Source organism: Caenimonas koreensis DSM 17982 (assembly GCF_009646335.1).
Classification (GTDB): Bacteria; Pseudomonadota; Gammaproteobacteria; order Burkholderiales; family Burkholderiaceae_C; genus Ramlibacter; species Ramlibacter koreensis.
Map to the genome: position 1 here is coordinate 113,971 of NZ_WJBU01000008.1, position 57,671 is coordinate 171,641.

A 57,671-nucleotide genomic window follows, 5' to 3' on the forward strand; every position below is an offset into this window, starting at 1 on the left:
ATGGTTCATATCAAGTCCTGGGCCTTCTGACGATATGAAGAGATTTACATCCTCGACATATCCGTTCGAGGCATACCATGCGCGCTTTTTCGCCCAGCCCTGTTTGTAGTCTTCTCGGTCAAGCATTCCTAAGTGCTCCCAGAGAATTAGCTCACCGGCATCGGTTTCCCAACTGAAGTCAGGCCGAAGCCGATACGGATACCCTTCCCCCTCCAGCTTCCGGTTGTACGTGTAGTCGGCAAGCCCCACATCGGCACCAGCAAAGTACGTCGCCAAGGCCAGCTCGGACTTGCTCTGCACCATCACGTTCTTCGATGTTCGATGAACTAGATGTGCTGCATATGGAAAGTCATCCCCATGCCGAATGCCTACTGCAAAGAGATTTGTATTTCGCTTCGCGGTTTCGGAATTAGTTGGTTTCGAAAGTTCATACAGTGCAGAGGCGTCGTTGCCTTGGACCAAAAGTACTAACTGCTTCTTCGATCGCGTGAGCGCCGTATAAACCAGCTCTCGCGACAGAAAGCGAGTTTTCTCGGGCAGCACCACGAATACTGTGTCGAACTCGCTTCCTTGAGCTTTGTGCACGGTGAGCGCGTAAGCAAGCTCGAGCGGCGCATGATCGCTCGAAAATTGGGAGCGCCTGAATCCAAATCTCACGTCCGGTCGTTGGGCAAATGCGATGTTCATAAACTTGCCCTTCCCGTCACCTGGCGGCTGGGCGGCAATTCCGATTTCGCCATTGGCCAAGTACTCACCTTCGACTTTCTGTTTTAGTTTTCCGTTCCAGCCGTCCTTTTTGCCATTTCTCGTGAGAATCACCTTGTCGCCCCAAACAATCTCCTCATCGCCCAGGCTCAACCCCCATGGCTGCCGAGAACTAGCAAGTTGCGGCCCCCGAAATGTGCGCTGACACCAACGATTTAACTGGTGAACGCCATGAGGCTGTAGCCGAACGGGTGACAAGATTTGAAACCGCTCTGCACCGTTGTGGTCGTCGTACGGAACCCAACCCTCCTTTGTCAAACCGAGCGCCGCATTGAAGGTTTCGACATCGACGGGCGAGGCGAGACCCAGCGCAGATACGAACTGCATCCCAAGCAGCGTGTACAGATCTGACGGGGTCTTCCAAGTGCACACACGCAGATCGTTTAGGTCCTCGCCTTGCCCGCTTTCACTGAGCACCCATTCGGCATCGGCTGGTTGTTGTTCGCGCGTAAACCACGACGCGAGTTTCAAGGTATCCGACGACTCGTCCTGACCCGCAGTCCGCAGCTCTATGCCCAGACGCGCCAATGCCCCGAAGTGGGCGCTACCCGAATTTGCACTATCGAGGTGTGCTACCAAGTCAGCAAACGGCCGCCCTACTCCAATAGGTGGGAGCTGATTTGGGTCGCCTACCAGAATCATCCGTTTTACATGCGTAAGATCGAGCGCCAGTAGCACAGCCAGCAAGTCATCCATCGTGAGCATTGAACACTCGTCGATAACTACAGTTTTCTCCTTCCGGTATTTCTCCTCGCCCTCGAAGCGGACGATCTGCCTCATTCCGTCATAGCGCTTGAGCTGGAAAAGAAATTGCGCGACTGTCATCGCGCTGGTGTTTGCCTTCTGCGAAAGACGCACGCGCGCCTTCCCGGTGGGTGCCAGAAAAAGAATGCCTTCAGCCGCCAATTTCTTCGACTTGAGCAACCCTGCAAGTACCGTTGTCTTGCCTGTTCCCGCCCGTCCGACGAGGACCGACAGCTTGCGCGTAGTCAACCGCTCCAACGCTTGAGCCTGTTCCACGAGTGCTGATTTGTGACGAGGGTTTTCAAGGTCTGGATGGGTTCCGTTCTCATTCAGCGCTTCCAGAATCAAACCCGACCACTCCTCCGCCGTGCTTGGCACCTGCGCTCCAGCACGAGCCGTCAATAGATTCGAAAGCTGCTTTTCACGTTCACTGAGTTCCTTCAACTGAACGCACTGCACGGCCTCGTCTGTTTCGTGGTTGATGATGAGCCGATGCCGCACAATTTCCTGTGCAAGTAATTTCTCGTTGCCATTTAGCCAATCAAGCGGCGCTTCACATGGGCGAGCAAGATCGAGCTTTCCAAGGGCCAGCAACGCACCCTCGTCAGACAGGAGAGCGTCACCACCTAGTGCAGACCGCCGTAACACCGTGACAAGGCCAGCACGCACCCGGCGCCAATCCAAAGCGGATCCAACAAATGACGGCTCCTCCACGGGATGCGCGGCCTGAACGATCGCATCTGGCATCAATCCACGATCGATGGTCGCCATTGAAATGGCCACATCCGAGTCGTCGCCGATGTCGCATTCGGCGATGCGATAGGGATTGGCAAGAATCTCAGCATCCTTCACCGAACTACGAGAGGCATTCTTGCGCCTACCCGGCTCGAACCACCGTCGAGATTGCGCAGGGCTGAGGCTCATGCGCGACAGTAGACGCAACAGCTGCCTTCGATCGTCCGACAGGCCGATCCATGTATTGGAGACCGCCTTGATGTCGGCCTTGTACGCGTCCTGGGGGGGCGCCTTGGCACCCCTGAGCAGTTGATCGAGCACGGGCCACGGATCGTCGTTCGCTGAAATCTCATTCCTTGCCATGAGTTCCAGCATCAACGATGTACCCAAACGCATACCCAGTGCCTCCAGCGCGGCACCTGCACCAGGAAACGCCCCACGATCCGTCCAGGCTTTCGAAATTTGCTGGTTGAGCCATTCCTCACGCTGGTCCCATGGCCCGGGCGCGATGCCATGTTGTTTGATCTTGCGAACCGAAACAAGACACTTCGCAAGCACAGACAAGGCCACGTCTGCCGACGCCAGTTCGCCAGCATAAGAAAAAGACATCGTATCGACCGCCTCTGGGACTACGGCTATCTCCCCAAGCAGGCCGCGACGCCGCGCATCCTCGACGGAGTCGCAGGTGGGCTCCAGGTACTCGTGATAAGGAAGAAGAAACCCCTTGTGGCCTTCGGGCCGAATCGAGTGGCGGAACTTGCCATCCCAAAGGGGGTAGGTGTTGCCAGGAACGGTTGAGTCGTATTCGAGGATTGCCGACTTGGCTTCGACAGTACCTACACCGACGACCAGTCTTGGATACGTCTCCTCGAGCGGATGGCCGCTCTTCGTATAGAAAAAAACCAACGAGTTGCCATCGGTTAGCCGCCCGAAAAAGAGGTCGCACAAAGCACGTTGCCTTTCCTTGGAAAAGACCCAAGGCGAGGGGAAGGGCGGCTCTTGGTCCGGTGGGAGAGGCGTTGAAAGCCCCGCCTCAATTTCATCCTGGTTACCTCTCAACATCCAATAGAACGGCACCGCGAACGTCGAGTAGGGGGGCACCGGGATGTTGGTCTTCAGCAAGTGTCCGTGCGTGTCTTTCGTCTTCTTGTTGCCCGCGTACGGATGCTCAACAGTCCGAACCCATTGTTCGCGATTCATGAAGGCACCTGATTCCGCTTTGCACGGCGGCAAATCATCTGGCCCCAAGTCGGCGAACAGCTTGCCGCTGAACTTCACTTCTTGTCCGTCTTGCCTGCTGGATCGAATTCTTTCCAAGTCAAGGCAGTACGAGTTAGCCAGCGGGTCGGTACACACGGCGCCGTTCCATCGGTTGTCGTGCCATGCAACGCGAACGTTTAGGTGAAACATGAAACTCCCTAAAAACCAAATGGATATCTATCGCCACGCGGCGCGGTCTGGAGTGACCAACTCAGGTCCTCCGAACCTCGTTGCCTTGGCTTTCCAAACGCCCCTCGCGTAGCAGACCATTGATCAGCGATCGGGCGGTCTCGTCGATCGTCGGACCAGTGCGGCGGAACCCAAGCCAGCGGGCAAAACCACGGATGGCCTCGTCGCGATCAGTCCATCGACGACCCTCGAGCGCTGCAAGGAACTGGTCCTTGAGGAATGCACGTTCATAGTCGTCGATTGCGCGGGTCGCTATCCGAAGAATTCCCCCATCGTTCGAGAGGATGCCGCGTCGCACCGCCGTACGCAATGCGTCATCGAGGGCATCACGGGCCTGAACACTGACGCGCCGGTAACCAAGTTCACGCGCGAGGTCTCGGATCGCGAACTCGCGCTCGCGGGACTGACTGTCCCCCATTACCTGTCGGACGCGCGCCATTATTGATACGGCCTCAACGTACTTGAAGTTCCGACATGCGCCATCATATTCAGATGATGGACACAACAGACATGAGATCGCTGACGCGCGAAGCGCGGCATGAGAGGCGGGTGCAGGTGATCCGGCTGCGCAAGGCGGGTCAGACCTATGAGCAGATCGCCGAGCAGACGGGGTTGAGCCGCACGGGCGTGTTCAACATCTGCAGCCGTCACGCCGCTGGCGGCGCGCCGGCACTGAAGGACGCGGTGGGCGGGCGCAGAACTGGCGAGAAGCGGTTGCTGACGGCGCCTCAAGAGAACACGATGCGCAAGTTCATCCAGGACAAGACGCCGGACCAATTGAAGCTGCCGTACGCGCTGTGGACGCGCGCGGCCGTGGCACAGCTGATCCACGAACGCCTTGGCGTGAAGTTGGCCGTGCGCACGATCGGCAAGTATCTGGCGCGCTGGGGCTTCACGCCGCAAAAGCCGATGAGAAAGGCCTACGAACAGTCGCCCGCTGCTGTGAAGAAGTGGCTCGAAGAAGACTACCCGGTGATCGCGGCGCAGGCAAAGTCCGAAGGCGCAGAGATTCACTGGGGCGACGAGACGGGACTGCGAAGCGACGACGTGCGCGGCCGCAGCTACGCACCGCAGGGGCAGACACCGGTGGTGCGGGTGAACAACAAGCGCCATGGCCTGTCGGTGATCTCCACGGTGACCAACAAGGGCGTGATGCGTTGGAAGATCTTCGATGGCGCGCTCAACGCCGACATCCTGATCGACTTCATGAAGCGACTCGTGCGAGACGCGGGGCGCAAGATCTACCTGATCCTGGACAACCTGAAGGTGCACCACAGCAAGCCCGTCAAGGCGTGGCTGGCGCAGAACGCCGACTACATCGCGGTGTTCTACCTGCCCAGCTACAGCCCCGAGCTCAACCCCAACGAGATGGCTAACGCCGATTTGAAGCAGGGCGTCACCAAGCGTGCGCCGGCGCGAACAAAGCTGCAACTCGTGAAGGCCACCGCCGGGCACCTGCGTAGCGTTCAGCGTCAGCCCGAACGGATCAAGAGCTACTTCGAGCATGAGCCCGTTCGCTATGCAGCTTGATTCAACTTGGTTCGGGCCGGATCAATAGGTCCGTCGCCTCCTGGTGAAAGGGTATGGACCTCGCTTGCGCCGTGCTCGCGCCCTTCAGATGCTGCGGCTTAGGCGCTGCAGACTTCAACCATTCAGTGGGCGCCGGCTCGTGCACGACCGGTGGCGGTGCGTTCGGAGGTTTAGCCGTCAGCGGAGTGACGTCGGTTCCTGCCTGCACTCGGGGCCTGTCATTGGCTTGTTGTGTTGCGTTGAACGCCGCCGGCCAGCCGCCGTGCTGGTCAATGACCTTGTCGATCTCCGCCATCAACCGAATGGTTTCGGTGAGGGCGACGACGACCTTCTGATAGTGAACCAGATCGTCCTTCGTCAGGGTGCGGCCCTTGCGGTCCTTAAGCCATTTCTCGCAAACCGGGTAACCGCCGATGTGGAAGTTCCACACGTCCTCGCGCACACCTTGAAAGCCGACGGTCTCCGCCCTGTCAATCCACACCGTCTCGCGCGACCATGAGATCTTCTCGACAGCGAGTTGGCGTCCCCCGACAAGTTTGGTGATGAGATGAGAGACCTTGGGCGACTCCAGCAGATGCAAGGCAATGAGCTCGCCGCCTAAGCGACTGAGAGATCGGAAAAGCTCCATGTTAGACGTCAATAGCATGATCGGAAATCTTTGCGCAAGTGCAGCGCAATAACGACGCCGATACTCCGGCGAATGAAATAGACCATAGAACCAGAACAGAACGTCTTCCGGGCCAGTTGTCTTCCTCCCATCGCCATGTCCGATAGGGACAAATCGTGTCTGGGTTGTCGCACACCAGTCCTGCACGAACTCAGATGTAAGGTTATGGATCTGTTGGTCCTCTCCACCCATGAACGCTTCGTATCGATAGAGCGGAAAAAACGTGGTCCCCCGGTCATGGGTACCAGTCTTCATCTCAACCATCAGCCTAGAAATGCCCACGCTGAATCGGCTTGGCGTCGTCCATGTGCTCGAACAGACAAACCCGATATTTGGCCCAGCGATAACGTGCTTCATTGTTGGAAGCGATCGACTCGCCACTACAGCTTGGTCGTAAAAGATCCTACGAATGTCAAATGGACGATAGAGCAGTGAATAAAGACTAGCCTGCGCATTTTTCGTGGAAACGAGTTTCCCATCGAATGCCTTTACAGACTTCAGTAACTCGGCGTCATCGAAGCCAATCGCCACAGCATCACGATTAGTCTTGATTCCTGCACCAAACTTCACATACGCGGAGTCAAGCCGGCGGGCAATTTCGCTACTTGCTTCGTCCTGTGGGGTAAAGCTGCAGTTTTCGACATCTGGCTCGATTTGCCTCCACGACATGCTCTTCACGGAATTGGATGCAAGTGCTCCGTACTTTAGCGAACGCCGTCCAATTAGGTCGGCGTAGCGCACTTCAGTAGGACCCCCGCGCTCGGATCGGAAATAGACGTGGATGGCGACGGATTGAACGATGTCGAAAACGTTCTCATCGTCCTCGACACCAGTAATAATTTCATTCCCCCCACCGTGCAGATTCAGTTCGAACAGGCCGCCAAATTGTTGAGCAAGGTTTTCTCGCATGCCACGCAATGAAGTAGAGGCGAGCATTGTTCCGTTCGTGATGTAGCCCAATACACCAGCGCCGGAGGTGCCAACGAGATCTTGGGCAATGGAAATGAACTTAACAAAGTCGTCTTGGATGTTCCGCTCAAACTGTAGTTGGTTCCTTTCGCGTATGAGAACGCCGCGGAACGTCCTAAACTTGTCAACGATTCGACGCGCATCCGGAGAGAGGTTGGCCGAGTAGTTTGCGTATGGCGGGTTTCCGACAATTACTGTGAATCTTTTCAAACGCTTTATCTCATTCACAGCTTCGGCCTCATGGGCCAGTGCGTCGAAACCGATCAGTTTCGCTTGCTTGTCGTCCGGCTTTTCGAGGGCGTTGGTTAGATAAATGCGCGCGCGTTCCTCGCTGCCGAATCGGTAGCCGGTTTCAGCAAGCTTGAGGCCGACCTTCATGTGCGCGATGGCGTACGGGGCCATCATCAGCTCGAAGGCGTGCAGGCGCGGCAGCAAGTGCTTTGGCACGTACTCGTTCCACATGGCCATCTGCTTGGCATTGGTGAGGCGCTGCTGCTCCCACTTCGCCTTAAGGGTGCGGTAGATGAGGTCGATCACCTCAACAAGGAAAGTTGCAGTGCCAGTGGCAGGGTCGAGAATCTGGACGAAGGGTTCGTCCGGCGAGATGGTTCGCTTCTCGCCCGATTCGTCGGTGAGCGGCGGCAGCTTCAGGCCCGGGTGCTCCTTCTGCATCTCACCCCAGGTGGTAGTGTCGGCGAGGCCGTCGGCGAGGCCGAACTCGGTCTGCAGCAGTTCGTGGACGCTGCGGACAATGTAGGAGACGACCGGCTGCGGAGTATAGAAGACGCCGCGCTGGATCTTCTTCTGTTTGTCGTACGCGGTGAGGAAGAGTTCGTAGAAGTGGATGACCGGGTCTTCCTGCCGGTTACGGTCGCCGAAGTCGCGGATGACCGCCTCCATGTTCGCCTGGTCGAGCAGCGCAGTGACCTCGGAAACGCCCAATTCGTCGAAGTCGATGCCCGGGCCACCCGCCTTGCCTCGGCGCCCGCCAACGTGAAGAAAGGTTTCCATCAGCTCCCGCAGGAACGGGCTCGTTCGCATGTGCGCAGCGAAGTCGTCGGCGGTCTTCCGGGTCGGGTCGGCAATACGTGCGGACAGCAGACCGTAAGCGATGGTCTGCGCGTACATGTCGGCGAAGCCGTCGGCGTCGAGATCGTGCACCAGCGACTCGCGGAACGCGGTCATCAACTTGGTCAACGGGCCACGCGCGCTCTCGATTGCCAATGCAGACTTGATGCGTTCGCAGATCGCCCGCGCCAACTCGGCCAGCCGGATCGACAGATCCATGGAAGTTGTGATGACCTCTCGGTGTCGCAGTGTGAAGGCGCTGCGCCACCGCTGCCGCCACGCCGTAGCGTCTGTGTCGTCTTCGGGCCAGGAAAGATGTTGCGTCAACTCCATGGCCACCGCGTCGAGATGCAGGGCGGTGTCAAGGTTGTCCCAGCCCAGCACCTTGAGCGTTGGCAAATCGTTCCGAGCTGCAGGCTGAGAGAAATGAGCGAAGCTGATCTGCCGCCCCTCACCCTCCCCGTAGTTGGAAATGAAAAGCAGGTCGTCGGCTGCCCAAACAGCGCGCTCCGCGCTATTGGCCGAAGCGCGCTTCTTCAGCGCAACCTGGCTCAGGATGCGTCGAAGGGCAACAACAGGGAGCCGCTTGGGTTCGAACTTGACGAAGAAAATGCCCCAAGGCTGACTGGCAGACAGCGGCCGAAGCCGCTTGATCTCCTGGATCTTCGCTGCATTGCTTGCGTCGATGCCAAGCTCTTCGGGCGTGTACTCAAAGGTCAGTTCTTCGAAGTCGCCGCTTTCGATGGGCCAACCCATCGGGTCTTTTAGGTAGCGCACAAGCTGGTCGAATCGCTTGATGTCTGCAAGCGTCGCGCGGTGGTCGGTTGCCATAGGATTATCCTTCGTTCAGTTCCATCCAACACTTGAGCACCGGCTTGACTCCCAAGGGCGCGTCCACACGTTTGAGATATGTGTTCTTGATGTGCTTCTCGATCTTGCTTCGCATTTCAATCAGCGTTTTTGGTGCGGTGTCGCACTTGCGCGGCGTATCCGGCTTGGACCGAATGTTGGCGACTATGTCGCCAGGCTCCTCGCGGATGGCATCTCGCGCAGCGTCATACAGATACCAGCGTGTCGTACCGGCAAGTTCCGTGAATTCACCCGTCTCTTTGTCGAGCGCCGGAAGCGCATAGCAGAAGAAGGCGCCTTGCACTCCCTTAGGTGGTTGTGTCCGGCCACTGAATATGGAACCCGGCAGTTGCTTCAGATAGCCCTCTAATTTGGAGTCAGCCTGTAACAGCGCTTGATACTCCAGATGCATGTCCTCGACTGGGGTCTTAGTGCCTTCGTAAGCGTGATTGAATTCCTTCAGAGCGTCGAAGTCATCATCCGGTGTCAGGAGCTTCTTGCCTTCGATACCAAGCGTCTTCGAGATTAGCAGCGTCTTCTGCGTGACCTTGCTGTAGAGAGTAAGGATCGCGTTGAGTTCTTCTGGCGGCAGAAAATTCCAAAAACTCACCTTACCCCGGGAACTGGCAACCTCGGGGTGGTCTGCGATCAGGCGCTTCTCAACTTCGGGATTCATCCGACGGTCCACGCGCCCGATTCGCTGCATCAGGCGCACTGGGTTCCAGTGGATGTCGTAGTTCATCATTCGTGAGGCGTCCTGCAGGTTCAAACCTTCGGAAAGGACATCCGTAGAAATCAGCACATGAATTTCGGTTCGACCCTTCGCCGTTAACTCTCCGGTCGAGGTCCCGTTGTAGTACGGTGAAAAGCGTTGGATGACGTCGGCCCGATTGCCTTTGGTCGCACTATCGACCTGACCAACAGATTCAATGCCGGCCTGAACAAGTTGAAGTCTGAGATAGCGTGCTGTGTCCGCGAACTCCGTGAAGATCAAGACCTTCTGGCCGGATAGTTCCTTCGACTTGAGGAGGCGGACAAGTTTCTGTAGCTTGTCGTCGTGCTTTGGCTCAAATTTTCTAGCTTCAGCAACGAAATTGACGAGTTGGTCCAAGTCTCGAAATGTCTCGCCAATCATCGCGGCGACGTCGTACTCCATGCGGCTGAGGAGATGCACTTTGTCGAGTAGCTCCTGCGGCACGATGTCGTCTTCATCCTGGTCCTCAGCGTCGTCTCCCCACAATTCGATTTGGTGCTTACGTGCGTACCCCAGTATTTCAGCGTTGTGGGCCTTCCACAGATCGAGCCTTTTCTTCTCGGTTGAAGTCTCACTGTGAACTTCAATGAAGGCCAGGAGCTTTTGAAGCAACCGGTCGCATGAGAGTTCGAAAGCCACGACCGAACTTTCAAAACGCTTAAGAAAGTTCGTCCGGATCAGGCCGACTACCTGCTTCTGCCGGTTCTGCTCGAAGGGGTCAATGCTCTTGTCCGGACCCTTGTACCAAGCGAGCGGGTAGTACATCGGAAGCGCGAAGAGTGGGTTGGTTCGCGTAAAGGCGTTCTCGAACATATCGAGCAGGTGACCGTAGGTCTTGCGTATCGAGTACGCCGCCACCTGTGGAGCCTTTCGTTCGGGGAAAACCGCAGCCTTGCCCTTCTCCCTCAGTTGGCTCTCCCTCGCGTACGACCGGCTACGCTGCACGACCAAATGCTGAAAGATCGTGTCCGTCGCCAAAATTTCTTGGGCCTCTGGCATATGCTCCGATACATCAACCAGGTCATGCCCAAGCTTCGCCCGTAGCGATTTTTCCATTTGGGCGAAGTGCGCGCGTAAGTTGTTTACTCCGAGCGTGCGAGAAAAAAATGATTCGTCACGTCGAGTGAACAGTTCAGCCATATGCCGGAAGTCGCTCAAACGGTTGTTGATTGGGGTCGCCGTCAACATGAAAAGCGTCTTCTGTCGAATGCTGCTGTCAAGAAGATTGAACAGTTGGTAGTAGCGTGAAGGCTCCGATTCCTCATCGTCCGAGCCTTGACGCCCGGGATTGCGAAAGTGATGCGCCTCATCGATTACCACGACGTCGGCAAGTTCGGCAATACGGCGAAATCGTTCTGGGAACTCGCCTTTGCGACCGAGGTCCGTGTGACTGAACACCGCCAGATTGCTGAAATCCGCCCCGCCGCCGATGTGTGGCAACCATTCGCGCAAATGGGGCTCCCAGACGCCCTCCTTCGCAGCCTTTGGAGCAAACAACACGACACGTTTGCCCTCATGCAACACAAGTCGTTCAATGAGCATCAGCCCAACAAATGTCTTGCCGAGACCGACGCCGTCACAGAGAAATGCCCCACCGTGCTGCCGCGCAATCTTCATAAGCGCCCTGTACGCCTCCTTTTGGTATCGGTCGATCCGCGGGAACATTTTCGAGCGGGTCTCGTCCCATTCAGTCTCGGTCAACTCGTGGCCTCGAAAGAATTCCTGAAGGGCCTTTGCATAAACATCGAAAGGCTTGTAAAGGCGGGTATGGCGATCGATAGTCTCAATGAATTCGTCGGTTACCTCTGTCGCATCGTTCCAATGCAACTCGAACCATTCCTGAAGCTGCGCAACCTCGCGCCCGCTCTGAATCTGTACATTCAACTCAATGTTCGTTGTCAAGCCAGGTTTAGTGAAATTACTTGACCCCACCAACGCCTGCGACCCAACTACCTCTAACTTCGCGTGTGTGATGTACGCTTTGGCGTGAAACTTGTCTTTGTCGTAAACACGGCATTCAATCTGTCGCAAACGCATGGCATCCAGAATTGCTGGGACACCGTCCAAAAATGGATTTCCCTCTTTGTCGGCTTCGACGCTGCCATCAAGCGCGAGCAAGGCACGTTGCCGGACTGCGTCAAGCATTGCCTTTCGGGTCCTGTGAGTCCTGTCCGCCCCCATCAGGATCCGGATCTTGGTGAGCGATTGCCACTTGCCTTCCAATGCGAGAAGAGCACCAATCTCAAAATAGCCCGTTGCAATGTCAAACGCTCTGGCGATACCGGACCACTCGTCAAGGTACCTGAGCGCTGTCCAACCGGAGACACTATTGTCAACAATGAAGAGATCGCGCCCCTTGGGGTCAGTAGTTGTCATAGATTCCTTTCCCTTATTCGACTTTCGCCATTGTTCGTGCGCGGAATTCCGGCGAAGACTTCATGAAAAGGCTGCAACGAATGCGCCCGGCCCCATGCGGCTTGGAAGGTATGCGCTCCCTTTTGATACAAGCCGCCCCTTTTGGCGGAGCGCGCGCAATGAAATTGTGAATTCGTTCCCCCCCAAAAACTTAACACCGGTTGCCATCAACATCTTTTAGTCCCGGTCTTTGATGTGTGCATAAGAAGTCTGGCCGCCTCCGTCGCCTATGCCGAGCGCAAGCGATTCGAGAAGGACTTTGCTGACCTTGCGCTTCAGCGTAAGGGGCCCTAAGACCTGCACATCCGCCCCAAACCTCAAGATATCCCCCACCAACTCCCTATCATCCGCATACGGCACGCTCAGCACATAGCTCCCATCCGCCTCTACCCTGCTCTCCTGCATCGGGTGCCACCGCTCGCCCTTCACCCACCGCGCGCGTTGCGGCGTGAACTTCAGCGTGGCCCAGGCCTTGGGTTTGCCTCCAAATATTCCGTAGCTTGCGCCTAACCGGTCGTCGATCGCTTTCGGGTCCACTTCTTTCGCTTGTTCTTCCAGCACGCGCATCGCGCTGATCGCATCGATCGAAAAGCTGCGCAGGTCGTCGCGCAGGTGGCACCAGGCGTCCACGTACCAGTTGTCGCGGTAGTGCACCAGGCGCTGGGGGCTGATCTCGCGCTCCTGCGTTTCGCCGGTCTGGCGGTTCATGTGGTGGATCGCGAGGCGCTTGCGCGCCATCGTGGCGTGGGCCGCCTGCTCAAACAATTGCGGCGGCACCTGCCGCTTGCCGGCATGCACGATGCGCAGGCGCGCGGCGATGTCGTGCTGCTTCAGGCCGTGCTTGTCCATCAGGTCTTCCAGCCGCGCCTGCAACGGCTTGAGCTTGGGGCCAAGCAGGCCGGGCTCCAGGCTGCTTAGCAGTTGCTGCACCGTCACCAGCGCCAATATCTCCTGCTGCGTGAACCACAGGCCGGGCAGCTCGTTGTCGTTGCTGTTGTCTTGGTCGATGTAGTAGCCGTCACGGTCCCTGTCGAACTTGATCGGCACGTGCAGCTGGTCGCGCATCTTGGCGATGTCGCGCTTGAAGGTCGCGGGTGAGATTTCCAGGCGCTTGATGATGTCCGCGCGCGGCACGGCGCGGCGGCCTGACAGCAACTGCTTGTACTCGAACAGACGTACGAACTCGCTCACCGGTCAACCTCCTCCGTGTAGCTTGGCTGGAAATTCTTTTCTTCTCTCATCGCCCGCAGTGTGGGTGCAGGCAGGCTCTCGTCATGAGCCGATGCGTGTCGGCGTTTGGGGCGAGAAGGCTGGATGCTCCAACAGCGCCGCAGGCTCAGCGGGTGAGCCTGCGTTGGGCGTTGCGGTCATGCTAGCGGATGGGGTGGGCGTGCGGTAGGGGGAATGTGGGGGGAGTGGCAGTGTGCGGCGTTTTCGCCTCATCTACTTGGGGGAGAAGCGAGTCGGCAACCCATCCCGCATCGCCGGATGCCACACAAGCCCGCATCCCATGCGCTCGTCCGCAACCACCGCAGCATTCTGTCCATACCGCACCAGCAGCTCATCCGTCACCGCGTCATCGCAATCAAGCACGCAGTACCCCGGCTCTTGCCACAGCATCGCGTCGCGCGATCGACCCACTGCTTCCAGCACGCGCAGGCCACGCTCATCCAGCTCACGCTTGAGAGCCACATTGCGCGCCTCGTTCTCTGCGGGTGGCAACTCCTGGCTGAAGGGATTCCATCCTGTGATGAGGATGGCGCGGGTGCATTGGTGTGCCGCGAGCCACTCGTTGAGGCCCGGCACGGGTGCGTCAAGGCGCAGCGTGATGCCGTCGGTGACGTAGTCTGCGTGGAAGTAGGAGTCGATCAGCTCGCTTGAGGGCAGCATTGGGCGATCGACTTTGTCCAGGCTAATGCCCAGCAAGTTCTTCAAGGTCATGCTCGTTCCCTATTAGAAATATTTTTGGCTTGGCCAATACATCCACCAAGAAAGCTTGCTTGCGCGCCTTGCTGCGGAACTCCACCGCACCAAACACCTGCGCATTGATTTCCCTGCCTACCTGGGCTTGCACAGGGTAGAGAATTTCCACCGCTTCCCTGAAGGTCAAGTCGCCGATCAACATCACGTCGATGTCGCTGCCCGCCGTCTCTTGCCCGCGCGCGACCGATCCGAAGATGAACGCGACGCGTATGAGCGGCGCTACGGGCGTGAGCACCTGCGCAATGACATCCGCAATGCCCGAAGTTTTGCGCAGAATGCTCGCCAGTTCCTGATAAACAGGTGACGACGTGTCGGCGCTGTAGGCCTGCTGGTTGCCGCGCTTCTCGCGTTTGAGCAGGCCGACTTCGGCCAGTTTGCCCAGCTCGCGCGTGATCGTGCCTGCGGGCAGGCCTGCGCGGCGCGCGATCTCGCGGCCGTGCAACGCATCATCCGGGCGCAGCAGCAGCATGCCAAGGATGCGTCGGCGGTACTCGGGGAACAGGATGGTGGATAGAGAATGATGCATTTAAGGCGTCAATTGTCGCTTTTTTTGCATCAATGGTCAAAACGTGCGCTCCGTGCGCCTCTTGCCCCCACCCCAGCCCTCCCCCGGAGGGGGAGGGAGCGAAGGCAAGAGCGCACACTCATCCACACCGCTATATTCACCCTCCATGAAATCCACCACCGCCGCCTTGTCGCTGGTTGCCGCCATGTCCTCTTCTGCTGCCTTGGCTCAATCCACCCTTGTTGAAGCTACTGTCGAGGGGCTGCAAGCGCAGATGGCCGCCGGCAAGGCTTCTTCCGTCGCCCTTACCCGCGCCTCACTCGAGCGCATCAAGCGGCTCGACCACGCTGGCCCCAAGACCAACTCCGTGCTGGAGACGAACCCTGACGCGCTCGCCATCGCCCGCTCGCTCGACGCCGAGCGCAAGGCCGGCAAGGTGCGCGGGCCGCTGCATGGCATCACGGTGCTGGTCAAAGACAACATCGACACCGGCGACAAGATGATGACCACGGCGGGCTCGCTCGCCCTTGTCGGCCAGCCCGCCGCGCACGACGCGTTCATCATCAAGAAGCTGCGCGCTGCAGGCGCGGTGATCGTCGGCAAAACCAATCTGTCGGAATGGGCGAACATCCGCTCGTCGAAATCGTCGTCGGGCTGGAGCGCGCGCGGCGGGCAAACCAACAGCCCTTACGACTCAGCGCGCAACCCCTGCGGCTCCAGCTCGGGCACGGGCACTGCCATCGCCGCCAGCTACGCTGTCGTCGGCATCGGCACGGAAACTGACGGCTCCATCGTCTGCCCCAGCAACATGGCAGGCCTCGTGGGCATGAAGCCCACGGTCGGTCTTGTCAGCCGCACCGGCATCATCCCGATCTCATCGTCGCAAGACACGGCCGGGCCTATGACGCGCACAGTGACTGATGCTGCGATCGTGTTGTCGGCGATCGCCGGTGTCGATCCGGCAGACCCGGCCACTGCCGCGGCTGCCGGCCATATCGCGCCGGACTACCGCACGTTTCTCAAGGGCGGCATCAAGGGCATGCGCATCGGCATCGCGCGCAAGAAGGTCACGGGTTACAGCGCGCATGTGGATGCACTGTTCGAAAAAGCTGTCGCTGACTTGAAGCGCCTGGGCGCCGAAGTGGTGGACCCGGCTGACATCGGCAACCTGGGCGACTACGACGACGACGAGCTCGAAGTGCTGCTCTACGAGCTGAAAGACGGCATGAACTACTACCTCTCCACACGGCCCGGTATCGGCGTGCGCTCACTGGCTGATGTGATTGCTTTCAACGAGAAGAACGCCGCGAAAGAGATGGCGCTGTTCGGGCAGGATCTGTTCATCAAGGCGCAGGCCAAGGGCCCGCTCACTGAAAAAGCCTACATCGACGCCGCTGCCAAATCACGCCGCCTCGCGCGCGAAGGCATTGACTCGGTGCTCGCCGCGCACAAGCTCGACGCCATCGTCGCGCCCACCACGCAGCCCGCCTGGCTCACCGACCATATCAATGGTGACTCGTACAGCGGCTCCAGCTCGTCACCCGCCGCTGTCGCGGGCTACCCGACGATCACGGTGCCAATGGGCTCGGTGCAGGGCCTGCCTGTGGGCATGTCGTTCATCGGCGCCGCATGGTCCGAAGGCAAGCTGCTGCAGATGGCCTATGCGTATGAGCAAGGCACACTGCACCGCAAGGCACCCAAGCTCAAATGAAGCCACGCCTGCCCCTGGCCATTCGCGACGCACTGCTGTCGCTGCGCGAGCTGGTGATCTCTGCCGGGCCGTTTGCTTTGCTGGCCGTTGGCCTGCTTGTGCTCGCGTATATGTGGATGAAGCCCACGCCGCCCAAGCACGTGACGCTCGCCACCGGCCCCGCGCAAAGCGCTTACGACGCGTTCGGCCAGCGCTACCGCAAGGCGCTCGCCGCGAACGGCATCGACGTGGTGCTGGTGCCAAGCCAGGGCTCGTCAGACAACTTGCGCCTGCTGCGCGAAGGCAAGGTGGACTTAGGCTTTGTGCAAGGCGGCAGCAACGATCGCGACACGGCTGAAGAAAGCGGCATCGAGTCGCTGGGCAGCCTGTTCGTTGAGCCGGTGTGGTTGTTCTATCGCGAAGCGTCGGCGCGCAAGGTGGTGCCAAACGCAACGCTGAGCAGCCTCACGCAGCTGCAAGGCCTGCGGCTGAACGTCGGGCCGATGGGCAGTGGCGTGCCGCAGCTGATGGCCAAGCTGTTCGACGCAAACAACATCAACATGTCGCGCATCATCTTCTCGCAGCTGGAGCAAACGCCGGCCACCGTCGCGTTCCTCAATGGCGAAGTGGATGCGATCGTGTTTGCTTCCGCGCCTGAATCGCTCATGGTGCAGATGCTGCTGCAAACGCCGGGCATCAAGCTGATGGACTTTGCGCAGAGCGAAGCGTATTCACGGCGCTTTCCTTTCCTCACGCCGGTGGTGTTGCCGCGCGGCGTGGTGAATCTGGCGCGCGATTTGCCGTCTGCCGATTTGCGGCTGGTGGCAACGACGACCGCGCTGCTCACGCGCGAGCAAACGCACCCAGCCCTGCTGCAGCTCGTGTCGCAGGCCGCGCGTGACATGCATGGCGGCGCAGGCTGGTTCAATCGCGCAAGTGCGTTCCCCACCATCGATCACGGCGAATACCCGATGTCGCGCGAAGCTGAGCGCGCGATCCAGGGCGGGCAGCCCTTCCTGCAACGCTACCTATCGTTCTGGGTGGCCAACCTCATCGAGCGCATGTGGCTTGCGCTGGGCATCATCATCGCGATCTTGCTGCCGCTCTCGCGCATCGTGCCGCCGCTGTACCAGTTCCGCATTCGCTCGCGGGTGTTTCGCTGGTATGGGCAGCTGCGCTTGATTGAAGAGCGCATGGCCGAGCCAGGCGGCGATAGGGCCGCACTCACCAAAGACCTGTCAAAGGAGCTCGACTCGCTCGAAGCCAATGTGAGTCGCGTGAGCGTGCCGCTGTCGTATGCTGATGAGCTGTATGCGCTGCGCAATAACATCGCGCAGGTCAGGAGCCGGTTGCAGGCTTGACCTGCATCAGGCCTTATCGAAAAGCCATCTTCCAGGAGGTGATGCCCCATGAAATCATTGCGTTCTTGTTTGCGTCTGCTCGCCGCTTGCGGCGCCATGGTCTGCGCGACGCCGCTCATGGCCCAGGCGGACAACAGCTTTGACGGTTCATGGGCGGCAGAGTGGAAGACACATGCGGGTCGCCTGCTGTCGGCCACACTGCAACTCAAAGATGGTGCCGGCACCTGGCACGTGCAGGCGACGCGGACCAATGAAGACCCTTGCTCGAAGCTCGCAGCGCCCGCAACGGTCGTTGTCCGCGAGGGCCAGCCCTATCTCCAGATCAAGCCGGGCGAGGTGATCGCCGGGTGCACGAGCAGCTTGTTGAAGCTGACCAAGTCGGCCGACGGCCAGCTCAAGGGCAACTGGCGCGATGGGCGCGACGTGACGATCTCGCGCCAGTGAGATTGCCCGCGCCACTGACCCATCCGGCTCAATTTACGCGCCCAGCTCCAGCTTCAACGCAACCAGCTTGCCGGTGCCGCCTGTCGTCTTCTGCGGCGCAGTGGCCGCAGCGCGTGCTGCATCAACGCCAGCCTCCTTCAGCGCAGCGACGATGGCCGCCGCGCGTTGCGCACCGAGCTTCGTGAGCGCATCCGCTTCCAGCGCCTGGCTGGCTTCGAGCCGTTCACGCAGCTTGCCGTAGAACGCGCTCGCGTCGGCGACTTGCGGCTCGCCCTGCACCATCTTGCCCACACGCTGCCAGATCGGCAGCTCCGCTTGAGGCGCTGACGCTGCGCCTGCTGCACTCGCTGCGCCAGCACTGGCGCCCTGCTCCGCCGCCTTCTTTTCCTTGTCGAGCTCGGCATCGCCAAAGCGCTTTGCATAAAGCTCACGCATCGCGCTGCGCACGGAGCGGCTGCCCAGGTCAAGCGGGCCGGGCTCGTCACCCGCGTCGAGCTTGATGCCCGCCATCCGGAAAACTTCGATGCGCACAGCGCGCGCCCGCAGAGCCGCAGCATCTGCGTCGCTGTAGTGGCCCGGCACAGAGAGCTTGAGTTGCGGCCGCTTGGCCAGAATCTGCGCGATCTGCTTGATCTTCTCGCGCTCGGGCGGCAGAAGCTTGTCGCTGCCTGCATCAAAGTCGATCGACTCCAGCTTCTCGCCGCTGCCGCCGCCGAGCAATGCACCGAGTGCGCGGAACGGCGCGGTGACGATCTTGGTCAGCACGTTGCCAATGGCCTTCCAGATGATCCCGCTGTAGCTGAACTGGGGGTCGTTGATGTCGCCCGAGACGGGCAGGCCCAGGTCGATACGGCCGTCGCTGTCTTTCAGGATCGCAATGGCCAGCTCCAGCGGCAGCTTCATCGCGTCAGGGCTGTCCACGCGCTCACCCAGCGTCAGCTTGTCGATCACGATCTGGTTCGCGCCCTCGAGCTGGCCGCGGCGCACCTTGTATTGCAGGTCGAGCGAGATCTTGCCTTCGGCGATCTTGTAGCCTGCAAACTTGATTGCATACGGCGATGTCGAGACCAGGTCCACGTTCTTGAACACCACAGACAAGTCGGTGTTGTTGCTCGGCGCGAACGGGTTGAGCTCGCCGCGAATGCGTGCGCTGCCAAACTCGTCGACCCGCGCGTCGAGCTCGACCTGGCTGCGCGTGTCAGCGTTGGTCGAAAGGCCGTTCACCACGCCATTGAGCTCATACATCTTCGCGCCGAACTGCGGCTGCAAACTCAGGTCGGCGAAGTCGAGCTTCGCATCCACCAGCCGCACGCGGCGCACGCGCACCGGGAAGGGCTCAGTCGCGGGCGCTGTGGGCGCAGGGGCTGCAGACGAAGTGGCAACCGGCACAGGCGCAACCGTGGCCGATGCACCGGCCGCTGGCGCACCCGCCTGCGGCTTGACCAGCAGCCGCGCAGCGTTGAAGCTGCGGTCCTGCTCGATGATGAGTTTGGCATTGGGCTCCACCAGCCGCAGCTCCGGAATGTCCAGCTGGTTCGGCGCCAGGCTCAGCGTCATCGCGTCCGCCCGCACGTCCTTCCACGAAGCGAACAATTCACCGCCGTCTTCCTTCAGCACGAGGCCAGCCACATTGAAGGCGCCTGCATAGCGAAGCGCTGCCGGCTTTGCGCCACCAGCACCGGCAGCCCCACTTGCGCCGACGTTCAGCCGCCCCTTCGCCGACACGGCACCGCCGGCAATCTTCAGCTTCACATACTGGGCGAGCATGGGCTGCACAGGCGCGAGCGAGAGTTGCGTTACTTTCACATCGGCCTGCACTGCACCCGTGCCGGGCACCGCGCTGCCTTGCGCCGCCAGTTGCCCGCCTTCGCGCAGCGAGAGCCCCGCCTTGAACTTGACGGGCTTGGTCAAGTCGCTGCTTGCGCCTTCGACGGTTGCGCCGAAGTCAACGACACGCACCTTCACGCCGGATGCTTCGTCTTCTACGTCGGCGGCGAACTTGTCGAGCTCCACAGTGCCGATGCTGGCGTTCCATGGCTTGGCGTCTTTCGCGTCCTTCGCCGGCGCACCGGCCGCGAACTTCGGCAGCATTTGCATCAGGTTCAACTCGCCCGCGCGGTCGCGCGCCACACGCAACTGCGCGCCCTGCGCGAACACGCGGCCCACCACAGCGCTGCGTGCCGCGAGGTCCACGCTCCCTTGCGCAAACCCGAGCCGCGCGAGCTTGACCGCCGTGCCCGGCCCGCGAGCGATGGCCAGGTCTGAAATCGTGAGCGCTGCATCGCCGACCTTCACTTGCAAGCCCGCGCTGCTCTGCGACGCGCCCGCCTGCAGCTGCAGGGCCAGGCCAGCCGCATCCACCTTCAGTGGCGGATTGATCGTGCGATCGGTCGCGCTGAAAGCCATCTTGTCGAAGGCAATCTCTTTGACATCGACCTTCCAGTCGCCCGCTTGCACTGAGGGCGGGGTACTGGACGGCACAGCGTTGGCGCCGGCCGTCTCGATCATCAGGTTCGCGATGTCGAGCTGGCCCTTGGCATCACGCTCGATGCGCAGTGCGCCGCCGTCGACACGCACCTGCGCAATGGATGCTTCCCGCCGCGCCGCGCTCGCAGCGATGCCCGTCACGTCGAGAGCCGTGAGCGAGGCAAATGAATCGCTGCGGCCTTCGTGCGCAATGGCAAAGTCGCGCAGCGACACCTTGGCACCCGCAAGCGCTGCGTCAAACTTGCCGTCGGCATACGAAAAAGAATACGGGAGCGCCGCAGACAGCCGCCCCGCCGTCACCTTGGCGCGCGTGAACGACTTGAGGTACACGGCCAGCTCGGGCAGCGCCAGGTTCTCCAGCACGAGTTCACCCTGCCCCTTGATCGGGTCGAGCGTGGCCGTGCCACTCCAGCGCAGCTTGCCGCCGCCAGCTACTTGTGCGTTGAAGGTGTGGCTGTCGCCCTCGTCGGGCAGGGTGCTGAAGTCGGTCAGGCGGAAGTCGATCGGCGAGACGGAGTTGGTGTAGCCGGCCCGCTCATCGCGCATGTCGATACGCCCCTGCTCCAGCGCAAACTGCCTGATGACCACGCGTGGCAGCTTGTTGTCCGTCGATGGCTCGTGGGGGCGCTTGGCGAGTGTGTCGAGCAGTTGCGCAAGATTGAACTTGCCGTCGGGTGCGATGTGCAGGCTGGCCTGGGGCGAGCCAAGCCGTACTTCGGCAAAGCTCCATGCGCGCCGGAAGATCGAGCGCCACTGCAATTCGGTCACGAGCGTGCCGACAGAAAAAATCGGCGCACCGTCGGCCTCGGCCAGGCGCAGGTCTTTGGCCTCCAGCCGCAAAGTAAATGGGTTGAACTGCAGGTCGCCGACCTGCAGTTGCCGCGCCAGTTCAGACTGGCCGAATTTGGGCAGGTGGTTGCGCGCCACAGCGGGCACCAGCCAGAAGCCAACAAGCGCGTAGACGGCAAGCAAGCCAGCCGCCATCGCCACCCAACGCTTCCAGCGCAGCTGGAAATTCTTCGACATCGCCACTTTCACCCCCGACGCGTATGGCTCAGCATAGCTCATGGGTGCGGCAGCGGGCTGCCGCAGACACCGTAGAATCGTGAACAATTCTGCGGGCGTCGTTCAATGGCAGGACCTGAGCTTCCCAAGCTCAAGATGCGGGTTCGATTCCCGCCGCCCGCTCCAGTGCTTCCAGTCTCAGAACCGGTAGCCGACGCCTACACCCAGCAGCAGCGGGTCCACCTTGAATGTCCCGATCTTCGTGCCTGCAGCCGATACATCGGTGCGGATGTAGACCTTCTTCAAGTCAAAGTTCAGCAGCCAGTTGCCCGTGAGCGGGATGTCGAAGCCGGCCTGCAATGCGCCGCCGAAGCTGCTGCGATCAATCGAGACGCCTGCCGGCAGGTTCACCGAGCTGAAGCGCGTGTAGTTCACGCCTGCACCCACATACGGGCGCACCGAGCCCTGCGGCATGAAGTGGTATTGCACCGTGAGTGTCGGCGGCAGGTGGCGCAGCGAGCCGATCGGCGTGCCGAACGACGAGAGCGTCTGCTTCTGCGGGATCGTGAGGATCAGCTCGGCAGCGATCTGCGGCGTGAAGAAGTACGACACGTCGACTTCCGGAATCAGCTTGTTGTTGATTGCCAGACCCAGGCCGGTGGAGTCGCCATTGGCGCTGTCAAAGTGCACTGCACGTGCACGCACGAGCCACGGGCCGCTGGCTTGTTGCGCCATGGCGGGCATTGCGGCCAACAAAGAAAGAGCTGCTGCCGCGATGATTTGTTTCTTCGTTTTTGTGCTTTCACATGAAGGGAATATTCCCTGCACTCATTGAATGAAATTCCGCCCAGGGCGGTATTGATCAGCATCAATCAAATGCGGGTTTACCCTAGCTTGGCACTCGCGCTGTGCCGTGGGCACCACGGCAGCGGGCGCACACGGGGCGTGCTGCCTCGCGCCGCAAGCCTCGCCTAGCCGCAACTGCCGACATGGCCGCACGAGGTGCACCAGTCGCAGCCGTCCTTGCGGATCATGGCGTGCGCGCCGCACTCGGGGCACTTCGATCCGGCCATCGCGCGGTGCGCAGCCACCTCCTCGTCGGTGCCCGGTGGTGGCGCAGCGGCTTCGCCATTTCGCGTCGCGATGATGTTCTGGATGGCGAATGCCATGGCCGCGACTTCCGAGTCGTGCCACATCGGCACCAGCGGTCCGTCGGCCTTGCGGTAGGTGCCCAGGCGCACCGGCCCCCGGTCCCATGCGACCTTGCGCATGTCGGCCAATGCCCGATCGAGAAAACCGCCGCGTGCAGCCAGCGACAGCAGGCGCATGCTCGACGTGATCCACTGCTGCGACTCACCGCTCTGGCCCACGGGCATGAAGAATTCGATGGCGCGCTCACGCCCGTCGGGCAGCGGCAGGAAGGAGACGACCAGGTACAGGTGCTGGCGGCCCTCGTGCGTCCAGTATTCGATCTTGTCGGCGACCGCAGACAGCGCACCCTTGGGCCGACTGGCGATCACTTCGCGCATTGGGTCGATGGTGGCGGCAGGTGCAACTGCGGCAACCGGGGTAGGCGATGCCTGCAACACGGAGCCCACGATGCTGTTGGGCCGGTAGGTCGCCAGGCCCTTGAGCTGCGCGCGCCAGGCCTGCGCGTACATGTCCTTGAAGTCGTCGAACGGGCAATCGGCGGGCACGTTCACCGTCTTGGAGATGGCCGTGTCCACGAAGGGCTGAACGGTCTTCATCATGGCGATGTGCGCTGCAGCGTCCATCTCCAGTGCGCTCACGAATGCGCGCGGCAGCTGGGCCGTGTCGCCGCCGAGCGCACCGTACACACGCCACGCGTGGTCCTGCACTTCGTACTGGCTGGTGCTGCCGTCCGATTCGCGCTTCTTGCGCGTGTACGTCCATGAAAAAGCGGGCTCGATGCCGTTCGATGCGTTGTCGGCAAAGGCCAGGCTGACGGTGCCCGTGGGCGCGATCGACAGCAGGTGGCTGTTGCGGATGCCGTGCTCACGAATGGCGTCCTGCAGCCTCGCATCGAGCCTGCTCGCGAACGTACCCTTTTCGAGGTAGCGCTGCGCGTCGAAAGCGGGGAAGGCGCCCTTCTCGCGCGCAAGCTCTACCGAGGCTTCGTATGCGGCGTCGCGCATGCGCCGGGCAATGGCCTGCGCCATGTCGCGGCCCGGTGCTTCGTCGTAACGCAGCCCGAGCATGACGAGTGCGTCGCCCAGGCCCGTGAAGCCAACGCCAATGCGGCGCTTGTCCATGGCCTGCGCACGCTGCTGCGCAAGCGGCCAGAACGTGAGGTCGAGCACGTTGTCGAGCGCTCGCACCTGCACCGCCACAACCGTGGCGAACGCGTCGAAGTCGAACGCGGCGGTGCCGCCAACGCCGAACGGATGGCGCACGAAGCGCGGCAGGATCACGGGGCCGAGGTCGCAGCAGCCATAGGGCGGCAGCGGCTGCTCGCCGCAAGGGTTGGTCGCTGCGATGTCTTCGCAGTAGCGCAGGTTGTTGTCGCGGTTGATCGTGTCGGGAAAGAGAATGCCCGGCTCGGCGAAGTCGTAGGCCGATCGCATCACCATGTCCCACAACTCGCGTGCGGGCAGCGTGCGGTACACCCACCAGCCATCGGCGCGCTGGTGCGCACCCGCTGCAAGCAGGGCCTGCCCCGGCTTGGCGCGATGCGCCAGCTCCCAGTTGCCGCCGCTGGCCAGGCATTGCATGAACGCGTCGGTCACGGCGATCGACACATTGAAGTTCGACCAGCGGCCCGGCGTGCGCTTGGCCGTGATGAATTCGGGCACGTCAGGGTGGTCGATGCGCAGCACGCCCATCTGCGCGCCACGCCGCGCGCCGGCGCTTTCCACCGTGGCGCATGAGTGGTCGAACACGTCGATGTAGCTGCACGGGCCAGACGCGATAGAGGCCGTGGAGCTCACGCCTGCGCCACGCGGGCGGATGCGCGAGAAGTCATAGCCCACGCCGCCGCCACGCCGCATCGTCTCGGCCGCTTCACGCAGTGCCTCGTAGATGCCGGGGTAGCCGCCGTCGTCCGTGCCTTGGATGCAGTCACCCACCGGTTGCACAAAGCAGTTGATCAGCGTGGCCTGCAGGTCGGTGCCTGCAGCACTCATGATGCGGCCCGCGCCGATGGCGCCTGCGCGCAGGTTGGCGTGGAAGCGCTCCTGCCACAGCGCGCGGCTGGCTTCGCTTTCAACGGAGGCGAGAGCGCGGGCCACGCGCGTGAAAAGCGCCTCGACGTTGTCCTCGCCGGGCTTGAGATACTTTTCGGCGAGCACGTCCGTGGTGATTGCCTGCGGTGGCAGCGCCGCAGCAGGCGCGTCGCGCATCATGCGGCGGCGCCTTGGCCGGCAGGTGGCATCGTGCCGGCCATCAGCCATGCGAGCAGGTCTTGCACCGGCCGCACCTGCGCGCCAAACGGCAGACGCCCCGCACCGCGGAAGAACAGGCCCTTTTCCGGGCGCCCTTCGAGCGCGAAGCCCAGCGTCTTGTCGATGCAGAACTGGCCCCACTGCGAATTGCCGTCGCGCAGGCCGCAGTTGGCCAGGCAGTCGAACCACATCGTGCAGTGTTCCTTGGCGTGCGCGTGGCTCTGCAGGCGGGGCTCCAGGCGCAGGTACTTCTCAAGCCAGGGCGTGCGCACGGCGCGTGCCGGCAAACCCGCCACGCTGGTGAATTCGACGATGTCTTCGGGCCTGGCCTCTGCCAGCACCCGCTTGAACTCGGCGTGTGCGTCGCTCTCGGTGGTCACGGCAAATGCGGTGCCCAGCTGCACAGCCGAAGCGCCGAGCGCCTGCACACGCAGGATGTCGTCGCGCGAAGCGATGCCGCCTGCAGCGATGAGCGGTACCTTGCCCTCCAGGCCCGCCGCGCGCAGGAATGCACGCGCCTCGGGCAGCACCACGTCGAAGTCGAAGCGGCGGTCGCCCAGGTCAGCGACCTTCGACGCACCCAGGTGGCCGCCGGCCAGCTTGGGATGCTCGATCACGATGGCGTCGGGAATGCGCCCCTTCTTTTCCCACTTGCGCACGACCAGCTGGACACCGCGCGCGTCGGACAGGATCGGCACCAGCGCCGCATCAGGAAAGTCGCGCGCGAGCTCCGGCAAGTCCAGCGGCAGGCCGGCGCCGACAACCACGGCGTCGATGCCGCATTCGAGGGCGCAGGTAACGTAGTGCTGGTATTCATTGACGGCACGCATCACGTTCACCGCCAGCAGGCCGCGCCCGCCAGCGATCTCGCGCGCCTTGCTGATCTCGCGACCAAGCGCCACGAGGTTGGCGGCGTCGATCTGCGGCTTTGCCGCCGGGCCCTCCAGTGACGCCGTCGCCTCCATCAAGTCGGGGTGGTGGCGGCGCAAGTCCACGGACGAGAGCGTGCCAACAGCGCCAAAGCCGGCAACGGTGCCGGCCAGCCGCCCTGCCGACACGCCAACGCCCATGCCCCCCTGCACAACGGGCAGCAATTCCTTGCCACGCAGATTGAAAAGGTGAAGGCCCCCTGCCAGCGCCGCGGCGCGCAGTTCATCGCACGCGGGGGCACTGTCGCGTGTGCATTCTTCCGTCAAGACCAATTGAAATTCTCCTGGGCCGCTGCAGGTCGCTTGCCTGGAGCGTCGCGCCAATATAGGCGTGCGCCCGGCTCGTGGGTTTGACACAGGTCAACGCTGGTTGAGGTGCGTCAAAAAGCCCCATTACGCACTGCCGGAAGTTTGATCGTTCGCGGCTGCGCGACGACAAAAAGTACTCAAAAAGGAAACCCCAAAAGACCACCCCAAAAGACCAATCGCCGGGCACGGATGAGCTACCGTGATGCAGTTGCGGATAAGAAACTTACCTACTCCATGGCGCAAACAAGGGGTAGTTGGTTACAGGGAATCGGTGTATCTTTCATTGGTTACACATATTCACCCGCGGAGCAGGACCATGGCACTTCACAGCAACGACGCGATTTTCATCATTGCCGACAATCAAATCGTCTATGGCGATGAGAAGCCGGGCGAAACATTCAACAACGGCGATATCGGCGGCAACGACACGTTTGTGGTCCCCTTTGCCTTCTCCGACTCTGACAATTACACAGCCGTTGGCGACGCGGCGACGCTCGCTGGCACGTCAAAGGGCGGCAACGACACGATGACGGGAAGTGACCTGAGCACCTCCGCCACGCTGGTCGGTGATGCCGACACCATGGCCGGCACAGCGCTCGGCGGCAAAGACGAGATTCACGGCGGCCTGCAAAGCCACAACTACATGTACGGCGACGCTCGCACCAACATGGCGTTCCAGTCGCGCGGTGGCGCCGACAAGCTGTATGGCGGCAGCGCGAGCGATTCAACCAGCAGCGCTTCAGACAACGGCACCGACTCGATCACCGTCAATGAGATGTACGGCGATGCATACACCATGGGCTCGGGGGAGGTTACCGCTGTGGTCCTGGGGGGCGCTGACCTGCTGACGGGCGGCTTCGCGTTTGCATCCGACACTGATGGCGTCGCCAATGTGACCAACATCATGGCTGGCGATGCTTATGGCATCTTCGGCAATAGCCGCGGCGGGATCGACACCTTCGTTGGCGGCGGCTCTTATGCCGTCGCGTCAGGCTCGGCAACTGCCCGGAACGTGCTCATGGGCGAGGGTTTCCTGTTGGCCGACACAGCGGTCGCCTCCCCTGACCTGCTGACAGGCGGCGATGCCCAGGCCGCTAGCGACGGTATCGCCGAGACCACCAACATCATGGTCGGTGACGCTTTCTTGATGCAGGGCACCGCCAAGGCCGGCAACGACACCATGTTCGGCGGCAACGCAGACTCCGGCGGCCTCACGCCGGGTTCCGCAGGCCAGGCAAGAGTCACCAACCTCATGGCCGGCGACACGTTCAACACCACATCCACTACCCTGATGGGCGGGGACAAGCTCACGGGCGGTCACGGTGACGGCAGCGATGCCTGGGTTGTGAACCGCATGTATGGCGATGTCGGCTACTCCGACGGCATCAGCCAGACACTTGCGCCCGGCCTCAAGTACGGCAACGACACACTCACCGGTGGTACGCAACATGCCATGAACCTGATGCTCGGCGATGGCTCAGGCATCAGCGACACCGCTGTGGGCGGCAACGACACATTCTTTGCCGGTGGCAGCGACACGACGAACGTGATGTACGGCGACGCGTACGTCGTGTACGGCACGGGCGGAAGAGACACCTTCACGGGCGGCGGCACCCACAGCACCAACTTCTTTGCTGGCGACGCTCAGGTACTGCACGGCACCGGCGGCGCCGATGTCATGACCGGCGGAGCCGGCCCGACCGAGATGTATGGCGACGCTTACGTGATGACAGCCACGGCCAAGGGCGGCGGCGACACCATGACGGGTGGCGGCGAAGACAACCTGATGTACGGCGACGCGTTCGTCTTCAGCGATGCAGCCACGACGGCCGGCGCCGACCGCCTCACGGGCGGTGGCCTGGGCTCGTCGAACACCATGTATGGCGATGCCTTCATCGTGAATGGAACGGGCGGCCGGGACACCTTCTTCGGTGGCGGCGGCAACAACACGATGTATGGCGATGCGTACAGGCTCGCCGGCCTGGGCGGCGCGGACACCATGTCGGGTGTGAGCGGCTCGAACACCATGTATGGCGATGCGTACCAGTTGGGAACCACGGGCCGCGGCGGCGCAGACAGCTTGACGGGTGGCAGCGGCTACAACGAGATGTACGGCGATGCATACACCTTCAGCGACGGCGCAACGGGCGGTGGCGACCGCCTGATCGGCGGCGTGTTCGGCTCCAACAACCAGATGTACGGCGATGCCTACGTGTTGAGAGGTCTCGGCGGCAAAGACACTTTCATTGCCGGCGCCGGGTTCAACGCGATGTACGGCGACGCGCATGACCTGTATGGAACCGGCAACGTCGACACCCTGACAGGCTCGAGCGGCACCAGCTACATGTACGGAGACGCCTTTTCGATCGCATCAACAGGCAAGGGCGCGATTGACCTGCTGACCGGCGGAAGCGGAGCCAACTACATGTTTGGCGATGCATGGGTGTTCAGTGACGGCGCAACGGGCGGCGCTGACCGCCTGGTAGGCGGCGGCGCTGGCTCTTACAACGAAATGTACGGTGACGCCTATTTCCTGCCGGGCCTGGGTGCCAAGGACGTATTTGTTGGCGGCGCGGGCAACACCACGATGTACGGTGACGCCTATCGGCTGACCGGCACGGGCGGTGGCGACACGTTCACCGGCGGGACCGGCAGCAACGTGATCTACGGCGATGCGTACATGATCACCGGCACGGGTGTCGGGGGTGCCGACAGCATCACGGGCGGAGACGGCGCCACAGCGAACAATACGATGTACGGTGACGCCTACCTGTTCAGCGACAGCGCGGTCGCTGGCAATGACCGCCTCACGGGTGGCGGGGCCGGATCCACCAACTACATGTACGGCGACACGCAGGTGTTGAACCGTACAGGTGGAAACGACACCTTTATCGGCAAGGCAGGCAACACCTTGATGTACGGTGACGCGGCCTCGCTCGGCAACTCGGGCGTGGGCGGCGCAGACACCATGACCGGCGGGACCGGCACGAACTACATGTACGGCGATGCCTACCAGTTCAGCGACAGCGCCACGGCCGGGCGCGACCTGCTCACCGGCGGCGCAGTGGGTTCGACGAACTACATGTATGGCGACGTGGACTACTTGCGTGGGCTCGGTGGCAAGGACACTTTTGCCGGCGGCGCCGGCACCAGTTTCATGTACGGCGACGCGGGCACGATCGCTCCTTCGGGTGTGGGTGGCGCAGACACGATGACGGGCGGCACCGGCAACAGCACGATGTACGGCGACGCGTACTTCCTCGCGGGCACGGGCGGCGCCGACAGCTTGACCGGCGGCACTGGCGCCGCTTCGATCAACACGATGTACGGCGATGCCTTCCTGTTCAGCGACGGCGCGATCGCGGGCAATGACAAGCTCACAGGCGGCGGCGCGGGCTCGACGTCCTACATGTACGGCGACTCCGATGTGTTGTACAGCCTCGGCGGCAACGACACCTTCATCGGCAAAGCCGGTGCCAGCACGATGTACGGCGACGCCTATACCCTTTACGGCACGGGTGGCGCGGACACTTTCACTGGTGGAGCGGGCGCGAACACGATGTACGGCGATGCCAGGCAGATCATGAGCGGGGCGCACGGCGGAAATGACGTGATGACCGGCGGCGCGACCAGCACGCAGAACGTGATGTATGGCGACGCCTACACAATGTCCGGGACAGGCGGCAACGACACGATCACCGGCGCGGCGCTGGTCGCAAACACCATCTACGGCGACGCCTACATGTTCAGCGACGGCGCGGTCGGCGGGAACGACAGGCTGGTGAGCGGCACCGGCAACGACGAGATGTGGGGCGATGCCTTCAGCCGCGGCGCGGGTACCGGCGGCGCTGACACGTTCGTCTTTGCCAAGAACAATGGCCTGGACACGATTTACGACTTCAAGATGGGCGGCGACCTCGACAAGATCGACCTGCATGCCATCAAGCTGGCTGTTGGCGGCGCAGGTGGCCAATTCGCGAACTGGGGTGTTTTCAGCGCCTCGGGCCGGATTGAAGACCTCGGAGGAACTGACACGCTGCTGCACCTTGACGTTGCGGTCCCGGGCGCCGGGAGTGCTGCGCACACGGTCCTGCTGTCCGGGGTTGTGGCGGCAAGCCTGACGTCAGCCGACTTCATCTTCTAGGCGGAAGTTGCTGCAGGACGGCGCGCTACAGCCAAAGGTCTGGCGCGCCGATCCTCTTCCGTGATGTAGTTCCGGCTTCGCAAGTTCAGCCTGCGCGAAACGGCCGTGCGCCGTGGCCCGCTGGGCTGGATGGGTGTATCTTCGATCGTTACATACCTAACGTATCGGAGCAGGACAATGGCGCTACACAGCAGCGAACAGATCTTCATCGTCGACGGCCTGACGATCTACGGCGACGAAAGTGTCAGCGAAACGTTCGCAACCGGCGATACAGGAGGGAACGACACCTTTGTCGTTCCCTTTGCTTTTTCTGACGCCGATAACTACACGGCAGTTGGCGACGCCGCGACGCTCATCGGCACCTCCAAAGGCGGCAACGACACACTGACGGCAAGCGACCTGCGTGTGTCCGCCACCCTTGTAGGCGACGCCAATTCAATGGGCGGCACGGCGCTCGGCGGCAACGACGAGCTGCACGGTGGGCAGCAAAGCAACAACTTCCTCTACGGCGATGCCCTTGGCAACATGGCGCTGAGGTCACGTGGCGGGGCGGATCACCTCTACGGCGGCAACGCCAGTGACGCGACCTGCGACAGCTACGACAACCTGGCCGACGCCATCACGGTAAACGAGATGTATGGCGATGCCCGGACACTGGGTTTCAACGAGGTTGGCGCGCTGGTCATTGCCGGTGCCGACATTCTTGAAGGCGGCTATGCCTTCGCGTCGGATGCGGATGGCAATGCCTCCGTGACCAACCGCATGGCGGGCGACGCCCATGACGTGCTCGGCAAGAGCACTGGCGGCAACGACACGCTTATTGGCGGTGGCGCATATGCCATCACGGCAGCGGTGGCCCATGTCACGAACATCATGATGGGCGAAGGCGACCTGATGGGCGACGCTGCCGTCGGTGGCGCTGACCTCATGACGGGCGGCAATGCGGAAGGCACCAGCGACGGCACCGCAGACGTCATGAATGTGATGGTCGGCGATGCACAGGAGATGCTCGGCACCTCCAGGGGCGGCAATGACACCCTGGTGGGCGGCAACGCCACCAGCGGCTTCGCGTTCAGCGACAGCGCCACCGTGGTGAACATCATGGCCGGCGATACCTTCAGCCACACGACCGCCGGACTGCTGGGCAATGACAGCCTGACAGGCGGCTCGGGCTTCGTTCACGGTCAGGCGACCAACATCATGTACGGCGACGTCGGGGACTACGTGTTTCCGGCCTCCAGCCAGATCAACCTCAAATATGGCAACGACACGCTCGCTGGCGGGGCAGAGGGCGCCAACAACACGTTGTACGGCGACGCCTGGATCTTTGCGACCGGCGCTGTCGGCGGCAACGACAGCCTCACGGCAGGCGGCGCCACGACGACGAACAGGATGTTCGGCGATGCGGATGAAGTCAGAGGCACCGGCGGCAAAGACACCTTGGTGGGTGGCGCCGGCAGCAACACGATGTATGGCGATGCGAACACGCTGTATGGCCAGGGAGGCACCGACCGCCTGCTGGGCGGATCGGGCGCGGTCAACATCCTGTACGGCGATGCATCCACGATCACGAGTACCGGCAAGGGTGGCAACGACACCCTCATCGGGGGCAGTGCCGACAGCACCCTGTGGGGTGACGCGGCCACTATCGCAGCAGGCGGCACCGCCGGCGCCGACAGCCTGACAGGCGGCGGGGTTGGTACCACAACCACCATGATCGGCGACGCCGCGAGCCTGGGCGTCACGGGTGGCAAGGACATCTTCAACGGCGGCGGCGGCACCAGCTTCATGTTTGGCGACACCTTCACGCTCGCGACCGTGGGTGGTGCTGACACGATGAACGGCGTCAGCGGCGAGAACTGGATGTACGGCGATGCCTCGACCATCGCAAACGGGGGCACAGGCGGAGTCGACAGCCTGACGGGGGGCAACGGCCTCAACTACATGTACGGCGATGCCGAGACCATCGACGCCGGCGGCATAGCTGGCGCAGACAGGTTGATCGGCGGGGGCAGCGGCTCCACGAACTTCATGTACGGCGACGCCGTCACTTTGGGCAGTGTGGGCGGCAAGGACGTGTTCATCAGCGGCGGCGGCACCAACACGATGTATGGCGACGCAAGAACGCTCACGACCTCAGGTGGCGCCGACACGATGACCGGTGGCCTGTTCGCGGGCACCAACACGATGTACGGTGACGCCCAAACCATCGGCAGCGGCGGCACGGGCGGCGCAGACAGCCTGACCGGCGGGCTGGGCACCAACACCATGTACGGTGATGCGCTCACCATCGCGTCTGGCGGAACTGCGGGCGCGGACCGCCTGATCGGCGGCGGCGCAGGTTCCACCAACGAGATGTATGGCGACGCAGAACAATTGAACGGCACCGGTGGCAAGGACGTCTTTATCGGCGGCGGCGGCACCAACACGATGTACGGCGATGCACTCTCGCTGTTCAGCACCGGCGGCGCCGACACCATGTCGGGCGTCAGCGGCACCAACACGATGTACGGGGATGCATACGAGATCCAGAGCGGCGGCACGGGCGGGGCCGACAGCCTGACTGGCGGCAGCGGTACCAACACCATGTATGGCGACGCCCTCTATATCTACGCCGGCGGCACTGGCGGTGCGGACCGCCTGATCGGTGGAGCAGCCGTGAGTTCGGTCAACAACATGTACGGCGACGCGCTGGAACTGGCGGGCACGGGCGGCAAGGACACCTTCACTGCCGGCGCAGCAAACGCCTTGATGATCGGTGACGCCTACACGATCACCAACGGCGGTGTCGGTGGCGCCGACACCATGACCGGCGGCACCGGCAACAACACGATGTGGGGCGACGCAGTTGACTTCATCGGCAGCGTGATCGCGGGTGCGGATCGTCTCGTGGGCGGTGGCGCCGGCTCGACGAACTACATGTATGGCGACGTCAACGTATTGAGGGGCCTTGGCGGCGCAGACACCTTTGTGGGCGGCGCCGGCATCAACAACATGTACGGCGACGCCAACTTGCTCGCCGGCTCAGCCACAGGCGGCGCCGACTCCCTGACGGGCGGCAGCGGCACGAACACGATGTATGGCGATGCGCTCGAGTTCAGCGACAGCGCGACCGGTGGCAATGACCGGTTCACAGGCGGCGGTGCAGGCTCGACCAACACGATGTACGGCGACACGTATCTGCTGCGCGGCACGGGCGGCAATGACACGTTCACCGGAGGGGTCGGCAACACCCTGATTTACGGTGACGCGTACCTGTTCTCATCCACGGGCGTGGGCGGAGCCGACTCCATCACCGGCGGCGGCGGTGTGAACACCATGTACGGCGACGCGTATGGTTTCGACAGCGGCGCAGTCGCGGGCAATGACCGCCTGACTGCCGGGGGAGCAACGTCAACGAACACCATGTACGGCGACGTGTACGTCCTGCAGGACGGTGTTGGCGGAAGGGACACCTTCATTGGCGGAGCCGGTTTCAACGACATGTACGGTGATGCCTACTCGATCTATGGCGTAGGCGGTGCCGACACGATGACCGGCGGCGCCGGCTACAGCACGATGTACGGCGACGCAAGAATCCTCTTTGGCGCGGGCGGTGCCGACAGCATGACCGGCGGCGCCGGCACGAACTCGATGTACGGCGACGCATTCGAGATGGTTGCTGGCGCCATCGCAGGCAATGACCGCCTCACCGGTGGTGGCGCCGGTTCGACTAGCTTCATGATTGGCGATGCGTACACACTCCATGGCACAGGCGGCAATGACACCTTCATTGGCAAGGCCGGCGCCAGCACGATGTACGGTGATGCCTTTGATCTTTACGGGCAAGGCGGTGCCGACACCTTCACCGGCGGATCAGGTACGAACGAGATCTACGGCGACACGTACAACATGAGTTTTGGCTCCGTCGGGGGCAACGACACCATCACCGGTGGTGCCGCAAGCACGCAGAATCTTCTGTTCGGCGACGCCTATTCGATGAAAGGCCAGGGTGGCAACGACACCATCACTGCGGCAGCCGGCGTGGCGAACACTTTGGTGGGCGACTCTTTTGCGTTCGACTTCACCGCGGTCGGTGGCAACGACCGGCTGGTCAGCGGCACGGGCAACGACAGTATGTGGGGCGATGCCAAGGTGCGCGGGTCCGGCATCGGCGGGGCTGACACCTTTGTGTTTGCGAAGAACAACGGCAGCGACACGATTTACGACTTCACGCACACCGACGGCGACGTGATCAACCTGAATGCGATCAGGGTCGGTGGCGGTGGCGCCAACTTCGCGAACTTTGCGGCATTCAGCGCGTCCGGGCGCATTGCAGATGACGGCTTCGGCAACGCACTGCTGCATCTGGACACGGGGGTGGGAGGCGCGTCGAGCTCTATTCACACGGTTGTGCTGATGGGGGTCAGCCCGGCGAGCCTGGTCGCCAGCGACTTCGTCTTCTGACTGAAAGCGCTCTGACTCACGGCGCGGGCAGGCTTGCAGCCACCCGCGCCGTTTCTCATTCCAGCCGCGAATACAGCAACCCTGTCTTCGCCAGATCGTCCTTGCCCGTGAACCGCTGTGTGCGCGGCCCCTGCAACGGCCACGTCATCAACTGCTCATTCGCCGCTTTGAGGATGTGATATTCCGACGCGCTCTTCCAGTGCACACCGGCAACCACCGCTTCATCGGTGCGCGCTTCGTGGCCCGGATAGAACTTGAAGTGCGCCAGGATCAGCTGGACCTTGTCGCTCGGCGCAACCGACGTGCGGTGCGCCGAGAAAGCATGCATGCCTTCGTTCCAGAAGGCGATGGGCGTCTTGTTCACGTTGGCGAACTTGTAGTCCTTCATGAACTCGGGAAAGCGCGTGCGGCGGTCCAGCAGTTCCTTCAGGATGCGCGGCCGCACGCCATCGGCGACCGAAATGCCAGTCACGTTGAACATGTTGTCCGGCCACACCAGCCGCTCCCACGGGTCGAAGAACGGGCACAACTCGAAAGGCGTCTGCTCCATCCTGGCGCTGCGCAGCGATTCAAGCGTCTGGGGAAAGAAGTCCATCATCAGCGCGCGCGCCACGATGAGGTTGTTGCGCTCCAGTGCCAGCGCCAGTTGCGGCAGTGTGTCGATGCCCGGTGGCAGCACCATGAATTCATCGGCGTCGAGCGTGGCCACCCAGCGGTTGCGCAACAGGCCGCGCGGGATGATGTTCTTCACGCGGTAGCCGAAGATCTTGTCGTCCACCTTGTCGCCGAAGCGCGTTTGCGAGCGGGTCACGCCCACATCCGGCTGGCGCATGAGGAACTCGAAGGTGCCGTCATCCGACTGGTCATCGTGGAACCAGAAGTCCTTCACGTCGAGCCGCCTGTAGTGCTCCAGCAGGTGCGGCAGCAGGTACATCTCATTGCGCACGATGCCAAACACGGCCACCTTGCCCTGCGCCTTGGGCTGGCGGTGAATGACGATCTGGGTGTTGTTGGAAGTATCTGTGGGCATGTCGCTCAAATTGTGCCGCATGCACCTGCCTTTGCCTCAGTGTGCCCCTGCCTCGATGTGCCTGTGCCTCAATGAAAATCGCGGCTCTGGCTGGAACCACGCGCGAGCCGCCCGAGCAGCGGCGTCATGTTCTTGAGCCGCCGCGCGATCAGGTTGCGCACTTCGCCGCCGCTTTCCACATCGCGCTGCCAGATGCCTTCCACGGCGAGCAGGCGCGACTGCAGCAAATCATCGCGCTGCTCTTCGCGCAATGACTTCCACACGATCACGTTCACCGGCCCCGTCTCGTCTTCGAGCGTGAGAAAGATCGTGCCGTGCGCCGTCTGCGGCTGCTGGCGCACGGTGACGATGCCGCACGCGCGCACTTGCCGGCCACTCGGCAAGTCGTGCAGCTCGGCAGCGCTTTGCAGCTTCATGCCCGACAGGCGCGGGCGCAGCAACGCGAGTGGGTGCCGGCGCAGCGTGAGGCCGAGCGATTCGTAGTCGAACACGATCTCCTCGCCTTCTGCGGCGGCGGGCAGCTCCAGCCTGTCTTCATTGACCGGCGCGTTGCGCAGCAATTCAGGCGTGCGGCGCAGCGCTGTCGCGTCCCACACCTGCTGGCGGCGGTGACCGGAGAGCGACATCAGCGCATCACCCGCCGCGAGTGCTTTCAAGTCGCCTGCATCCAGCTGCGCGCGCATGGCCATGTCTTCGGTGCTGGAAAAGGGCGACTGGTTTCGCGCCTCGACGACGCGCTGCCCGCCTGCCTCGGTGAGGCCGCCCACCAGGCGCAGGCCGAGCCGGACGTAAGGTCGCTCAGAAGGCCGCTCGAAATTGGAATCTGAACCCAATTTGCTGTCCCAGTCGCTGTGCGACACGTCGGGGGGCAGCACGACGATGCCGTGGCGCTTGCCGTCTTGCACCAGCTGCGAAGGTGTGTAGAAGCCCATCGGCTGCGAGTTGAGCATCGCGGCGAGGAAGCACTCGGGCTCGTGGCACTTGAGCCAGGCGCTGGCATACGCGATCAGCGCGAAGCTGTAGGCGTGACTCTCCGGAAAGCCGTATTCGCCGAAGCCCAATATCTGCTTGAAGATGGCTTCAGCGAATTCGCGGCGATAGCCATTGGCCGTCATGCCTTTGATGATGGGCTCGTAGAACTTGTCGACGCCGCCCTTGCGCTTCCATGCGGCCATCGAGCGGCGCAGTGCATCGGCCTTCTCGGCGCTGAAGCCGGCGGCGATCATCGCGATCTGCATCACCTGCTCCTGGAAGATCGGGATGCCCAGCGTGCGCTCCAGCGCGGGCTTGAGCGCTTCGCTCTCGTAGTGGATCTTCTCGCCCCGCAGCAGCCGCTCGCGCGCCTTCAGGAACGGATGCACCATGCCGCCCTGTATCGGCCCGGGCCGCACGATCGCCACTTCAACCACCAGGTCGTAGAACTCGCGCGGCTTCAGGCGCGGCAGCATCGACATCTGCGCGCGGCTTTCGATCTGGAAGGTGCCCACGGTGTCGGCCTTGCAGATCATGTCGTAGGTGGCCTTGTCTTCCTTCGGAATGTCCGCCAGGCCCCATGGCTTGCCGCCACGTAACTGGTTGCGCAAATCGAGCGCGCGGCGCAGCGCGGTGAGCATGCCCAGCGCGAGCACATCGACCTTCATCAGCCCCATCTCTTCCAGGTCGTCCTTGTCCCACTGGATGATGGAGCGGTCTTTCATCGTCGCCTTTTCAACAGGCACGAGCTGCGTGAGCTTGGTCTGCGTGAGCACGAAGCCGCCCACGTGCTGGCTCAGGTGACGCGGAAACCCCATCAGCTGCTGCGTGAGGTCGAGCCACAGCGCCGCACGAAATTCCTCGATCTGCACTTCGACTTTTTGCGCGAGCTCCATCAGCTTTTGCGAGGCGATAGCTTCGTCGAACCAGAAGTGCTCTTTCGCAAAAGCTTCGACCAGTTTGTCATCGACACCCAGCGCCTTGCCCACATCGCGAATCGCGCTGCGTGTGCGGTAGCTGATGACCACTGCCGCAATCGCCGCGCGTTCACGGCCGTACTTGCCGTAGATGTATTGGATGACTTCCTCGCGCCGCTCATGCTCGAAGTCAACGTCGATATCGGGCGGCTCATTGCGCCTTTCCTTGCTGATGAAGCGTTCGAGCAGCGGGTTGGAATGCATCGGGTCCATCGCCGTGACGCCGAGGCAAAAGCACACGACCGAGTTCGCTGCCGAGCCGCGCCCCTGGCACAGGATTTTTTTGCTGCGCGCAAACCGCACGATGTCGTGCACCGTGAGGAAGAACATTTCGTACTGGCATTCCGCGATGAGCTGCAGCTCTTTTTCAAGATGCTGCGCGACCTTTTGCGGAACGCCATCGGGGTAGCGCTCGGCCGCGCCTTCATAGGTGAGCTTTCGCAGGCCTTCGGTGGGCGTGAGGCCCTCGGGCACGGTTTCAAGCGGATAGTCGTACTGGATCTCGCGCAGGTCGAACGTGCAACGGTTGGCGATGACCAGCGTGGCTGCGAGCAGCTCGGGCGGATACGTTTCGCCCAGGCGCAAACGCGGCCGCAAATGGCGCTCTGCATTGGCCTGCAATTCAAAGCCGCAGGTCTCCACGGTTTTGCCAAGACGCACTGCCGTAATCACATCCTGCAGTGGCTTGCGCGAACGCAGGTGCATGTGCACGTCACCGGCGGCGACCATCGCAACGCCCGTCATTTCGGCGATCTTGCCGAGCGTCCACAGCCACAAGTCATCGTCGATCGCGTGATGCAACTCCACGGCAAGCCACAGCGATGGGCCGAAGAGTTGCTTCAACGCAGACAGGCGCGAGGTGAGCGCGGACGTGTCCAGATCAAGCACGTCGCTGCGTTGGGGTGCAAAGAGCACTTCGCAGCCTTGCAGCAGCGCGAGGTTGCTCGTTGCCCAATCCACGAAGTACTCGCCCTTGGGCGTGTCGATGGTTGTGCGCGCGGCAGTGATGAATTCGCACAGGCCACCCCACCCTGCCTTGTCGCGCGCAATCGCCACGAGCTTGCCATCGCCAAAATCGAACTCGCTGCCGTACAGCAGCCTGAATGGGTGCGAGCGCTTTTCACCGGGGTGGTCGGCTTCAAGGTCCTTGATGAAATCGAGGTGGTGTTTCAGGCCCGTCCATGCGCGCACCACGCCCGCGACCGAGCATTCGTCGGTGATGGCGAGCGCGTGATAGCCCTGGTTGTAGGCACGCATCACGAGCTCCTGCGGATGCGACGCGCCGCGCTGGAAGCTGAAGTTCGACAGGCAATGCAGCTCCGCATACGCAGGCAGCGCGTCGGGCCATTCATGGATGACGGGCGGCAGGCCTTTTCCGTCGAGTAAGTCGTCGAGTTTCAGGGTGGGTTTGAGGGGTGTTTCAGGCATGGCATTCAGGCGTGGGCTTCAGGCATATAAACCTTGCAAAAACCAGCGGTAGTCCTTGCCGGACGTCTCGCTGTCGCTCAATTGCTGGGGGCGTTCGCGGTAGATCCACACGAAGCCGGCTGCTTCGCTTTTCGCGACGAAGTAATCGCGCAGCGCAGATGCATCGCCCGTCCACCACGCAGTCTCGACGCGGTGCAGCCGCGTGAGCCGGCGCAGCGGCCCGCCGAAATGCGGCACGTGCTGCTTCACGGGCAGGCGCAGCGGCTCGCGCAGCAACCACGTCGGATAAATCGGGTCGCACGCGGCTGCATCGAAAGGCGTGGCCGTGGCATGGCGCGCGGCCTTCCACTGCTGCATCGCCTCGGCGCGGTGGTCGGCTTGCGGCACAGGCACAACCACGTTGTCTTCACCGAGCCGCACACTCAGCCGCTCGATGAGCTGGTGCAGCCGCTCGCCTTTGACGTTGTCTTCGGGCAAAAGGCTTTTGCTGATGCCGCCAAACGGCATGGTTTCGAGCGAGCGCAGCCGCAGGTAACTCGCCGGCGCAGAGAGGTTCGCTCGCGACAGGTGCTCGGACACGAGCCGCCGCAGATGCGTGATGTCTTGCGTGGGCTGCGCGGTGCGCACCACCATCTGCTCGCACGGCGGCAGCTTCACGCCGTTGAGCCGCCGCAGGTCGAGCGTCCATTCGAGCTCCAGCGCAACAACGCCGCGGTTGCGCGCCTGCAGCCACACCTGCAGATGCGTGAGCAGCCGCTGCGCGCTCCACATCAGTTCGGGCGCGGTGGTGGCGAGCGACATCAGCTCCACGTTCATGTCGAAGTCTTCGGGCAGCTGCAGCCACGGATAGATCTCGGGCTTGGCACCGAAAGCGCAGTCGATCGCGTCCAACAACGCATCGCCAAAGCGCCGCGCGACACCCGGGCGCGGCAGCGCCTGCAAGTCACCCCAGGTGCGGCAGCCGATGCGCTCGAGCACGGGCACGTGGGGAACAGCTTCGGTGAGCACATCGAGCGGCAAACCTTCGGGCACCTTCGCGGGCGCTGCCTCACCGCGGCGCTGCAGGCGCAGCAGGCCCAGCGCAGTGCGCGCTGTTTTGCCGTGCGCCCAATCCGGGGCCGTGGCCGGCTCAACCCCCGTGTCTGCCAGCAACCGCGCACGCAAGCCCTTGCGCCCGCCCCACAGCTTCAGCGAGGCTGATGCTTCGAGCAGGATGGCTTCATCGACCCTGGCGACTCGCGGCGTGAATTGCAGCGCGCGCCAGCCCCAAGGGGTGAAGTCGTCGTCATGTGTGGGCGACAGCGCGATCCAGTACATGCGATCTTTTCTTTGGCGGAGTGAGTGGAATGGCGACCACCGCGGGTGCAGTGGGCGAGCGGCGCTTGCGCGTGTCGTTGCGCGCTTCGATCAGTGCGGCCAGGCGCTTCGAAGTGGCGGGCAACTCAATGGGCGTATCGATCGGCGGGCCCCTGCGCTTGACGATGCGCAGCTGCAATACATCAGTGCCTTCGACCAGCAGGCGAAGGCGTGCGGGCGATGCATCGCTCATGGCCTTTGCATCGCGAAAGACAAACAACAGCCGCCCTTGTTGATGCGCCGCCATCTGCAGCCGCCGCAGCTCGGCGCCCTTGGCCTGCGGCAGCCACGCCACCACAGCAGCCACCTCGGCGCACTTGAGCGCCTGCTCGCTCGCCCACAGGCGCGCTGCCGGCTTGCTGGCCTTGACCCACAGCAAGCGCGTGGCGGGCAGGCCCTGCGCCTGCAGGCTGGGGCCGAAGGGCTCGTGCGGCGAGCCGATGAGCACCACTGGGCCGGCGCTCTGGCCGATGGCATTCGCGAGCCCCGGCAGGATCAGTTGCCAGACGTGAGGGGCCGCTGGCGAATCGTGGTGCGCCGTTGGTGAGTGCAGCACCTCAACCATGCTGCCCAGCGGCCAGCCACCGCCGGGCAACTGCGCATCCAGCGCTTTGTGGCCGCTGGAAAGCACCTTTTCTTCACTGGCGAAGTCATCCACCTTCCAGACGTTGGCAAGCGTCAAAGGATCGACCCGCTGGAGGCGGGAGGCAGGGGACATGGAGGGCACGGCGGACATCAGGTACGGTACAATACTGTTTCTTTATACAGTACTTTTCCAGCCATGAACAGGCTTTTGCGGCCCGGCGATTTCGAAGGCAATTCCGAAGAAATCGCGCGCATGCTCATCGGCACCACGCTGCTGGTCGATGGCGTGGGCGGCCGCATTGTCGAGACCGAGGCCTACGACAGGCTCGACCCTGCCTCACACAGTTTTTCAGGCCCCACACCGCGCAACGAAGCGATGTTTGGCCCGCCCGGGCGTGCCTATGTCTATCGCTCGTACGGCATTCACTGGTGCCTGAATTTCGTCTGCCGCGAGAAGGGGCACGGCGCGGGGGTGTTGATCCGCGCGATCGAGCCCACGCACGGCATCGACTTGATGCGTGCCCGCCGCGGCCTGGATGACGTGCGCCAGCTGTGTTCCGGCCCCGGCAAGGTCGGCCAGGCGCTGGCGGTCACGCGTGAGTTCAACGGCCTGCGGCTCGACCAGTCACCGTTCAAGGTGCTGGCTGCGGATCATCACCAGGTCAAGGTGGCGAGCGGCCCGCGCATCGGCATCACCAAGGCGATGGACGTGCACTGGCGCTTCGGTGAAGCCGGCTCGAAATTCCTCAGCCGCAAGTTCTGATCAGTTGCGCGCAGCCCTCGGCGCGCGCTGCGTGGGCAAATAGCGCGCAGCCGGCGGGCCGCCCATCTCACGCGTCGACACCTGGATCACACGTGTGGACACCTGGCTCGGGCTTGGGCATGTTTCACTGCCAAACACCATGTGCCCGCCCGGAAAGCGATAGGGCACCGTCTCATGCAGCGGACGCCTCATGTCCACCGGCGCTTCCGTGCTGTTGTAGACAATGCGGCCGTCCCGGTCGGTCACCGTGTAGCAGGCCATTGCATTGATCGAGGCCAGGGCTGCGATTGAGCACAACAGGGCAAGTTTCCAGCGACGCATGTGAGTTCTCCTTGTGAGCGCTTGCAAAAGCGCCGGGTCGAAGAAATGATGGCTCTGCCGTCGCGCCCGGCCTGCAAGTCAAAGCGACACGTGCCTGTCAGACCGGTGCCCGAGTGGCCGGGCGCGCAAACAATCGCTGTAGAGCTTGCGGCTACCAATGCGCCGGGTCGCTGCCCGGTGGAGCCGACCTGCGCGAATAACCCGCTGGCGTGCGCGACAGCAACGCGCTCGGCGCAATGGCACGCAGCACGCCGAAGCCGGATTCGCTGGTCTGCGCGAAGGGTTCGTAGCCCGGCTTTCCCACTGCAAATGCGTTGTCGACGCGGCCCAGGTCGCGCACCCACTTGCCCGTCTGCGCGAGCGACACGCGCACCTGCCAGCTGCCGCCTTCGCGTTGCTGGCGATGCAGCGCGGCGCAGGCGCCCAGGGCGATGAGATAGCCCGTGGCTTCGTCCAGGATCTGCATCGGCAACGCACGCGGCTTGCCATCGCCGAAGGCCTCGCCTTCCGCGTGATTGAAGCCGGTGGCCGTCTGCACGAGCGAGTCGAATCCGCGCCGCGTGGACCAAGGCCCCAGCGTCCCGTAGGCGGTGAGCGACACATAAACGAGGCCGGGCCGCACCGCCGCTGCCTGCTGCGCGCCGAAGCCCAACGCTTCCAACCCACCAGGCCGATAGCCCTGCACGAACACATGCGCCTGGGCGAGCAATTCGCGCATCGTTGCCTTGCCCGCATCGCTCGCCAGATCGACATGCGCTGACCGCTTGCCGCGGCTCGTGTCGGCAATCGCCTCGATGTTCGGAAGATGGGGCGAATTCACGAGCATCACATCAGCGCCATGCGACGCGAGCGCCTTGCCGCCCACCGGCCCGGCGAGGATGCGCGTGAGGTCGAGCACCTTGATGCCTTCGAGCGGGCGTTGTGTCTCATCGAGCGGCGGCAGCTGCAGCGCCGGCGCGTCGCCGACGCGCTCGATGGTGAACAGCGGCTGCGATGCAATCGCCCTGCCCTGCTCGCTCGCGTCCCAGTCACTGAACGTTCGCAACGCTGTGGCGACCAGGCCCGCATCTGCCGCAGCCGTTTCAAACTCGACAGCGCGCCACGCGAGCATCGCCCGCTCGGCATCTGCACGTTCTGCCGTTGCCGGGTCGAGCTGGAGCAGCTTCAACGCACCCTCGCGGTGATGCGCAAAGTTAGCGTGGATGCGCACCCAGCCATCAGCCGCCCGATAGAGGCCCGAGAATTTGTCCCACAGCTCGGGCGACTGGCCGTCCAGGCTGAACCAGCCCGTGGTTTCCACGGCGGCGTGCAGCATGTCGACGCTCACGTCTTGCCGCGCCACACCGCGTTGGTGCCCCACCTCGCACGCAGCCAACGCAGCCGCCGCAATCGTCGATTGCGCGGCTGTGCCAACCTTGAATGAACTGGGAAACACCGGGTCCGCCCCGGTGAGATGCGCGAAGTGCAGCGCCTCATGCGGCAACCCGGCGGGCTGCCAGAGCGATGCGAGCGCTTCGCGCGGTGTCACGGCATCAATGCAGCTTGACGCCCGTCTTGGATTGCAACAGCTCCATCGTCACGCCCGGTGCGAGCTCAACGACTTTCAGGCCCTGCGGCGTCACGTCCATCACCGCCAGGTCCGTGATGATGCGATCGACCACGCCCACACCCGTGAGCGGCAGCGTGCACTTGGGCAGGATCTTCATGTCCTCGGTGCCGTCTTTCTTCTTCGCGACATGTTCCATCAACACGATCACGCGCTTGACGCCAGCGACGAGGTCCATCGCGCCGCCCATGCCCTTGACCATCTTGCCGGGGATCATCCAGTTGGCGAGGTCGCCGTGCTCGCTGACTTGCATCGCGCCGAGGATCGACAGGTTGATCTTGCCGCCGCGAATCATCGCGAAGCTGTCGTGGCTGCCGAAGATCGACGAGCCCTTGATGGTGGTCACCGTCTGCTTGCCGGCGTTGATCAGGTCGGCATCGACCTGGTCTTCCGTCGGGAACGGGCCGATGCCCAGCATGCCGTTTTCAGACTGCAGCCACACTTCCTTGTCGCCTGTGAAGTTGGCCACCAGCGTCGGGATGCCGATGCCGAGGTTGACGTAGAAACCGTCTTGCAGTTCTTGCGCCGCACGGGCTGCCATCTGGTCTTGGGTCCACGGCATATCAGGCTCCTGCTTTCTCGGTAATCGTCCGCTTCTCGATGCGCTTTTCAGGCGTTGCATTGAGCACGATGCGGTGCACGTAGATGCCGGGCAAATGAATGTCATCCGGAGCGAGTTCGCCGAGCTCGACGATCTTTTCGACTTCAACGATGCACACCTTGCCTGCCATCGCGGCGGCGGGGTTGAAATTGCGCGCCGTGAGGTTAAAGCGCAGGTTGCCCGACGTATCGGCCACCGCAGCTTTGACGAGCGACACATCGGGCGTGAGCGAACGCTCCATCACGTACGTTTCACCATCGAATTCGCGCAGCTCTTTGCCTTCCGCGACGATGGTGCCCACACCTGTCTTCGTGAAGAAAGCCGGTATGCCCGCGCCGCCTGCGCGCAGCTTTTCGGCAAGCGTGCCCTGCGGCGTGAATTCAAGCTCAAGTTCACCGGCCAGGTACTGGCGCTCGAACTCTTTGTTCTCGCCGACGTACGACGAAATCATCTTCTTGATCTGGCGCGTTTCAAGCAGCTTGCCGAGGCCGAAACCATCGACGCCCGCGTTGTTCGAAATCGCTGTGAGGTTCTTCTTGCCGCTATCGCGCAGCGCTTCGATCAGCGCTTCAGGGATGCCGCAAAGGCCGAAGCCGCCCACTGCGAGCAACTGGCCGTCCTGCACCACGCCTTCAAGGGCCGCAGCGGCCGAAGGAAAGATCTTTTTCACTGGAAGTCTCCTGGAATGCCGCTACGATACTACCTAACAAATTACGTAGTACTTCGTAGAGATTAGCCCGATGGACGTTGATTACCGCCTGGCCTTCAACATGGCCCCCGTCGGCCTGTGCCTCTCGCGCAACCGCGCCATCGTCGACTGCAACCAGCAGTTGTGCGACATGTTCGGCGCGCCACGCGAGGCGCTCAATGGCCAGTCGTTCCAGGTGCTGTACCCCAGCGCCGACGAATACGAGCGGCTGGGCGCGCGCATGCTGCCCATCCTGAACACCAAGGGCCACTATGCCGATGACCGCATCATGAAGCGGGCCAACGGTGACTTGTTCTGGTGCCACGTGTCGGGGCGCGCACTCAACCGCGAAGCGCCGCACGAGTCGGGCATCTGGGCGTTTGAAGACCTGAGTGCGCAGCGCCCGGTGAAGGCGGAGCTCACGGCGCGAGAGCGCGAAGTGGCCGCGCGCCTGCTTGACGGCATGACGTCGAAAGAGATCGGAAAGTCACTGCTCATCAGCCACCGCACAGTAGAGATTTACCGCGCGCGGCTGATGCGCAAGTACAAGGCCAACACAACGGCCGACCTTGTCCACAAGCTGATGGCGGGCGGCTAGCCTGCGGTTATCAGATGATCGGCAGGAACGGCACGCCGTATTGCGTGAGGCCAGCCAGGTCGATGTTGTCGTCGTTGTAAACCGTGTCGCCAGCGTAAACCGCGAGCCAGGCCGCGGATGTTTGTGCCATCACGTCCACGAGATAGTTCACATCGCCCTGCGAGGGTGCAAAGCCAACCACGTTCGTGTACATGAGCGTTGCCAGCTGCGCCGACGTGTACTGCGGATACAGCGTGTCGATGGCCAGGTCAGCAAAGTCTTCCAGCGTGTAGCCGCTGTCCAGCGCATTGATGACGATGCGCTCGATGGCTTCGTTCTGCACGTAGTCGCCACCGAGCAGCACGCCGATGATGCGAGCTGCGTCACCCGCATTGCCATTGATGTCGAAGGCCAGGCCGAGGTTGTCGAACTGCACGCGTTCGACATTGAGCAAGGTGTCGTAGCCGTTGCTGCCCACGTTGTCTTCAAAGTGGCGCTCCGAGGCATTGCCGCTCATCGTGTATTCGGACGCATTGCCGTTGTACAGAACCCAGTCGAGGCCGTCCCAGCCATCGAGCGTGTCGTCGCCCTGGGCGCCGATGAGGATGTCTTCACCGGCTTCGCCGTTGAGGTAGTTGGCGCTAGCGCCGCCTACCAGCACGTCGTTGTAGAACGAGCCAATCACCGCATCGATATTGACGAGCGTGTCGTTGCCCCAGGCGCCCGACGCGCTGCCGGTCCCCAGGTCGACCGTGACGCCACCGGCCACCGGGTTCATCGTCACGTACGTGTCGGCCGCGTAGTAGATCGCAGTGTCGAAGCCGGCTGTGCCGCCGTCGATGTAGTCGTCGCCCAGGCCGCCGATGAAGTTGTTGTCACCCGCGTGGCCGATCATGGTGTCGTTCATCACGCCGCCATAGATGCCGATGCCTTCGAGCGATGACGTCGAAGAGCTCACCGTGTAGGTCACGGGCACGTCGTACCAGTGCACGGTGCCGTTGGAGAACTTCAGGAATTCGGTGCCCAGCAGGAAGTCGTCGCCGTCGCGTCCGCTGAACGAGTCGAGCACCAGGAGGTTGGTATGGGCGACGTAGTTCGCCTCGTTGCGCCATGTCGTCGAGTCGAGCACCATCGAATAGTCGTATTGCAGCTGGGTGCCCGAGAACACAGCCGTGTCCACGCCCGCGCCGCCGTCGAGATCGTCGTTGCCGGCGCCGCCCGTCATGGTGTCGTTGCCGTCCATGCCCCAGATGATGTCGTTGTCCAGGCCACCTGTGAGGGTGTTGGGGCCACTGTCGCCTTGAATGAATGCCATCGCTTGAGCTCCTTCTTGTGTGGATGTGATTAACGAAGGAGCGCGAGCTTACATTCGTAGGACGGGGCCGCATAATTCTGTGAACAAGAGCGGACAGCACATGACTCACCAGAAAAAGACCATCGCCCTTCCGACGATGACGCCCGGCACCTCACGCGGCATCGTCGTGCATCACTTCGGCAAGCGAGGTGCGCGACCCAAGGCGTACCTGCAGGCTGCGATCCACGCCAATGAGCTGCCGGGTGCAATGGCATTGCATTACCTGATGCCAATGCTCGTCGAGGCCGACAAGAAGGGCCTGATCAAGGGCGAGATCATCGTGGTGCCCACAGTGAACCCGATAGGCCTGTCGCAGCTCATGGGCCACAACCACCTGGGCCGCTACGACTTCCTCGGCCGCGACAACTTCAATCGCAACTGGCTCGACCTGTCTGAAGGCGTGAGCGAACGCGTGGGCAAGCAGCTTGGCAAACATGCGCAAGACAACGTGGAGCTGATTCGCAAGGCAGCGCGCGCCGAACTCGACGCCATGAAGCCGCTCAATGAATTGCAGACCTTGCGCGTGGAGGTGATGAAGCTCTCAGCCGACGCAGACATCGTGCTCGACCTGCACTGCGACCAGGACGGCGTGCTTCACCTGTTTGCATCGAACCGCGACTTGCATGGCCCCGCGCAAATGCTGGCGGCTGACCTGGGCGCAGAAGCGACGCTCTACAGCGACCCGTATCCCGATGCGCTGACGTTTGCCGGCGTGCACGGCGGCTTGTTCGCGCGCCTGGCCGACAAGTATCCGCAGGCGAACATTCCGCCCGCCTGCCATTCAACAACCGTGGAATACCGTGGCCAGCACAACGTGAGCCATCCACTGGGTGAGGCCGACGGTACAAACCTGTACCGGCACCTCGTGCGGCGCGGCGTGATTGCGGGCCGCGCGGGCAAGCTGCCCAAGCTCAAATACGAACCCACGCCGATTGGCGGCATGGACGTGGGCTATTCACCCACGACGGGCATTCTTGTGTACCACCACGCCAAGGGCACATGGGTCAAAAAGGGCGACGTGATCTGCGACGTGATCGACCCGAGCGACCCACGCGGCGCAAAGGCCCGCACGCCAGTGAAAGCCCGCACCGACGGCCTCTTCTACAGCGGCAAGCAAAACGGCAAGCTGGTGTGGCCGGGCGCTGTTGTCTTCGCGATCGCCGGCACCAAGTTGCTCGCGCACCGCAAGGGCAAGAACGGGTTGGACGACTAAGCCTCGTTCACCACTTCCGCCGCACTGCGCATCGCGTCGATTGCGGCAGGAAAGCCGCAGTACACCGTGGCGTGCAGGAATATCTCCTGCAGCTCCTGCTTTGTCACGCCGTTATTCAGCGCGCCGCGCACATGCACTTTCAGCTCGTGCATGCGGCCCAGCGCGACAAGCATCGACACCGTGACGATGCTGCGCGTCTTCAAGTCGATGCCGTCGCGCTGCCAGGTGTTGCCCCACGCATGGCGCGTGACCAGGTCCTGCATCGGCGCGGTGAAGTCGCTCACGTTCTTCAGCGCGGCATCGACGTAGTCGCGCCCGAGAACCGCGCGGCGCGTGGCCAGCCCCTTGTCGTAGTCGTTGTCCATGTTGGCTCCAGCGAAAAAATCAGGAGCCGCGAGCATACGCCCAGGTCGTGGCCGCTCAGGTCGTGGCCAGCCGCTCGAATGGCAACGACTGCTTGACCAGGATCACGGTGCACGGCGCGGCCATGGCCACCTTCACCGGCACAGTCGCCACGAACCTTTGAAGCTGCAGCCCGTGCGTGGCCGCGCCCATCACGATCAGGCTGACGTGGTTGCCTTCGGCGTAGCGCAAGAGCGCCTGCGCAACATCGCCCGACTCGATGACGTGGAAGCTCGCCTGGTGGCCGTCCAGGTCAAGCCCCCTCGCCCACTGCTGCAATGCGCCCGAGGCCTGGCGATGCTGCTCGGTCTCACTCGAGCCCGGTCCTGTGACAGGCGCATCGATCACCGTGACGCAGGCCAGCCGCGCGCCGGAGCGCGTGCCGAGCGAGCGCTGCACAGCCTGCCGCAACGAATACAGCGTGGCATCCGTGGCTCCGCGCGAAGGCACAGCGACCATGACGATGGGCACCTCCTCCACTTCACGCGCGGGCAGCGGGCTGGGTTGGTATTGCATTCCGGCGGCCTTGAACCAGCGCTTCATGTGTTCGCCGAAACTGGTCGGCCGGGTGCGCTCGCCGAGGGCCGTGATGCTGACCTGGTCGGGATGCTGCAGATCGAATGCGACGTGCGCCGCCGACGAATAGCGCTTGGCCGCCTCGGGCTGCAGGCAACGCAGGATCACTTCCTGCAGCCACGTCGGCAAGTCGGGCCGGCGGGCGCGCGGTGGCACAGGGTCGGCCCACAGGCGTTGCCGCAGCCCGCCCTGGGTTTCCGGCGCGCCGAACGGCAGCCGCCCGGTGGCCAGTTCGTAGAGGATCACGCCGATCGCGAACACGTCGCTGCGCGGATCGCCGCGCACACCCACCACTTGCTCAGGCGCAATCCACGCAGGCGAGCCCACGGCCTTGCGCAATTCCTCGGCCAGCAAGTCGGGGTAGAGCGCATGCCATGCCAGCCCGAAGTCGATCAGCACTGCGTTGCCGTCGGGCTGCATGATGACGTTGGCAGGCTTCAAGTCGAGGTGGCAGGCGTTCTGCAAATGCAGCGCGTGCACAGCGCTTGCCAGAGCGGCGCCCAGTGTGCGCAGCTGGTCGGGCGTGAGCGGCAGGTCTTGATCGATGATGGCTTGAAGCGTTCGGCCGTCGAAGTACTCCATCACGATATAGGGCACAACGCCCACGTCCCCCGCAGCTACAAAGCGCGGGATGTGCGGCCCGCGCAAGACCGGCAGCAGCTGCAGCTCGACCTCGAAGCTCACGATGTTCTCCGCACCGTCGCCGTCCGCCATGCGCGGCACTTTCATGGCCATCGGGAACGGCGCTTGCCGCCCATTGGCATAGTCCACCCGATAGATGTGCGCCATGCCGCCGGCGTGCAGGCACTCCCGCACGACAAAGCCGTCAAGTTCGGCGCCGTCTTCCAGCAGTTTCATCGCCCCTCCTCCAGTCGCCTCGCGAAGTATTCGTTCAAACCTGCCGCGCGAATGGCCGCTGCGGCACTCAAGTGGTCATAGGGCACGCGGTGAAACGTGAGCGCCGATGCCGCGCTGTCCCAGATGGCGTACATCGCTGCCGTCTTGCCATCGCGCGGCTGGCCGACCGAGCCGATCGTCGCCGTCCACTGGCGGTGCGCGGGCATGGGCACCGCGACGCCCGGCACCGGGTCAAAGACCATCAACCCGCGGCCCGCACCGCGGTAGAAGACGCGCTGATGGTGCACGTGGCCCACGAAGACATGGCGCACGCCCTCACCCGCCGACGCAAGGCTTGCCTGGGCACGATGGGCGTTGTCGACGTAGTGCCACGCGGCGGGATCGTCCGCGCTTGCATGCACGAGCAGCACGTCGCCCGATGCATGGCGCAGCGGCAGTTGTGACAGGAAGGCACGCTGTGAGGCGTCGAGCTGCGCGTGCGTCCAGGAGGCGGTGGCGTCTTCCATCGTTGCAGTGGTGGCTGGCGGGTTCACGGCCAGGGCGTCGTGGTTGCCCTGCAGCACCACCGCCTGCTCGCGCGCCAGGGCCATGGCGCGTGCGACAACTTCGGCTGGCTCTGCCCCGTAACCCACCAGGTCACCCAGCAAGGCGTAGTGGGTGGCGCCTTGCGACGCCGCGTGCGCCAGGCACGCGTCGAACGCGCGCATGTTGGCGTGGATGTCACTGAGCAAGGCTAGTTTCATGGGCGAGGAGGTCCTGCATGCATTCTGCAATCGCCGGGGCGCCATGGCACACGGGGCGGTTGAGCTGTGTCAACCAACCTGAAGACGAAAGCCTCACGTGGACTTAGGCGCACTTTCTGGAACGAGTGAGCCTTTGTTGTTACTCAGTCCACAAGCAACTCCATCGAAAGCAAGGCCATGTCAAGCATCCTGAAGGCACTCCGCCGCAAACCACCGACCCCCTCCGAAAATTCTTCGGGCACACCATCACTGATTTCTGCTGACCCGTCACCGTCTTTGGGCACGCGGTCACTCACTAGCGTGACTCAATCTCAGGGACCGAGAAACTCCGACTCCGGTTCGGATGTTGGTCACCCGCCGCCCCCGCTGAGCAACCGATCGAGCGTCGCCGAAAGCAAAGGCCGGCGCGCCGAGCCCAGCAGCAGCAGCAACAACTCTGGGTCGCCTGAGCCCTCCCATGCAAACAGCACCACGTCTACGAGTTCAGTCGGCAGTACGGATGAAAGCTTCAGGCCAACAGTTGCGCCGCGGGCGCCCATTCCGAAAGTTCCCCGGAGTCACTTGACGCCCACACAGTTCACCGGCGCGCTCACAACAATGGCCAATCAAAGCGTTGCGAACCTGAGCAGCGTGATGAACTCGTTGCTCGCATCGAACAAGCCCGCCCCCGATCTGAGCACGAAAGAGGGGCAAGCCGAGGACTTCAGACGCGAGATGCTTCTGCTCGATACGAACGCGCGTTTCAGCCGAATGACTGCAGCGAAGGACAAGCCGCGCCGTCCCGTGACCACGCTCACTGGAGCGGCACTATTGCTCCTGCCGCACGTCCTGCCTGAAACCTTTGCACCCCGGCGAGCGACGAACTACAACGCCAAGTTTTCGGAAACGGTGACGGCCGCATGCTCAAGTTGGCGTACCGAAGATTTGGAAACCGTTCGCAGGCAGGTGAGGCAACTTCTTGCCGCGCCTGCCAAGAACCCGGACGGCGATATTCACAAGCACCTTGCGCTCCTTGAAACTGGAATCAGCAGCGTGCTGAGAAAGCGGCCGCCGGGATGGGAACCGCTCTTTGGACGTGCGGAACCAGAAGCACAAGAGCAGCAAGAGCTACCCGACCCGGATGTGGCTGCAAGTGCAGCCGCACGAAACGCGCCCGCGCTTCCCGACTTCCGGGATGTGACGGGCGTGTTGCGGCGCAAAGGCTCACTGATGGCCGCCGACATCAAACGCATGAGGGAACGCCCCCAATACCCCAATGGGACGTTCGACCCTGACTACGGCGCGGTAGGCGTCTATGCGTCGCGGCGATACGAGAGGTGGATGAACGACGTAGCCAGCGCGTTCCCGGAATTGACGGTGGCGCAGAATCGCGCCATCGCGATTGAAGGCCTTGCGATGCTGGCCGATACCAACTTTGAACAAGTCGAGGTCCTGCTCGCGTGCCTTTCAGCGCAAGAGCTTGCTGAAATTCAGCAGTCTCGCGGAGCGTACGAGGCCTTCGACGTCCGCCGGGAAGTACTCACGGACATGGCGGCGCGGGCTCTACCTCAGCGCCTGATCCGCGACCTTGACGCAGCTGTGCAGCAAGTGACCGACGTCACCGAAGGCATCCGGGCAAGAAAATCAAGTACCAGTCGCTACGCCGGTGGCGCCGTTGCTGCAGAAATTCGCATCATTGCAGCCGCATTGGCCAAGGCAGCGCAGAGCGTCACACATTTGGCTGAACAGTTTCCAGGCGAGCGATCAGACGAGGCGATATCCCAGGCCAAAGCCAGCCTACAGTTGCAATTGAGCATGACAAACGACGTCGGCCTGGCCCGTGCCGACGATTCGACAAGAGAGTTGTACTACGCTTCGCTCACGCAGATCGGAATCACACCAAGCAGTAGCTCCAACAGTTCAGCGGCCTCGGTCGAACCGGAAATCGAACCACCAGTGCAGGCGTTCAGGCCCACACGCTGGACAGCTGGCTCGACCAACATTTCACCGCCAACGTTTGACCATGCCAGGGGCAAGCCGCCGGGATCGAGCCCGCAATAGGCGCATGGCGCGCACACGCCAGGCCACGCGGCATAAACTCACGGCCATCAGGAGATTGCCGTGTCCACACCCCGCTACCCGCTCGCCGAACTTGCCAGCCTGCCCGACGACATCCGCGCCAAAGTGCTCGAAGTGCAGGAGAAAGCCGGCTTCGTGCCGAACGTGTTTCTCGCCCTTGCGCGCCGGCCTGCCGAGTGGCGTGCATTCTTTGCATATCACGATGCATTGATGACGCCCGAGACGGCGGGGCGCGAAAGCGGCTTGACCAAGGGCGACCGCGAAATGATCGTCACCACGACGAGCGCGGCCAACAAATGCCTCTACTGCGTCGTCGCGCACGGCGCGATCTTGCGCATCTACGAAAAGAAGCCGCTCGTCGCCGACCAGGTGGCGGTGAATTACCGTAAGGCCGACATCACACCGCGCCAGATGGCGATGCTCGACTTCGCGATGAAGGTCTGCCTGCACTCCGATGAAGTCGGCGAAGCCGATTTCGCGGCGCTGCACGCGCACGGCTTTTCAGACGAAGACATCTGGGACATCGCATCGATCACGGCGTTCTTCGGCTTGTCGAACCGCATCGCGAGCTTCTCGAGCATGATGCCCAACCCGGAGTTCTACTTGATGGGGCGGGTGCCGAAGCAGAAGTAGGCATGCGGTTGCACGCCCGCGCTTGACGCACCCTCAGGACACCACTGCCCGCAACCAGTCCGGCAGTGGCTTTGACTTCTGCTCTTTGTAGTTCACCCACACGGTCGTGGCGCCACCTGCTGCGTTGATCATGCCGGGGTTGTCCACCCGCTCCATCGTCGCCCAGGTCTCGAAGCTCGTGCGGCCCGGGTCGCTCGCGTACATCTTGATCAGCACATCGCCCGGGTACTCAAGCTGCCGGTAAAAATTGCAGAACGCATTGATGATCACGACGCCCTCGCCGCCGGCATCCAGCGGGCTGCCCAGCGAATGCATCCAGTCGATGCGCGCCGTCTCAAGAAACCGGAAGTACGACGCGTTGTTCAAGTGCCCCATCGCGTCCATGTCGCCCCACCGGATGGGGATGACTGACTGATAGACGAGCTTCTTCTGCTCAGGTATCTCGATTCGCATCAGACGCCGAAGCCATCGTCCGCCGCGATCACGGCGCCATTGATGAAGTGGCTCTGGCTGCTCGCCAGCAGCACGATCAGCGCGTCGAGGTCTTCCGGCGAGCCCACGCGCTTGCGCGGCAGCATCTGAACGAGCTTCTGGCCCTGCTCCGTCTGCCAGTGGTGATGATTGATTTCCGTGTCGATATAGCCGGGGCAGATCGCATTCACGTTGATGCCGAAGCGGCCCCACTCCAGCGCCATCGCCTTGGTCATTTGCACGACTGCTGCCTTGCTCATGGCGTAAGCGCCGATCTGCGGCAGCACTTTCAGCCCCGCCATCGAAGCGATGTTGATGATTCGCCCGCCTGTGTAAGTGCCGGGTGCCGCACCGCGCGCGCGGGCCAGCATGCGCTTGCCCACTTCCTGCGCGACGAAGAATGCGCCCTTCACATTCGTGTCGAAGATGAAGTCGTAGTCTTCTTCAGTCACATCCTGGATACGCTGCGTGGTGCTCACGCCAGAGTTGTTGACCAGGATGTCGATGGAGCCCACTTCGGTTTCTGCATGCGCCACGGCAGCGCGGATGCTGTCGATCGACGTCACATCGAGTTCAAGCACGTGGGCGTCGCCGCCTTCAGCTTCAATGCGCGCGCGCAGGTCCTTGAGCTTTTCCACGCGGCGGCTGGCCAGCACAACAGCAGCGCCTGCGCGTGAGAGCGTGCGCGCAAACTGCGCGCCCAGCCCGCTGGAGGCACCGGTCACGAAGGCGACGCGGCCGGACAAATCAATGCTGTAACTCACGAGGGTCTCCTGCCTAAAATGAAGAAGCTGTCCTGTCGGGCACGCGAGAGTGCTGCGTGCATCAATAGAATCCGCCAAGACTGTCCAATTCATTATGAGCGAGAAGACCCACCCCATGACGCACGACGACATCCTGGCAAAGTTCGGACCACGCGAAGCCATGGAGTACGACGTTGTCGTCGTCGGCGGCGGGCCAGCAGGGCTCGCAACGGCCATCAAACTCAAGCAGCTGGCAGCAGACAGCGGCAAGGAAATTTCTGTAGTTGTGCTCGAGAAGGGCTCCGAGCCCGGCGCTCACATCCTGTCGGGCGCCATCATGGACCCGCGTGCGCTCACCGAGCTCATCCCCGACTGGAAGGCCAAGGGCGCACCGCTGAACCAGCCCGTCACCGATGACGCAATGGTGTTCCTCGGCGAAACCGGTTCGCTGCGCACACCCAACTTCCTGTTGCCGCCATGCCTGCATAACGACGGCTGCTACATCGTGAGCCTGGGCAATGTGGTGAAGTGGCTCGCACAGCAAGCCGAGGAACTTGGCGTTGAAATCTTCCCGGGCTTTGCGGCGGCAGAAATCCTGTACGGCGACAACGGCGCCGTGAAGGGCGTGGCCACCGGCAACATGGGCATCGGCAAAGACGGTGAGCCGACCGACAGCTTCCAGCTCGGCATGGAACTGCACGCGAAGTACACCGTGTTTGCCGAAGGCGCACGCGGCAACCTGGGCCGCCAGCTCATCGGCAAATTCAAGCTCGATGACGGCAAAGACCCGCAGACCTACGGCCTGGGCATCAAGGAGCTGTGGGAGATCGACCCCAAGCGCCATCAACCCGGCTTTGTGCTGCACACCGCCGGCTGGCCCATGAAGAACGACACCTATGGCGGCGCGTTCCTCTATCACACCGAGAACAACCAGGTCACGATGGGCTTCATCACGGGGCTCGATTACAGCAACCCGTACCTGAGCCCGTTCGAGGAATTCCAGCGCTGGAAGACGCACCCGAATATCCGCTGGTACCTCGAAGGTGATGAGTCCAAGGGCATCAAGCCGGCCAAGCGCGTTGGCTATGGCGCACGCGCGATCACAGCAGGCGGGCTGATGAGTCTGCCCAAGACTGTGTTCCCCGGCGGCGCGCTCGTGGGCTGCGATGCGGGGTACCTGAACGTGAGCCGCATCAAGGGCAGCCACGCCGCCATCAAGACCGGCATGCTGTGCGCGCAGGCAGCATTCGACGCTGTCATGAGCGGCCGCCAGCATGATGTGCTCGATGCCTACCCCGAAGCGTTCGACAAGAGCTGGCTGCACGACGAGTTGAACAAGGCGCGCAATTTCAAGGCGTGGTTCAAGAAGGGGCTGACCGTGGCCACGGTCATGAACGGCCTTGAGCAGTTTGTGTTGCGCGGCCATATCCCCTGGACGCTGCACCGCCACCAGCCTGATCACGCGTACCTCAAGCCTGCGGCTGACTGCAAGCCCATCGTGTACCCCAAGCCCGATGGCAAGCTCACATTCGACCGCCTGTCGTCCGTGTTCATCTCGAACACCAATCATGCGGAAGACCAGCCCGCGCACCTGACGCTCAAAGATGCGTCGGTGCCAGTGAACGTGAACCTCGCCAAGTACGCTGGCCCCGAGTCGCGCTACTGCCCTGCCGGTGTGTATGAGTTCGTGAAGAACGCCGACAACACCGACCGCCTGCAGATCAACGCGCAGAACTGCGTGCACTGCAAGACGTGCGACATCAAGGACCCGACGCAGAACATCGTGTGGGTCACGCCCGAAGGTGGCGGCGGGCCTAACTACGTGAACATGTAGGTAGGCACGAACGAACAATGGCCGCCGCACGCATCTACCGTCGCAAGTGGGTGCTCGTGAAGCTCCCGGTGGCGCTTGGCGCGCTGGCGCTGATGGCGTGGCTGTGGCTGTCGTTCATGCCAATGCCGCCGCGCCACCTCACGCTGAGCGCCGGCCTGCCCGACGGTGTTTACTACGCGTACGCGCAGCGTTACGCCGAGGCTTTCGCACGGCAAGGCGTGCATCTTGAGGTGCTGGCCTCTGAAGGCGCCGAGATGAACCTGCAGCGCCTGCGCGGCACGGCCAGCCCCGCTGCCGACCTGGCGTTCGTGCAGGGCGGCATGGGCAATGTGGGCGTCGATCGCACTGGCGTGGCGCGGCTGGAAACCATCGCGCGCGTTGACAACGAAACCGTGTGGATCTTTGCGCGCACACCCGGCATCGATTCGGTGGAGCAGCTGCAAGGCCAGCGCGTATCGATCGGCCCGCGCGGCAGCGGCTCCAGGCGGCTGGCGCTCGCCTTGTTCGAGCAGGTGCGCATGGGTGCGAAGGACATTGTCGACACCGAGATTTTCGGCAAGGCAGCTGCCGCAGCCATGGGGCGCGGCGCGCTGGATGCGGCCATCATGGTGTCGGCGCCGCAGTCGTCAGTGGTGCAGGCTTTTCTCGCCACACCGGGCGTGTACATCGTGCAGCTCAAGCGCAGCGCCGCGCTGACCGAGCGGCTGCCCTACCTGCAGGTGCGCCTCCTGCCGCAAGGCGCGCTCGATGCCGCCGGCAAGCAACCGAGCCCGCCACGCGACACCGCAGTGCTCGTCACGATGTCAAGCCTGGTGGCAAGGGCGGACCTGCATCCTGCGCTGCAACGCCTGGCGCTGGACGTCGCGCGCGAAGTGCATGCCGGGCCGGGCCCGTTTCATCGTGCGGGCGACTTCCCCACGTTGCGCCGCATTGAGTTTCCGGCGTCGGCGCAAGCGCGGCAAACGCTGGTGCACGGCCGGCCCTGGATCGAAGAGGCGTTGCCCTTCTTCTGGGCGCAACTGCTGCTGCGCTTGCTGGTGATCGTGCTGCCCGTGTTGTTGCTGGCGCTTTGGCTTGTGCGCGTGATTCCCGCGTACCTGCGCTGGCTTGTCGACAGCAGCCTGGCGCGCTGGTATGGCGAGCTGAAATTCATTGAATACGATCTTGCGCGAGCCAGCATGTCGGGCCTGGACCGGGTGAAGTACCTGCAGCGGCTTGAAGCGATTGAGCGCA

Annotated in this window: 38 protein-coding genes and 1 tRNA gene (2 of these 39 only partly in view); 14 read left to right on the forward strand and 25 right to left on the reverse strand. The window is 62.6% G+C overall.

Features of this window, described 5'->3' with window-relative positions:
* Together GHT07_RS21715 and GHT07_RS09105 are read right to left on the reverse strand one after the other, a co-directional pair.
* Window positions 1–3,522, reverse strand: the 5' portion of a protein-coding gene (locus tag GHT07_RS21715) for an ATP-dependent DNA helicase (protein WP_194792890.1). Its footprint begins 45 nt before the window's first position; 3,522 of the gene's 3,567 nt are visible here — the first part of the coding sequence; the start codon lies at window positions 3,520–3,522; its stop codon lies off the left edge, out of view.
* Between the two features lie 193 nt (window positions 3,523–3,715).
* Window positions 3,716–4,132, reverse strand: coding sequence for a hypothetical protein (locus tag GHT07_RS09105; RefSeq protein ID WP_153584765.1), 417 nt, complete (start codon window positions 4,130–4,132; stop codon window positions 3,716–3,718).
* Between the two features lie 56 nt (window positions 4,133–4,188).
* On the opposite strand from GHT07_RS09105, the gene GHT07_RS09110 reads away from it, so the two are divergent.
* Window positions 4,189–5,223, forward strand: coding sequence for an IS630 family transposase (locus GHT07_RS09110; RefSeq protein ID WP_153584859.1), 1,035 nt, complete (start codon window positions 4,189–4,191; stop codon window positions 5,221–5,223).
* A 1-nt stretch (window position 5,224) separates the two neighbouring features.
* On the opposite strand, the gene GHT07_RS09115 is transcribed toward GHT07_RS09110, so the two are convergent.
* The 5 genes from GHT07_RS09115 to GHT07_RS09135 form a co-directional block, all read right to left on the reverse strand.
* The gene (locus tag GHT07_RS09115) at window positions 5,225–8,758 is read right to left on the reverse strand and encodes a type ISP restriction/modification enzyme (RefSeq protein WP_153584766.1); all 3,534 of its coding nucleotides are present in this window, start codon (window positions 8,756–8,758) and stop codon (window positions 5,225–5,227) included.
* 4 nt (window positions 8,759–8,762) lie between these two features.
* The gene (locus tag GHT07_RS09120; protein ID WP_153584767.1) at window positions 8,763–11,906 is read right to left on the reverse strand and encodes a helicase-related protein; all 3,144 of its coding nucleotides are present in this window, start codon (window positions 11,904–11,906) and stop codon (window positions 8,763–8,765) included.
* A gap of 216 nt (window positions 11,907–12,122) precedes the next feature.
* Window positions 12,123–13,136 carry a helix-turn-helix transcriptional regulator gene (locus tag GHT07_RS09125; protein ID WP_323740856.1) on the reverse strand — a complete coding sequence of 338 codons (1,014 nt, stop codon included), beginning with the start codon at window positions 13,134–13,136 and terminating at the stop codon, window positions 12,123–12,125.
* 252 nt (window positions 13,137–13,388) lie between these two features.
* Window positions 13,389–13,886: a DUF3293 domain-containing protein gene (locus GHT07_RS09130; protein WP_153584768.1), complete on the reverse strand. Its 498-nt coding sequence runs from the start codon at window positions 13,884–13,886 to the stop codon at window positions 13,389–13,391.
* Window positions 13,858–14,454, reverse strand: coding sequence for a MarR family transcriptional regulator (locus GHT07_RS09135; protein ID WP_153584769.1), 597 nt, complete (start codon window positions 14,452–14,454; stop codon window positions 13,858–13,860). Before GHT07_RS09135 ends, GHT07_RS09130 begins: the two co-directional genes overlap by 29 nt.
* 145 nt (window positions 14,455–14,599) lie before the next feature.
* Here GHT07_RS09135 and GHT07_RS09140 point away from each other — a divergent pair, with 145 nt between their 5' ends.
* The 3 genes from GHT07_RS09140 to GHT07_RS09150 are packed head-to-tail and all read left to right on the forward strand — an operon-like array spanning window position 14,600 to window position 17,928.
* Complete coding sequence (locus tag GHT07_RS09140; RefSeq protein WP_153584770.1) at window positions 14,600–16,144, forward strand: amidase; 1,545 nt, start codon at window positions 14,600–14,602, stop codon at window positions 16,142–16,144.
* The gene (locus GHT07_RS09145; protein WP_153584771.1) at window positions 16,141–17,484 is read left to right on the forward strand and encodes a TAXI family TRAP transporter solute-binding subunit; all 1,344 of its coding nucleotides are present in this window, start codon (window positions 16,141–16,143) and stop codon (window positions 17,482–17,484) included. Before GHT07_RS09140 ends, GHT07_RS09145 begins: the two co-directional genes overlap by 4 nt.
* A gap of 48 nt (window positions 17,485–17,532) precedes the next feature.
* Window positions 17,533–17,928: a hypothetical protein gene (locus GHT07_RS09150; RefSeq protein WP_153584772.1), complete on the forward strand. Its 396-nt coding sequence runs from the start codon at window positions 17,533–17,535 to the stop codon at window positions 17,926–17,928.
* A 33-nt stretch (window positions 17,929–17,961) separates the two neighbouring features.
* On the opposite strand, the gene GHT07_RS09155 is transcribed toward GHT07_RS09150, so the two are convergent.
* Window positions 17,962–21,441, reverse strand: coding sequence for a DUF748 domain-containing protein (locus GHT07_RS09155; protein WP_153584773.1), 3,480 nt, complete (start codon window positions 21,439–21,441; stop codon window positions 17,962–17,964).
* Between the two features lie 91 nt (window positions 21,442–21,532).
* Here GHT07_RS09155 and GHT07_RS09160 point away from each other — a divergent pair.
* Window positions 21,533–21,606, forward strand: a tRNA-Gly gene (locus tag GHT07_RS09160).
* A 12-nt stretch (window positions 21,607–21,618) separates the two neighbouring features.
* Here GHT07_RS09160 and GHT07_RS09165 read toward each other — a convergent pair.
* The 3 genes from GHT07_RS09165 to GHT07_RS09175 form a co-directional block, all read right to left on the reverse strand.
* Entirely contained in the window at window positions 21,619–22,200 is a 582-nt protein-coding gene (locus GHT07_RS09165; RefSeq protein ID WP_407646613.1) for an OmpW/AlkL family protein, read from the reverse strand.
* 191 nt (window positions 22,201–22,391) lie between these two features.
* The gene (locus GHT07_RS09170) at window positions 22,392–24,782 is read right to left on the reverse strand and encodes an adenosylcobalamin-dependent ribonucleoside-diphosphate reductase (RefSeq protein WP_153584774.1); all 2,391 of its coding nucleotides are present in this window, start codon (window positions 24,780–24,782) and stop codon (window positions 22,392–22,394) included.
* Complete coding sequence (locus tag GHT07_RS09175; RefSeq protein WP_267237618.1) at window positions 24,779–25,972, reverse strand: NAD(P)H-dependent flavin oxidoreductase; 1,194 nt, start codon at window positions 25,970–25,972, stop codon at window positions 24,779–24,781. The genes GHT07_RS09170 and GHT07_RS09175 overlap by 4 nt, the downstream gene beginning before the upstream one ends.
* Before the next feature lie 403 nt (window positions 25,973–26,375).
* Between GHT07_RS09175 and GHT07_RS09180 the strand changes: the two genes are divergently transcribed.
* Together GHT07_RS09180 and GHT07_RS09185 are read left to right on the forward strand one after the other, a co-directional pair.
* On the forward strand, window positions 26,376–30,203 hold the full coding sequence (locus GHT07_RS09180; RefSeq protein ID WP_153584775.1) for a beta strand repeat-containing protein: 3,828 nt from the start codon (window positions 26,376–26,378) through the stop codon (window positions 30,201–30,203).
* Window positions 30,204–30,380: 177 nt separating this feature from the next.
* On the forward strand, window positions 30,381–34,649 hold the full coding sequence (locus GHT07_RS09185) for a beta strand repeat-containing protein (RefSeq protein ID WP_153584776.1): 4,269 nt from the start codon (window positions 30,381–30,383) through the stop codon (window positions 34,647–34,649).
* 55 nt (window positions 34,650–34,704) lie between these two features.
* On the opposite strand, the gene GHT07_RS09190 is transcribed toward GHT07_RS09185, so the two are convergent.
* The 4 genes from GHT07_RS09190 to imuA form a co-directional block, all read right to left on the reverse strand.
* On the reverse strand, window positions 34,705–35,679 hold the full coding sequence (locus tag GHT07_RS09190) for a glycosyltransferase family 2 protein (protein WP_194792891.1): 975 nt from the start codon (window positions 35,677–35,679) through the stop codon (window positions 34,705–34,707).
* A gap of 68 nt (window positions 35,680–35,747) precedes the next feature.
* Window positions 35,748–39,056: an error-prone DNA polymerase gene (locus tag GHT07_RS09195; RefSeq protein ID WP_153584778.1), complete on the reverse strand. Its 3,309-nt coding sequence runs from the start codon at window positions 39,054–39,056 to the stop codon at window positions 35,748–35,750.
* 18 nt (window positions 39,057–39,074) lie between these two features.
* Complete coding sequence (locus tag GHT07_RS09200) at window positions 39,075–40,373, reverse strand: DNA polymerase Y subunit UmuC family protein (RefSeq protein WP_153584779.1); 1,299 nt, start codon at window positions 40,371–40,373, stop codon at window positions 39,075–39,077.
* Window positions 40,342–41,130, reverse strand: a complete 789-nt coding sequence (gene imuA, locus GHT07_RS09205; protein WP_153584780.1) for a translesion DNA synthesis-associated protein ImuA — start codon at window positions 41,128–41,130, stop codon at window positions 40,342–40,344. Before imuA ends, GHT07_RS09200 begins: the two co-directional genes overlap by 32 nt.
* A gap of 63 nt (window positions 41,131–41,193) precedes the next feature.
* Between imuA and GHT07_RS09210 the strand changes: the two genes are divergently transcribed.
* On the forward strand, window positions 41,194–41,760 hold the full coding sequence (locus GHT07_RS09210; RefSeq protein WP_153584781.1) for a DNA-3-methyladenine glycosylase: 567 nt from the start codon (window positions 41,194–41,196) through the stop codon (window positions 41,758–41,760).
* On the opposite strand, the gene GHT07_RS09215 is transcribed toward GHT07_RS09210, so the two are convergent.
* The 4 genes from GHT07_RS09215 to GHT07_RS09230 all read right to left on the reverse strand — a co-directional run bounded on the left by GHT07_RS09215 (window position 41,761) and on the right by GHT07_RS09230 (window position 44,958).
* Window positions 41,761–42,081, reverse strand: a complete 321-nt coding sequence (locus GHT07_RS09215; protein WP_153584782.1) for a hypothetical protein — start codon at window positions 42,079–42,081, stop codon at window positions 41,761–41,763.
* Window positions 42,082–42,232: 151 nt separating this feature from the next.
* The gene (locus GHT07_RS09220; protein WP_323740857.1) at window positions 42,233–43,609 is read right to left on the reverse strand and encodes a CoA transferase; all 1,377 of its coding nucleotides are present in this window, start codon (window positions 43,607–43,609) and stop codon (window positions 42,233–42,235) included.
* A 4-nt stretch (window positions 43,610–43,613) separates the two neighbouring features.
* Window positions 43,614–44,249 (reverse strand): 3-oxoacid CoA-transferase subunit B, encoded by a 636-nt coding sequence (locus GHT07_RS09225; protein WP_153584783.1) that lies wholly within the window; start codon window positions 44,247–44,249, stop codon window positions 43,614–43,616.
* A 1-nt stretch (window position 44,250) separates the two neighbouring features.
* On the reverse strand, window positions 44,251–44,958 hold the full coding sequence (locus tag GHT07_RS09230; protein ID WP_323740858.1) for a CoA transferase subunit A: 708 nt from the start codon (window positions 44,956–44,958) through the stop codon (window positions 44,251–44,253).
* A 70-nt stretch (window positions 44,959–45,028) separates the two neighbouring features.
* Here GHT07_RS09230 and GHT07_RS09235 point away from each other — a divergent pair, with 70 nt between their 5' ends.
* Window positions 45,029–45,574, forward strand: a complete 546-nt coding sequence (locus GHT07_RS09235) for a PAS and helix-turn-helix domain-containing protein (protein WP_153584784.1) — start codon at window positions 45,029–45,031, stop codon at window positions 45,572–45,574.
* Between the two features lie 10 nt (window positions 45,575–45,584).
* Here the strand turns inward: GHT07_RS09235 and GHT07_RS09240 are convergent, their stop codons facing one another.
* Entirely contained in the window at window positions 45,585–46,868 is a 1,284-nt protein-coding gene (locus tag GHT07_RS09240) for a calcium-binding protein (protein ID WP_153584785.1), read from the reverse strand.
* A gap of 100 nt (window positions 46,869–46,968) precedes the next feature.
* On the opposite strand from GHT07_RS09240, the gene GHT07_RS09245 reads away from it, so the two are divergent.
* Window positions 46,969–48,120, forward strand: coding sequence for a succinylglutamate desuccinylase/aspartoacylase family protein (locus GHT07_RS09245; RefSeq protein ID WP_153584786.1), 1,152 nt, complete (start codon window positions 46,969–46,971; stop codon window positions 48,118–48,120).
* Here GHT07_RS09245 and GHT07_RS09250 read toward each other — a convergent pair.
* Genes GHT07_RS09250 through GHT07_RS09260 form a run of 3 tightly spaced genes read right to left on the reverse strand, consistent with a single transcriptional unit; the run spans window position 48,117 to window position 50,699 of the window.
* A complete protein-coding gene (locus GHT07_RS09250; protein ID WP_153584787.1) occupies window positions 48,117–48,485 on the reverse strand; it encodes a carboxymuconolactone decarboxylase family protein in 369 nt (122 codons plus the stop codon). The genes GHT07_RS09245 and GHT07_RS09250 overlap by 4 nt on opposite strands.
* A 55-nt stretch (window positions 48,486–48,540) precedes the next feature.
* On the reverse strand, window positions 48,541–49,956 hold the full coding sequence (locus tag GHT07_RS09255; protein WP_153584788.1) for a serine/threonine protein kinase: 1,416 nt from the start codon (window positions 49,954–49,956) through the stop codon (window positions 48,541–48,543).
* Entirely contained in the window at window positions 49,953–50,699 is a 747-nt protein-coding gene (locus GHT07_RS09260) for a metallophosphoesterase family protein (protein WP_153584789.1), read from the reverse strand. Before GHT07_RS09260 ends, GHT07_RS09255 begins: the two co-directional genes overlap by 4 nt.
* Before the next feature lie 561 nt (window positions 50,700–51,260).
* Between GHT07_RS09260 and GHT07_RS09265 the strand changes: the two genes are divergently transcribed.
* On the forward strand, window positions 51,261–52,739 hold the full coding sequence (locus GHT07_RS09265) for a hypothetical protein (protein ID WP_153584790.1): 1,479 nt from the start codon (window positions 51,261–51,263) through the stop codon (window positions 52,737–52,739).
* A 60-nt stretch (window positions 52,740–52,799) separates the two neighbouring features.
* Complete coding sequence (locus GHT07_RS09270) at window positions 52,800–53,390, forward strand: peroxidase-related enzyme (RefSeq protein ID WP_323740859.1); 591 nt, start codon at window positions 52,800–52,802, stop codon at window positions 53,388–53,390.
* A gap of 33 nt (window positions 53,391–53,423) precedes the next feature.
* Here the strand turns inward: GHT07_RS09270 and GHT07_RS09275 are convergent, their stop codons facing one another.
* Both GHT07_RS09275 and GHT07_RS09280 read right to left on the reverse strand, forming a co-directional pair.
* Entirely contained in the window at window positions 53,424–53,843 is a 420-nt protein-coding gene (locus GHT07_RS09275) for an acyl-CoA thioesterase (RefSeq protein WP_153584791.1), read from the reverse strand.
* Window positions 53,843–54,625, reverse strand: a complete 783-nt coding sequence (locus GHT07_RS09280) for an SDR family oxidoreductase (protein ID WP_323740860.1) — start codon at window positions 54,623–54,625, stop codon at window positions 53,843–53,845. The genes GHT07_RS09275 and GHT07_RS09280 overlap by 1 nt, the downstream gene beginning before the upstream one ends.
* Window positions 54,626–54,740: 115 nt before the next feature.
* On the opposite strand from GHT07_RS09280, the gene GHT07_RS09285 reads away from it, so the two are divergent.
* Together GHT07_RS09285 and GHT07_RS09290 are read left to right on the forward strand one after the other, a co-directional pair.
* Entirely contained in the window at window positions 54,741–56,438 is a 1,698-nt protein-coding gene (locus tag GHT07_RS09285; protein WP_153584866.1) for an electron transfer flavoprotein-ubiquinone oxidoreductase, read from the forward strand.
* A 17-nt stretch (window positions 56,439–56,455) separates the two neighbouring features.
* On the forward strand, window positions 56,456–57,671 hold the 5' portion of the coding sequence (locus tag GHT07_RS09290) for a TAXI family TRAP transporter solute-binding subunit (protein WP_153584792.1). 107 nt of this gene lie beyond the right edge of the window; only the first 1,216 of its 1,323 coding nucleotides appear in the window; it begins with the start codon at window positions 56,456–56,458; the stop codon falls past the right edge of the window.

Excerpts from the sequence above, each read along its gene's own strand:
- GHT07_RS09105 (WP_153584765.1), bottom strand. The coding sequence starts at position 4,132 with ATGGCGCGCGTCCGACAGGTAATGGGGGACAGTCAGTCCCGCGAGCGC.
- GHT07_RS09110 (WP_153584859.1), top strand. The coding sequence starts at position 4,189 with ATGGACACAACAGACATGAGATCGCTGACGCGCGAAGCGCGGCATGAG.
- GHT07_RS09115 (WP_153584766.1), bottom strand. The coding sequence starts at position 8,758 with ATGGCAACCGACCACCGCGCGACGCTTGCAGACATCAAGCGATTCGAC.
- GHT07_RS09120 (WP_153584767.1), bottom strand. The coding sequence starts at position 11,906 with ATGACAACTACTGACCCCAAGGGGCGCGATCTCTTCATTGTTGACAAT.
- GHT07_RS09130 (WP_153584768.1), bottom strand. The coding sequence starts at position 13,886 with ATGACCTTGAAGAACTTGCTGGGCATTAGCCTGGACAAAGTCGATCGC.
- GHT07_RS09135 (WP_153584769.1), bottom strand. The coding sequence starts at position 14,454 with ATGCATCATTCTCTATCCACCATCCTGTTCCCCGAGTACCGCCGACGC.
- GHT07_RS09140 (WP_153584770.1), top strand. The coding sequence starts at position 14,600 with ATGAAATCCACCACCGCCGCCTTGTCGCTGGTTGCCGCCATGTCCTCT.
- GHT07_RS09145 (WP_153584771.1), top strand. The coding sequence starts at position 16,141 with ATGAAGCCACGCCTGCCCCTGGCCATTCGCGACGCACTGCTGTCGCTG.
- GHT07_RS09150 (WP_153584772.1), top strand. The coding sequence starts at position 17,533 with ATGAAATCATTGCGTTCTTGTTTGCGTCTGCTCGCCGCTTGCGGCGCC.
- GHT07_RS09155 (WP_153584773.1), bottom strand. The coding sequence starts at position 21,441 with ATGTCGAAGAATTTCCAGCTGCGCTGGAAGCGTTGGGTGGCGATGGCG.
- GHT07_RS09170 (WP_153584774.1), bottom strand. The coding sequence starts at position 24,782 with ATGATGCGCGACGCGCCTGCTGCGGCGCTGCCACCGCAGGCAATCACC.
- GHT07_RS09180 (WP_153584775.1), top strand. The coding sequence starts at position 26,376 with ATGGCACTTCACAGCAACGACGCGATTTTCATCATTGCCGACAATCAA.
- GHT07_RS09185 (WP_153584776.1), top strand. The coding sequence starts at position 30,381 with ATGGCGCTACACAGCAGCGAACAGATCTTCATCGTCGACGGCCTGACG.
- GHT07_RS09190 (WP_194792891.1), bottom strand. The coding sequence starts at position 35,679 with ATGCCCACAGATACTTCCAACAACACCCAGATCGTCATTCACCGCCAG.
- GHT07_RS09195 (WP_153584778.1), bottom strand. The coding sequence starts at position 39,056 with ATGCCTGAAACACCCCTCAAACCCACCCTGAAACTCGACGACTTACTC.
- GHT07_RS09200 (WP_153584779.1), bottom strand. The coding sequence starts at position 40,373 with ATGTACTGGATCGCGCTGTCGCCCACACATGACGACGACTTCACCCCT.
- imuA (WP_153584780.1), bottom strand. The coding sequence starts at position 41,130 with ATGTCCCCTGCCTCCCGCCTCCAGCGGGTCGATCCTTTGACGCTTGCC.
- GHT07_RS09210 (WP_153584781.1), top strand. The coding sequence starts at position 41,194 with ATGAACAGGCTTTTGCGGCCCGGCGATTTCGAAGGCAATTCCGAAGAA.
- GHT07_RS09215 (WP_153584782.1), bottom strand. The coding sequence starts at position 42,081 with ATGCGTCGCTGGAAACTTGCCCTGTTGTGCTCAATCGCAGCCCTGGCC.
- GHT07_RS09225 (WP_153584783.1), bottom strand. The coding sequence starts at position 44,249 with ATGCCGTGGACCCAAGACCAGATGGCAGCCCGTGCGGCGCAAGAACTG.
- GHT07_RS09235 (WP_153584784.1), top strand. The coding sequence starts at position 45,029 with ATGGACGTTGATTACCGCCTGGCCTTCAACATGGCCCCCGTCGGCCTG.
- GHT07_RS09240 (WP_153584785.1), bottom strand. The coding sequence starts at position 46,868 with ATGGCATTCATTCAAGGCGACAGTGGCCCCAACACCCTCACAGGTGGC.
- GHT07_RS09245 (WP_153584786.1), top strand. The coding sequence starts at position 46,969 with ATGACTCACCAGAAAAAGACCATCGCCCTTCCGACGATGACGCCCGGC.
- GHT07_RS09250 (WP_153584787.1), bottom strand. The coding sequence starts at position 48,485 with ATGGACAACGACTACGACAAGGGGCTGGCCACGCGCCGCGCGGTTCTC.
- GHT07_RS09255 (WP_153584788.1), bottom strand. The coding sequence starts at position 49,956 with ATGAAACTGCTGGAAGACGGCGCCGAACTTGACGGCTTTGTCGTGCGG.
- GHT07_RS09260 (WP_153584789.1), bottom strand. The coding sequence starts at position 50,699 with ATGAAACTAGCCTTGCTCAGTGACATCCACGCCAACATGCGCGCGTTC.
- GHT07_RS09275 (WP_153584791.1), bottom strand. The coding sequence starts at position 53,843 with ATGCGAATCGAGATACCTGAGCAGAAGAAGCTCGTCTATCAGTCAGTC.
- GHT07_RS09285 (WP_153584866.1), top strand. The coding sequence starts at position 54,741 with ATGACGCACGACGACATCCTGGCAAAGTTCGGACCACGCGAAGCCATG.